The organism is Rhizobium sp. Root491 (genome assembly GCF_001427205.1).
GTDB lineage: Bacteria > Pseudomonadota > Alphaproteobacteria > Rhizobiales > Rhizobiaceae > Agrobacterium > Agrobacterium tumefaciens.
This window is the reverse complement of sequence record NZ_LMFF01000002.1, coordinates 1-56,598: the sequence shown is the minus strand read 5'-3', so window position 1 is coordinate 56,598 and position 56,598 is coordinate 1. Positions and strand designations below refer to the sequence as shown.

The following is a 56,598-nucleotide window of genomic DNA, read 5'->3' as shown; positions in this document are numbered from 1 at the left end:
GCCAGGACGCGCTGTGGAGCATGGCGTCTGAAAGCATCGCGGCGGTTGTGGCCGTGGCTATGGCGCTTCTCGGCTTCGGAGTCTGGGCGCTCATCATCCAGCTTTTCGCCGCCGCACTCATCAGGCTTGTCGGGCTATATGCCGTTTCCCGCTATTGCCCGCGTTTCGTCATGAAACCGCGCCGTCTGGTGCCGCTTCTCGGTTTCAGCTCCGGCCTGATGGGATCGGAAATCGCCAATTTCGTCACCTTCCAGTCGCCGATGGTGGTGATCGCCCGGCATCTCGGCCTTGCCGATGCGGGCGCCTATTCCGCCTCCAACCGTTTTGCCAGCATTCCCAATCAGGTCGTGCTGTCGGCCGTCATGGGCGTGCTGTTTCCCGCCTTCAGCCGTATGATGGACGATCCGCAGCGCCGGCGTGATGCCCTGATGTTCAGCACGCAGGTTCTGACCGTGCTGCTTGCGCCAATGATGTTCGGCCTCTGGGCGGTAGCCGAACCGGCCATGCTGGTGATTTTCGGGCAGAACTGGGCTTATGCCTGGCCGGTTCTCGGTCTCCTTGCCCTCTCGAAAGCCATTCTGACCCCATGCAGCACGTTTATCCCCTATCTCAAGGGTGCCGGCTATGGGCGTGTTCTGTTCTGGTCGGCCACGATCCGTGCCATCGTCACCACGGTTGCCGTCTGGGCTGCAGCCGTCTACGGCAGCCTGATCGACGCGATGATTTGGCTCTGCATCGTCAATGCGGTGACGCTGGTTGCCTACTCATGGGCGGTGTTCAAGGCAAGCGATACACCCTTTCTTAGCGGCCTCTATGTCAGCAGCAGACCGATGATTGCAGCGCTGGTCATGGCCGTTTCGGTGCGTTACCTGCTTCACATCCTTGCCGAACGCATCCCCAGCGCAACGCTTCAGGTCCTCGTTGGCGCCGCAGTCGGCGGTATCATCTATGCGGTGCTGATTTTGTTGACGGAACGCGCCCTGCTTGGAAAAATCCTCGGGATGGTCAAATCGCGGCGAATGCGTGAAAACGCAACCCAAGGTTAGCGGCTCGTCACTGAAAGCGCCTCATTTCGGCCGTTAACAGGTCTCACCCGTCACGGATATGTGTTCCGTGACGGCATGGCAAAACCATTTTTTTGCGATGCAATATCGCGTACAATGATAATAACGCTTCCTCTGGCGATTTTTAGCGACGACTTAAATCTAGAAAAAATTAAATATTTTCAGTTGCTTAATTTTTTTAAGTCGCACGGAATGCCGGAACGCCAGACAATCACCCGCAATATCTAAGCTTGTGTTTTTCCCGCGTCGCCACATTTTACCCTAAAGTCGAAACCAGACTTACGAGTGCGGGCTTAAGTTCGCTCTGGTTGCAACGCGGCGTGGGTGGACGCCGCCCAATAGGGGTGACTGATGTGACTGTCGATCAGAACCTATCCTCCCGTATCAATTTGATGCGTATATTGCTGATCTCTGGAATCGTGTTCGTCCATGTGCCGCACGATGCCGAAACCAGCCCTTTTCTTGGCCTTTACGGCTTCTTCGACTGGCTGCGTGTTTTTCTGGGCGACGCCCTGTTTCGCATCGGTGTGCCCTGTCTCAGCGCGATATCCGGCTATCTGCTGTTTCGTCGCGGCATGAGCGGGTTCGATTATCCGGCGACGATCCGTTCGAAGTCGAAAACGGTACTGCTGCCATTCCTGCTGTGGAATGGCGCGTTGTTTGCCGCAATTTTGCTTATCCAGCTGTTTGACGTTGGTGTGGGTTATTTCCCGGACCTCTGGAACGCCAGCCCGCGTGAAATCATCAGCCATGGCACGGCGCTCGAAGAACTGCCGGTAAACGTGCCGCTTTATTTCCTGCGTGACCTGTTCGTCTGCATCCTGCTGTCGCCGGTGCTTGCATTTCTCATGCGCCGCTTTGCGCTGCCAACCCTCGCTATCCTGCTCTTCATAACCGCCATGCCTGATCTGACGATCTTCATCGTCCAGAAGAAATCGATCCTGTTCAGCTTCTCGCTGGGCATCGCACTTGCGCTGCACCGCGTCGATGTCAAGGCACTCGATCCCTACGCCTTCCCGATCATGGCGCTGACCTTTGTCGCTGCGGCCATGCTGGCAACAGGCCTCTATTTCACCGGCCCGGAGTTCACCTTCTGGCTGAACATGTCGCGCAATTTGCTCGCTGTTTTTGGCGCGCTCGGTTTCTGGGCGTCGTCGGCGCTTTTGATCCGGAGCAGGCTCGGCAAGCGGCTTTCCGAGACCGGAAGCCTCAGCTTCTGGATATTCTGCGCTCACTATCCGTTGCTCGTCATCATGTGGATGGTCTGGAACAAGGGCGGACCCGATTTCTACCCCGCCTTCTATGTCATCGCCACGCTGTCCGCCTTTGTCATTCTGGTGGTGAGCAATGCACAAACCCGCAAATACCTGCCGGCCGTCTATGCCGTGCTGACCGGAAGCCGGAACGGCAAACGCAAGACAACGTCCGAATTCGCTGCAAAACGGGCCTCCATGATCGGCCCGCCCACATCCGAAACACTTTATTCGCAACGACAGAGGTGAACCAATGACAACATTTGTCACCCGCGTTCAGACACGCATTCTTCTCGCCGCCGCCCTGCTGGCGACACCCTTCACGACACCGAGCCAGGCACAAGAAGGCAACGGTGCATCCTTCATCGAGAATTTCGATCAGATGGACCGGTCGTTCTGGTACGTCTCCGACGGCTGGAACAACGGTGCGCATCAGAACTGCACCTGGTCGAAGAAACTGGCCACGGTGGAAAACGGCCAGCTGACGCTTGGTTTTGAGGAAGCAAAGTCCGGCGACCGCAACTTCGCCTGCGGTGAAATCCAGACCAAGGGGCGTTATCGCTACGGCACCTATGAAGCACGGATGAAAGCCGCTACCGGCTCCGGGTTGAACTCCGCCTTTTTCACCTATATCGGCCCGACCGACAAAAAGCCCCATGATGAAATCGACTTCGAGGTTTTGGGCAAGAATACGGGCAAGGTGCAGCTGAACCAGTATATTTCCGCCAAGGGCGGCAATGAGAAACTGGTGCCGGTAGAAGGCGGAGCTGATGCTGGCTTCAACGATTACGCCTTCGTGTGGGAGCCTCAGCGCCTGCGTTACTACGTCAACGGCAAGCTCGTTCACGAAGTCACGGATGAGACCAAGATTCCGCAGAATGCCCAGAAGATTTTCTTCAGCCTGTGGGGAACCGACACGTTGAAGGACTGGATGGGTGCCTTTTCCTATTCCGGCGCAACACAGATGATTGTTGACCGCTTCGCCTTCACGGCGCTCGGCGACAAATGCCAGTTTCCCGAATCCATCGCCTGCGCCCTTAACTGATTGCCTTTTTAAACCTGAGCCTCGGCGTCCTTGACGCATGAAACCAACCGGAACCCATGCATGATCCATGTTCTTTATCTCGCGCATGATCTGTCGGACCCCGCCATTCGCCGGCGGGTGTTGACCTTGGTTGCGGGCGGCGCGCGGGTCACGCTGGCGGGCTTCCGGCGCGGACAGAACCGGCTTGCAGAGATCGAGGGCGTGGTGCCGGTCATTCTCGGAGAAACCGCCGATGGGCAGTTTCTTCAGCGCATGGCAGCCGTCGCCAAAGCCAGCCTCTCGCTCGGCAAAACATTACGCGGCACCCCCACGCCCGACGTCATTCTTGCCAGAAACCTGGAAATGCTGGCTCTCGCAAAACGGGCCATGTCGCTTTACGACCGCCAGCCGGCACTGGTTTACGAATGTCTCGACATTCACCGCCTGCTTCTCAATGAGGGCAAGCCGGGGCAGCTTCTCAATGCGGCCCAGCGCTATTTCGCCCGGGATGCCAAGCTGCTGATGACGAGTTCTCCAGCTTTCGTCGAGCATTATTTCAAACCCGTTTCCGGCCTGAACCTTCCCGTGCTGTTGCAGGAAAACAGGGTGCTGGCGCTTGATGCCGCTGTAGCAGCCACCCCACAACCGCGCCCGCCTGCCTCCGGCGAACCGTGGAAAATCGGCTGGTTTGGGGCGCTTCGATGCCGCAAATCGCTCGAAATCCTCGCCGATTTTGCAAGGCGCATGGATGGCAAGGTCGAAATCATCCTGCGCGGCCGGCCGGCCTATTCGGAATTTGCGGATTTCGATGGTTTCGTGGCTGCCGCGCCGCATGTGCATTTCCACGGGGCCTACAAAAACCCTGAAGATCTGGCCACCATCTATAATGAAGTGCAGTTCACCTGGGCGATCGACTTCTTCGAGGAAGGCCAGAATTCAAGCTGGCTGCTGCCCAATCGGCTCTATGAGGGATGCCTTTACGGCACCCTGCCGATTGCACTTGCAGGCACGGAAACGGCTCGTTTCATCGAAAAGCGCAATATCGGTTTTGTTCTGCAAAATGCCGGTGCAGATGATCTGGCCGCTCTTTTCAACACTATGACTCCACAAACGTATACGGACGCCTTCGACGCCCTCTCGGCACTCGATAAGAAACAATGGCTGACCGACCGCGACGATTGCCGTCAGCTGGTCCAGCAATTGTCCTCTCTTACAAAATCCGCTTCCGGCCATGCCCGTGAAGCTGCGTTTTCACCCGTGTAGTGCGTAGGGGGCAAATCATGGAAGGTCTTGGTCATTCCGGCATCAGAACTCTGATCGTCATTCCCTGCCTCAACGAGGCAAAGACGATCGAGGCGTTGCTGCGAAAATTCACCGGCGCGATGGATGGGCGTATTTTCCGCATCGTTGTTGCCGATGGCGGCAGCACGGACGGCACGCGCGACATCGTTTCCGCCTTCGCCGTAACGGATGACCGCGTTACGCTCCTTCCCAATCCCAAGCGCATCCAGAGCGCCGGCATAAACCTGGCCGTATCCACTTTCGGCGAGGATTTCGACTACCTCATCCGCATCGACGCCCATGGCGATTATCCGGATGATTATTGCCAGCGGCTAATCGAGGACGCGGATCGCACCGGCGCGGATTCCGTCGTGGTCGCCATGGATACGGTCGGGCACGGCCTGTTCCAGAAAGCGACGGCGATTGCGCAGAATTCCAAACTCGGCAATGGCGGCTCCAAGCACCGCGAAGGCGCCAAGGGACACTGGATCGACCATGGCCACCACGCGCTGATGCGGATCGCCGCCTTCGACGCGGTCGGTGGTTACGATGAAAGCTTCAGCCACAACGAGGATGCCGAACTGGATTTCCGGCTGCGCAAATCCGGTTTCCGTATATGGATGACCGACAAGACCCGCATGACCTATTATCCGCGCGCTAGCGTCATGCCTCTGTTCAAGCAATATCTCGCCTATGGCCGTGGCCGGGCAAAGAACCTGCTGAAACATCGCTCGATCCCGAAGATCCGCCAGATGATTCCGCTGGCTGTCCTGCCGGTCTTCGTGCTTGCCCTGCTGTCGCTTGTGCATTGGGCAGCACTTATTCCGCTCGGCCTCTGGATCGCCGCATGTGTGGGTTATGGCTTGTGGATGGCAATAGGTCAGAAAAACCCATACGGCCCGCTCGCCGCCTTTTCCGCAATGGTGATGCATCTGGCGTGGTCCACCGGCTTCTGGCTGGAACTCCTGAAATTCCGGGGAAAAAAGGCTGTCTCATGACCGACCTCATCGTCACCGAACCACACAATTCAAAGACCGTCGATATCGGCATCTGTACCTACAGACGTCCGGCGCTGGTCGCCACACTTCTGTCACTCTTCGAACTGGAAGTGCCCGAAGGCGTGACAGTTCGCCTGATCGTTGCCGACAATGATGAGGAACCGAGTGCCAAGGCAAGTGTGGATCGGCTGCGTGAAACTTCGCCTTTCGAGATCGCCTATGTCCATTGCCCGAAATCGAATATCTCGATTGCCCGCAACGCCTGCCTCTCTGAATGCCGGGCAGACTATCTGGCCTTTATCGACGATGATGAGACCGCCCCGCCGCACTGGCTGGCCGCACTTATGGAAAAGGCAGGCGAAACCGGCGCGGATGTCGTTCTTGGCCCAGTGACGGCGGTTTACCGTGAGAATGCGCCGGGCTGGATGAAACGTGGCGATTTTCACTCGACCGTGCCCGTCTGGGTGAATGGCGAGATCATCACCGGCTACACCTGCAACACGCTTCTCAAGATGGACGCCCCATCGGTAAAGGACCGGCGTTTTGCGCTGGCGCTCGGCCAGAGCGGCGGTGAGGACACGCATTTCTTCTCGCATCTCCATGCTTCGGGCGGTCGCATCGTCTTTGCGCAAAAGGCCGTGCTCTCCGAGCCGGTGCCGGAAAACCGCGCCCGTTTCATGTGGCTTGCCAAACGTCGCTTCCGCTCCGGCCAGACCCATGGCCGTGTGCTTGCCGAAAAGAAACCCGGCGCAAGACGCGTGATGCAGGTGCTGAAGGCAGGATCGAAAGTTCTCTATTGCGCCGTCTTTGCCGCCCTGAACGGTTTCAACGCCGTGCGCCGCAACCGCTATGCCCTGCGCGGCGCCTTGCATCTCGGCTCGGTAAGCGGCGCCTTCGGAGTGCGCGAAATCCGCCAATACGGCGCGGTGGAGGCAACCTGATGGAGAACCTTAACCCTCAGCCCGATATCAGCTTCGTCATTGCCGCCTATAATGCCGCCGAGACGATCGAAGCCGCCATTCAAAGTGCGCTTGACCAGCAGGGCGTGACGCTGGAGGTGATCGTCGTGGATGACCGCTCCGCCGACGAGACGATCTCGCTCGTCGAGGCCATTGCGGCCAACGATCCGCGTGTCCGGCTGCTTGCCCTTGAACAGAACCTCGGACCGGGAGGCGCGCGCAATGCCGGTATCGACGCAGCAACCGGACGCTTTATCGCCGTTCTCGATTCGGACGACGTCATCCGCCCCGACCGTTCCGCCTGCATGATGTGCCGGGCAGATGCGGCGAATGCAGTGATCGCTGTAGACAATCTCGATGTCGCTTATACGGACGGCAGGCCGATGGAAACGATGTTCTCGGAAGAGTTTCTGGAGGAAAGACCCGTCCTTACCCTTGAGGACTTCATTTCCTCCAACATCCTTTTCCGCTCCACCTTCAACTTCGGCTACATGAAGCCGATGTTCCGGCGCGATTTCCTAAATAGCGAGGGATTGCGTTTTCGCGAGGACATCCGCATCGGCGAGGATTACATCCTGCTTGCCTCGGCGCTTGCCGCCGGCGGCCTCTGCGTCATCGAGCCGAAACCGGGCTACATCTATAATATTCGCGAAGGTTCGATCTCGCGCGTCCTTGAAATCCACCACGTCGAAGGAATGATGCGGGCGGACCAGGAGTTTCTGAGCCACTACGCGCTGTTGCCCGCCGCCATGGATGCGCAGCAGGCCAGAAGCCGTAGCCTGCAACTGGCCCGTAACTTCCTGACATTGGTGGAAGACATCAAGCGCCGCTCGATCATCGGCGCGCTGAAGACAACGATCAGAGATCCCGCCGTGCTGGGCCATTTGAGAATGCCCATTGCCGTGCGGCTGAAGAGGTTGCGGAACGCGATGTTTGCGCCCGCAGCAAATACTGGGGTGAAAAGGCAGATTTCGTAAAATTTGTGAGCGGACAAATCTGTGCGCGAAAAATCTGCAAGCGGACTGGGGACAGATCAAACCTTGATGAAGGAGAACGCGATGGACCTGAACAAAACTGTCAGAAAAGCCGTCATTCCCGTAGCCGGCAACGGCACGCGGTTTTTGCCCGCCACCAAGGCGATGCCGAAGGAAATGCTCACGATCGTCGACCGGCCGGTCGTGCAATATGCCGTCGATGAGGCAATGCAGGCCGGCATCGAGCACATTATTTTCGTAACCAGCCGCAACAAGACCGCCATCGAAGACTATTTCGACAGCGCGCCCGAGCTTATCAACACGCTCACCCGCTCCGGCAAGACGGTGCAGGTGCTGCAGCTTGAAAAGATGCTGCCAGTCGCAGGCACAGTCAGCTACACGCGCCAGCAGGTGCCGCTCGGCCTCGGCCACGCGGTTTGGTGCGCGCGCGAACTGGTGGGCAAGGAGCCTTTTGCGCTGCTTTTGCCTGATATGGTTTCCTATGGCGCACGCGGCTGCATTGCCGGGTTGATGGAACTCTACGACGAAGTCGGCGGCAATATCCTCGGTGTTGAGGAATGCCTGCCGGAAGAAGTGTCATCCTACGGCGTCGTTGGTGTCGGCCAGAAGGTCAATCACGGCTTTGCGGTGACCGAAATGGTCGAGAAGCCGGAACCATCCAGGGCGCCTTCGAATTATTATCTAAACGGCCGTTATATTCTGCAGCCGGAAATCTTCGACATTCTCGCCAAACAGGAGCGTGGCGCGGGCAACGAAATCCAGCTGACTGACGGCATGAAGCGGCTCGCTGAGAAGCAGGCCTTCCATGCGCAGAAGTATAGCGGTCGCACATTCGACTGCGGCAGCAAGCAGGGCTTCATCGCCGCCAATGTCGCTTTCTCGCTGATGCGTGCCGACATGGAGGCGCAGGTTCTCGCTTCCGTCAAGGAACTCGTCGCAAACCATGAAAGCCGCGTTCAGGCGGCCTGACTTTAATCGTGCTGCCGGGGAGGCGGTCGGCACATCAATAACGGGGGGCGGGAAGCCGAGCGTTGCTCGGCTTCCCGCGTACCATTTTTAATTCACAAGGTAGGTCCATGCACCACAAGACCTTTAAATCCAGCATCGGTTTTCCGGATCCCGGCAAGGATGCCGACACATTTATTGACCTCGATCGCCTCTGGGCAGCCGTGGTGCGCCGCGCCAATGTCATTGCCGCCTCGGTCATCGCCGCTGTGGTTCTGGCCGGCCTTTATCTGGTGCTTGCAACCCCCGTTTACACCGCGATGACTCAGGTGCTTCTGGATGAAAGCCTTTCCCGTTACGCGGAAGAGGAATCGCCGGTACCTGCCGCCCAGATCGTCGACAACCGTATCGCCAGTGCTGTGGAAATTCTGAAATCCAAGGAAATGGCGCTGACCGTGGTCGACAAGGCCAAGCTCGACGAGAACGACACCATCGTCAATCCGTCGCTGTCGCCGGTCGATCTCGTGAAATCTTCCGTGCGCGGTATCGTCGATCTCATCCTGCCCGGAGATCCGCCGGCCTCCGAAGCGGCAATCCGCGCCGGACGCCGCGAAAAGGCAGCCGCCGTGCTGCAACAATCGCTGATCGTAGAGCGTGTCGGCCGCAGTTCGGTCATCGCCATTTCCACCCGTTCGACGGATCGGCAGCTTGCCGCGCTCATCGCCAAGACCTATGCGCAGGCCTATCTGACCGAACAGCTGAACGCCAATTTCGACGCCAGCGAGCGCGCTTCCGTGTGGCTTCAGGAGCGCATGAGCGACCTGAACCAGCGTGCGCAGGCCGCCCAGCTTGCCGTCGAAAAATTCAAGACGGACAATAATATCGTTTCTTCGCGCGGCGAGCTCATGTCGGAAGGCCAGTTGGCCGATCTCAACGGCCAGCTGATTGCCGCGCAGGCGGATGTCGCGACGGCTGCTGCACGTTATGGCCAGTACAAATCCATCATCGACCGGGGACCGGATGCAGCCGTTGACAATGCAGTCGTTTCCGCGCGGGATGCCGATAACTCGGTCATTCAGGACCTTCGCAAGCGCTACATCACGATCTCTGACCGATTGCAGGGCGTCGTCCAGCAATTCGGCGCCGACCACCCTCAGGCGGTAGCGCTGGAGAGTGAGAAGAAAGAGATTGCAAGGCAGATCTTCCAGGAACTGCAGCAGGTTACGGGCAGCCTGAAGAACGAATACGACGTCTCCAATTCCCGTGTGCAATCGCTTCGCGACAATATCGACCGCGTGGCGGGCCGCAATTCGCAGGCCAATATCACCATGGTGCAATTGCGTGAGCTGGAGCAGCGGGCAACCGCTCTGCGCACACTTTACCAGTCCTACCTCGGCCGCTTCGAAGAAGCATCCCAGAAACAGTCGCTGCCGATCGCCAAGGCCCGCATCATCTCCGAAGCGGGTCTGCCGACAGCTCCGTCCAGCCCGAAAAAGACGATGACCATGGCGCTTTCCGTCATTCTCGGCCTTATGCTGGGCGGCGGCATCGCAGCGCTTCTTGAGTTCCGGGATCGCTTTTTCCACACCGGCAACGATGTGCGCGACAATCTGCGCATGCGTTTTCTGGGCTACCTGCCCTTTATCGGGGAACGGGGTGCAGAAACCGCAAAGTCGGGTACCCCTGCCGCCACCCCCGGCAGCGAGAGCACGACCATCGACGAAAACGGTCAGGTCTCGTTCCAGAAAATGCTACGCCTTGCCGTCGACAGCCCGCGCTCAAGCTTTGCCGAGACGCTGCGCAACGTGAAGCTGACGGCTGATGTCGTTATCCAGGAACGCCAGTGCCGGGTAATCGGCGTCATCTCGTGCCTGCCGAACGAGGGTAAATCGGTCGTGGCGCTCAATCTCGCCGGTCTGATCGCCTCCACCGGCAAGCGCACGCTTGTGGTGGATGCCGACATCCGCAACCCCGGCCTCAGCCGCATGCTGACAACGCGGCAATCCGCCGGTCTGGTGGAGGTCGTGCTTGACGAGATACCGTGGACGCAGGCAGTGAAGGTCGATACCCGCACGAAAATGGGCATCCTGCCGGTTTCCACCAGCAACCAGTTTGCCCATTCAAGCGAGCTTCTTGCCTCCTCCGGCATGCGCAAATTCATCGAATCGGCGCGTGAGGCCTGCGACTACATCATTGTCGACCTTGCACCCGTCGTTCCCGTCATCGACGCTAAAGCCTTCGCACCGCAGGTCGATGGTTTCGTCTTCGTGACGGAATGGGGCAAGACGCCGATCCAGATGGTGCAGAACCTGATGGCCAACGAACCGCAGATTGCCAACAAGACGTTGGGTATCGTGCTCAACAAGACCGATATGACGGAATTGCAGCGTTATGCAGGCCCCGGTGGTTCTGAGCACTATCACGAGACATTCGCGGCCTATTACGGCGACGCCAAACCGCCGGTGAAGGAAAACGCCTGAATGGTGTAGCGGCCCGGTGCAAACCGGGCCGCTTTTTTTTGCAGCTCAAATTTTGCCATCCAGCCTATGGCGTTGCCCGCAAAATTACGCATTGATGGCGACCAACCAATCGCCAGCAAGCAGGACCAGTTTCATGCCATCACCCATCGCCCTTGTTTCGCGGATGAATGCGCAAGCGGAAGCCATCTGGAAGCAAGCGCTTCGCGACGCCATGCCGGAAGAGGAAATCCTCTCCTTTTCCGAATTAAGCGGGGAGCAGAAACGCGCGGTGGACTTCGCCATCGTCGCCAATCCCGATCCAGCCGATATTGCAGCCTTGCCGGGTCTTTCGTGGATTCACAGCCTGTGGGCAGGTGTCGAACGGCTCGTGCTGGAACTGGGAGACAAGGCGCCGCCGATCGTCAGGCTGAAAGACCCGGAGCTTTCACGCGTGATGGCGGAAGCCGTGCTGGCATGGACCTATTACCTGCAACGCGACATGCCGGCCTATCGCGAAAACCAGCAAAAAGCCCTCTGGCAGGAACTCGATTATCGGCATCCGGGCGAGATGACCGTCGGCCTGCTCGGCCTCGGCGCGCTCGGAACGGCTGCGGCGCAACGCCTGCTTCATGCAGGCTTCAACGTTTCCGGCTGGAGCCGCTCGGCCAAGGCAATCGAGGGAGTGGCAACGCTGACGGGCGATGACGGGCTGGAGGACTTACTGGAAAAAAGCGATATTCTCGTCTGTGTGGTGCCGCTGACCGATGCGACGCGCGGCCTTCTGAATGCCGACCGTCTCGGCGCCATGAAAAAGGGAGCCGCACTCATCAATTTCGCCCGCGGAGCCGTCGTCGTCGCCGATGACCTGATCGCGGCGCTTGATTCCGGCCAGCTTTCGCATGCGGTTCTCGATGTCTTCGAACAGGAGCCGCTACCTCCCGCCTCCGCATTCTGGCAGCACCCGAAAGTGACCGTCCTGCCACATATTTCCGCGCCGACAAGCCGGGAAAGTTCCGCGAAAATAGTGGCAGGCAATGTCAAGACATGGCGTGAAACAGGCACGCTACCGGAAACGGTCGATATGACGCGCGGTTATTGAGACACGATGGCGGGCGGTTTATTCGCCCGCCATCGTGTTTGCCGTATGGGCCAGTTCGACAGCTGAGACGATCTGCTGTTCGTCATAGGGCTTGGTCAAAAGCACTGCCGTTTCCGGCGCCCCGTTCGGCAGTTGGTTGTCTCCCGTGGCAAACACAATGGCTAGTCCTGGTTTCCGGCGCAATGCCTCAACCGCCAGCTCGCCGCCCTTCATGTCCGGCAGGCCTATGTCGGTAACGAGAACATCGATCTCTTCCGTCTCGATCGCCTTTAGCGCCTGCACAGCATTTCCGGCCTCGACGACGGCAAAGCCGTTATCGGCCAGCATCTCGGTCGAATTCATCCGGATCAACTCGTCATCCTCAACAAGAAGCACGCAAACCGATCTGGTCTCGTCTCCGACGACCTCCGCGGGTTCGGGGGTTTTGGAATGACGCGGTGATGATACCGGCCTCGTCTTGGCGAGAGAAACCTGCTTGCGATTGGCGATGACATGGCGGATGCGCCGCGCCAGCGCTTCGCGCGTGTAAGGCTTGGAGAGCAGTTCCACCCCGGAATCCAGCTTGCCGCCATGCACGATGGAGTTTTCCGTATAACCGGATGTGAAGAGAACGGCGAGATTAGGCAACCTTTCCTGCGCCCGGCGCGCCATTTCCCGGCTTTTCAAAGGTCCCGGCATCACCACATCGGTGAAGATGACGTCAATCGGAATGCCGCTTTCGACCACCGTCAAACCAGCCTGCGCATCGCGGGCAGTGAGCACGCGGTAACCGAGATCGCTCAGTGTCTCGACGACGGTGCTGCGCACCTCCTCGTCATCCTCCACCACAAGGATCGTTTCCGTGCCACCCTCGACGGGGCCAGTCGGTATCACCACTTCCCTGTCCTCGTCGGCGGCGGAACGCGGTAGATACATCTTCACCGTCGTGCCCTGCCCCACCTCGCTATAGATGTTGACATGGCCACTGGACTGTTTTGCAAAACCGTAGACCATCGAAAGGCCGAGACCGGTGCCCTTGCCTTCCGGTTTCGTCGAAAAGAACGGCTCGAACACCTTTTCCAGAATGTCCGGCGACATGCCCGATCCGGTATCGGTAACAGCCAGCATGACATATTGCCCCGGCGAGACTTCCGAATGCTTGCGCGCGTAATCGCGATCGAGAACCGCATTGCCGACCTCGATTGTCAGCTTGCCGTGCCCTTCCATGGCATCACGCGCATTGATCGCCAGATTAAGGAGAGCGTTTTCCACCTGGTTGGGGTCGGCATAGGTATTCCACAGGCCGCCGGAGGTGATGACCTCAACCTCGATCGCCTCACCAAGCGAACGGCGCAGGAGATCGTCCATGCCGGTAACGAAGCGGGAGATGTTGATAACGCGCGGTTCCAGCGCCTGACGGCGGCCAAAGGCCAGAAGCTGGCTTGCAAGCTTGGCACCGCGATGAACGCCGGCCAGCGCATTTTCCAGCCGCCGTTCGGCACGCTCGTTGCCAATCACGTCCTTTGACAGCAATTGCAGATTGCCCGCGATTACCTGAAGAAGATTGTTGAAATCATGCGCGACGCCACCGGTCAACTGGCCGATGGATTCCATTTTCTGCGCCTGCTGCAACGCTCTTTCGGTCTGGCGGCGCTCGGCGATTTCCGTCTCGACCCGCGCTTCCAGCCCTTCATTCAATTGGCGAAGCTGCTCTTCCGCTCTTATGCGGTGGCGAATCTCGCGTTCCAGATTGCTGGCATGTTCTTTAAGCGTGTTCTCGGCCAGCCGCTGTTCGGTGATATCCGTGTGGACACCCACCCATTCCGCAATATCACCGGAATTGTCGAAAATCGGAACGCCACGGATCGCAAATGTGCGGTAGACGCCGTCATGGCGGCGAACGCGATGCTCCCAAATATAGGTCGCCCGCGCGGAAACGGCTTTTGTCCAGCTTTCCAGCGAATGGTCCCTGTCTTCGGGATGAACCGCTTCGACCCAGCCGAACCCCTGATACTCGTCGAAGCTCTGCCCGGTAAGTGCACCCCACGCAGGCTGCTCACCCAGCATCATGCCGTCGGCGGTATTGGTCCAAAGCACGCCGTGGACCGCATCAACAGCGGCGCGGAAACGGTTATTGCTAAGCACGATTTCGTGCTCGGAACGTTTCCGGTCCTCGATATCGATGATCAGCACATAAATGCCGTCAACCGAACCATCTGCGATATAGCGGGGAACATAACGGATTTCGGCGGCTCGCTTGCTGCCATCCGGTCTTCTGATCACCGTATCCGAAACGATCTTTTCGCCGCCGAGCGCACGATCGAGATAGGCCCTGCGCGAACTGAAGAACGCGTCTCCAACAATTTCCGGAACGCTACGGCCGATCACCTCCTCGGCGCTGCGGCCGAACCACTCCAGATAACCGTCATTGGCGAATTTATAGACATAGTCGCGATCGACATATCCCACCAGGATTGGCAGGGCATTGGTAAGCCGGCTCAGCTCCTTGCGGCTCTGCTCCAGCGCCTCCACGGCCTTCACCTTTTCGGTGTTTTCAAGCACCGTGCACAGGACGCCGTCCACCGCGCCGCCATCATTGTAGATCGGCGTATAGAACAGATCGAAGATCACCTCTTCCGGCTGACCGTGCCGCATCAGCGTCATCGGCTGGTCGCGATAAGCCATGACCTCGCCACGAAAGCCAGCCTCCAGAATGCGGCTGTTCCAGTCCCAGATCTCGGGCCAGATACCTGGCACCGTTCCGCCCAGCGCCCGCGGGTGATAATTGCCGGCAATTTCCGCATAGCCGTCATTGTAGATCATCACATGATCCGCACCCCACATCAGCACCTGCGGAATGGGAGAGTTGACGACGGAATTGGCCTTCTGCCTCAAATTCTGCGGCCAGTCGCTAATCGGACCGAGCGATGTCTTCGACCAGTCGAAGCCACGCACAAGCTCACCCGTTTCACCGCCGCCGATCGGCCATACCGGGGCAGCACGAAGATTGGTCATTCAATATCACCACAAAAAAGAGACGAAATTTTCCGTAGTACAGAACGGAATAAATGTCCAAGAAAACAGAAACTTCTGCTTGTTGTTCACGGCTTTTCAGAAGCGCGACCGGCAAGACTGGGGAATTCGCACGCCGCAAATTTCGCAGAAGCACCCCACAAGCGTGATGATTGATTGACGATTGCCATCCTCAATACGCCAAAAACTGCCGCAAACGGAACGGCAACAAAGTAATTATTAACGCTCAATGCGGGTGCTGGCGGTCGCGGTGCCGTCAGCGCCCGGGTCTTCGCACACCGCGACCAGAGGGAACAAAAATGAAAATACTTTTGGGTGCCACAATTCTTTCCGCCGGCTTCGCCCTTACAGGCGGTGCAGCCTTTGCTGCGGACTGTGGAAACGTCACGATCGCCAGCATGAACTGGCAATCCGCTGAAGTCGCCGCCAATCTCGACAAGATCATTCTGGAAAAGGGTTACGGTTGCAGCGCTGAAATCGTCACAGGCGACACCGTACCGACATTGACCTCCATGGCCGAAAAGGGCCAGCCTGATATCGCGCCGGAGGCCTGGGTCAGCCTGCAGCCGGAAATCGTCAAACAGGGACTTGAGGGCGGCAAGGTCGTGGCGGCCGCCAAGATTCTGTCGGACGGCGCTGTGCAGGGATGGTGGATCCCGAAATATGTCGCCGATGCCAACCCCGATCTCAAGACCATTCCTGATCTCTTCAAACATCCCGAGCTCTTCCCCTCGCCTGAAGACAAGGCAAAGGGCGCCGTCTTCAACGGCCCGCAGGGCTGGGGCGGCACCGTCGTCACCGCCCAGCTTTTCAAGGCTTTTGGTGGTGAAAAGGCCGGCTTCACCCTGGTGGACACCGGTTCCGCCGCAGGTCTCGACGGCTCGGTCGCCAAGGCTTACGAAGCGAAACAGCCGTGGGTAGGCTATTACTGGGCTCCGACCTCGCTGCTCGGCAAATATGAGATGGTGAAGCTCGGCTTCGGCACGGAATATGACTCTGCCGAATGGAAGCGCTGCACCTCGGTTGCCGATTGCGCGGACCCGAAGCCCAATGCATGGCAGGTTGACGACGTGCAGACGCTGGTCAGCAAGACCTTTGCCGACCGCGCCGGCCCGGCCATGGACTATCTGAACAAACGCGCCTGGACCAACGACACCGTCAACAAGCTGATCGCCTGGATGACCGACAATCAGGCAACCGGCGAAGATGGCGCGAAACACTTCCTGAAGGAAAACGAGGCTCTGTGGACGGGCTGGGTTTCCCCCGACGTCGCGCAAAAGGTCAAGGCTGCCCTCTAAAAGGGTGGCACGACATATGTGGTCGACAGCTTGGCCCGCCAATGGCGGCGCCCGGCCGTTTTTAAGTTCCGGAGCGCGGCGGATATTGCCCGCCGGCCCCGGTTCGTCGTGGAGAACAGGATATGGATTGGCTTTTCAAATTTCCGACCATGAATGACGATGCCCTGCGTGCGCTGAAGAAAGTGATCGACGAGGGGTTTCGGGGTTTCACCAGAGCCTATGGCGGCACGATAGAGGGGCTGTTCACACCGCTCCAAAGCTTCCTCATCTGGGCGGAAAGGCTTTTGATCGGCACCCCCTGGCCGGTCGTTATTCTTATTGTCGGCGTACTCGCCTGGTTTGCCAGCCGCAGCGCCACCATTGTTGGACTATGTTGCGGTATTCTCTTTGCCATCGGCTGGTTCGGCATGTGGGAAGACACGATGAAGACGATCTCGATGATCTTCGTCTGCGCCGTGCTCTCGATCGTGATCGGTTTGCCGATTGGCATCGCCATGGCGCGGTCCAACCGCCTGCAGAGTATCGTGAACCCCGTTCTCGACGTCATGCAGACGATGCCGAGTTTCGTCTATCTCATTCCCGTCGTCATGCTGCTCGGCATCGGCCGGGTCCCGGGCGTCATCGCCGTGGTGATCTACGCCATTCCTCCGATGATCCGGCTTACCAATCTCGGCATCCGCATGGTTGACCGGGACGTGCTGGAAGCGGCAGACGCTTACGGTTCCTCGAAGCGCCAGAAGCTTTTCAAGGTGCAGCTACCGCTTGCACTCCCCACCATCATGGCAGGCATCAACCAGACAATCATGATGGCGCTCGCCATGGTCGTCATCGCCTCCATGATAGGTGTTCAGGGCCTTGGCCAGCCAGTTCTGAAGGCCATCGCCAACCAGTATTTCACGCTCGGTGTGTTCAACGGCCTGGCAATCGTCGGCATCGCCATCATCTTCGACCGCATCAGCCAGGCCTACGGCCTTCGCCTGCAAAAACACCGGGAAGTGGCGCATGGCTAGTCAATCGATCGAAATCCGCAGCCTTTACAAGATTTTCGGCTCCAAGGCGGAGAATTACATCGACGCCGTGAAGGGCGGCATGTCCAAGGCGGAACTGAACGCCAAGCACGGCCATGTGCTCGGCCTCAGCGACATCAACATCACCATGCCGGGCGGGCAGATCACCGTGATCATGGGCCTTTCCGGCTCGGGAAAATCGACGCTGATCCGTCACGTCAACCGCCTGATCGACCCCACAGCGGGAGAAATCCTTTATGGCGGAACAGATGTCTGTCGCCTCAACGAAGCGGAACTTCTGGAATTCCGCCGCCACAAGACGGCGATGGTATTCCAGAAATTCGGCCTGCTGCCGCACCGCAACGTGCTGCAAAACGTCGTCTATGGCCTTGAGGTGCAGGGCGTCGACAAGGGCGAGCGGGAAGAAAAAGCCGACGTCTGGATCAAGCGGGTGGGGCTGGAAGGCTTTTCGAGCCATTATCCGAACCAGCTTTCAGGCGGCATGCAGCAGCGCGTGGGTCTCGCCCGGGCGCTGACCAACAACGCCGAAATCCTGCTGATGGACGAGGCCTATTCGGCACTTGATCCACTCATCCGCGTCGACATGCAGACAGTGCTGCTGGAATTGCAGAAAGAGCTGAAGAAGACCGTCGTCTTCATCACCCACGATCTGGATGAGGCCCTTCGGCTGGGAGACAAGATCGCCATTTTGCGCGACGGCGAGATCATCCAGCAGGGTACGGCCGCCGAAATTGTCATGAGTCCGGCAGACAGCTATATCGAAGCCTTCGTGGAAGAGGTCAACCGTGGCCGGGTCATTCGTCTCAGCGCCATCGTCCAGCCGGAGTTTTCCGGCCAGTCGCGTCTTCAGCTCGATGCGGACATGACCGTCGAGGAAGGCTTGCGCGCGCTCGTCAGGGAGGATGTCGGCAGTGCCGTCATCATCGGCGAAAACGGCAAGTCACTCGGCTCCGTCACCACGGATGCCATCATGCGCTGCCTCGTCAGGACTACGCCAAGCGCGGAAAAAAAACTGGCCGAGGCCGGTTAGGCCAAGCCGTCGAGCCATTTGGTCATGCCCCTGGCGGCGGCCTTGCCAGTGGCAAAACAGGCGGTCAGCAGATAACCGCCGGTCGGCGCCTCCCAGTCCAGCATTTCCCCGGCAGCAAAAATGCCGGGGAGTTTTTTCAGCATGTAGTTCTCATTGATACCTTGCCAGTCAACGCCCCCAGCCGATGAAATCGCCTCGGCAATCGGTCTCGTCCGTGCAAGCGGTATCTCCGCATGTTTGATTCTTGCGGCGACCAGATCATCCGGCATCGCCGAGATATCGTGAAAGATTTCCCGCAGAAGTCCGACCTTGACGGCGGAGAGGCCCACGGCCTTCCGCAACCGGTTTGCAAAACTCTCCTTGCGGCCAAGCTTTGCCAGATCCCGGCCAAGGCGCTCCACGGTACGTCCCGGCGCCAGATCGACAGCGAGTGTCGCCTTCCCCGTGTGTTCCAGCTGGTCGCGAAGTGCGGCGGAATGGGCATAGATGACGCTGCCCTCGATGCCGTGCTGCGTCACCACGAACTCGCCCTGAAACGCCCCGGCCGGGGAAATGGTGGTGACGGATTTCAACGCCTCACCGGCAAAACGCTGCCGGAAGACATCGCTCCAATCGACATCAAAGCCACAATTGGCGGGGCGGAAAGGATTAAGCTCCACGCCTTCAGCCGCGAGTGCAGGCACCCATGCGGCATCGGAACCCAGACGTGGCCAGCTTGCACCGCCGAGCGCCAGAAGAACGGCGTCGGCCTTCATGAAGACATCCCCCTCCGGTGTCGCGAAAACCAGCCCGTCTGCGGAAAAACCCATCCAGCGATGACGCGTCTTGATGATAACGCCGTGCGCCTCCAGCTGGGCAAGCCATGCCCGCAACAGCGGCGAGGCCTTCATGACCGTCGGAAACACCCGGCCCGACGTGCCGACGAAGGTCTCCTGCCCCAGACCTTGCGCCCAGTGACGCAGCGCGCCGGGCGTGAAATCATCGAGGGCGGCGCGCAGCTTTTGCTCCGCGTCGCCAAAACGGTGGAGGAAAATGTCGTAGTCTTCGGCATGGGTGATGTTGAGACCGGATTTTCCGGCCATCAGCAATTTGCGCGCGACGGTCGGCATGGCCTCGAACACCGTTACGGCATGGCCAGCCGCAGACAGCACTTCGGCCGCCATCAGGCCCGCTGGCCCGCCGCCGACAATCGCGACCTGCCTTGCCTTCTTCAAAACCCGCTCCATCGCATCTTCGCCATTGTGGCCTTATACCGATTTCCGCGCGCGAATATATGCGATATTGAAGCGCGCATGTTCACGCTCGACCGACCCGTCACCTTTTCGCAGGATATCAAGAAAAGCCGCTTCATTGCCTTTGCAGCACCTGTCACTGGCGAGGAGGATGCGAAAAGCTTCCTTGCGGCGCATTCTGACTTCGACGCAAACCACAATTGCTGGGCATGGCGAACCGGCCAGACCTATCGTTTCAGTGACGACGGCGAGCCTTCCGGCACGGCGGGAAAGCCAATCCTTCAGGCTATCGACGGTCAGGCCCTGGACAATGTCGCGGTCCTCGTCATCCGCTGGTTCGGCGGCATTCTGCTCGGCAGCGGCGGCCTCATGCGCGCCTATGGCGGCACGGCGGCGGCCTGCCTTCGGCTTGGCGAGACGTCACCGGTCATCGCCTATGTCAGCGCGACCTTGAGCTGCCCGTTCTCCGATCTGGCCCTGGTAAAATCGCGCCTCGCCGCCACGCAAAACCTGCGAGTGGAAAAGGAGGACTTCACCGGCACCGGCGCGGATATGCAGCTTTCGGTTCCCGTAGAGGAAGCCGAGCGTCTGACACGGCTCATCAGCGATCTGACCAGTGGCCGCGTCAATCTTCATATTCCGGACTAATCATATTGCGCGGTGGGCATCTGGCCCCATGCCCGATTTGTGCTAAGGAAGCGCAATGTCATCTGAGCTTTCCAACCCCGTCTATAATCCGCCGCTCGAACCGTGGCTCACTATCGTGCACCGGGATGACGATCTACTGGTGCTGGACAAGCCGAGCGGACTTCTTTCGGTGCCGGGACGCGATCCCGCGCTCTCCGACAGTCTTTTGACGCGCGTGCAGAAACAGTTTCCAAAAGCACTGATGATCAACCGGCTGGACAAGGATACATCAGGCATCGTGTTGATGTCCCTGAACCGCAAGGCGCACGCGACCGTCGCCGCCCAGTTCGAGAACCGCCAGACCCGCAAATCCTATGTTGCCGTCGTCTGGGGTGAAGTCGAGGGTGAAGAGGGCAAGGTGGACCTGCCACTTGCGATCGACCCCGAGAACAAGCCCCGCCACCGGGTGGACCACGACCATGGCAAGCCGGCGCAAAGCCTTTGGCGCGTGCTGGAAAGATTGCCGCTTCCCGCCACGAGGCTCGCACTTGCTCCTCTCACCGGCCGCACCCATCAATTGCGGGTGCATATGAAGGCTCTCGGCCACCCTATCCTTGGCGATGAATTTTACGCAGAAGGTGAAGCGCTTGCCGCCGCGCCGCGTCTTATGCTGCATGCCGAGGCGGTGGGCTTTCGCCACCCGGATGGCCGCGACGTCAACTATACCGTGCCCTGCCCCTTCTGAGGCCTGCGATGAAAGAACAAGACGAAAGCTTCGTGGTGGATTTTGTTGGCGGTGCGGTCGGTCACCGTTTCCGCTCCGGCGAGGGGCGCGGACAGGCCCTGCCGAAAGCTGCGGGCTTCACTAAAGGCCGCACGCCAAAAATCGTCGATGCAACGGCAGGGCTCGGGCGGGATGCCTTTCTGCTCGCATCTCTCGGCGCGGACGTCACACTGATAGAGCGTTCACCCGGTATGCACGCCCACCTTGCTGACGGCATTCGCCGCGCATTGGAGGCGGGTGGAGCCTATGCCGAGGCTGCCTCCCGCATGACACTGCTGCAGGGCGATTCCCGGCTTCTGCTGCAAGAACTTTCACCGGAGGTGGTGATCGTCGATCCCATGCATCCGCCGCGCCACAACTCGGCGCTGGTGAAAAAGGAAATGCGGGTGCTGCGGGAACTGGTGGGATCCGATCCCGATCAGGTAGAGCTGATGGAGGCTGCCCTTGAACATGCGACGAAGCGGGTAGTTCTAAAATGGCCTCTGCGCGCCGAACCTATGCCCGGCATTCGCAAGCCTTCGCACCAGATAGTGGGAAAGAACACCCGATATGATGTCTTCATGATTTTCGGAAAATCGATTGATCCGGAGGAATGATCAGCGGAAGTTCGGCTTGCGCTGAGCGTTCATCAAAAGCTCGTGCCGGGATGCGAATTCACCGAACAGCCTTCTCAACCGTGTCTCCTCGGCCTTGTCCAGCCTGTAACGGCGGCAAAACTCCGCAACATTGAGAATTGGCTTGGCTCTGTTCCCGTCTATGTTCTTATTGTCGATGATCTGCATGGCGGCGCCCTCCGTGTAACCAGGGTGAAAACGTAGGCGTGGGCTTGCGGTTCCCTGTAAGTTCACATGGATGAAAAAAGAGGATTCCGCCCGTACACGGCCTCATCAAGTTTTCTTGAAACTATCGCAAGAAACGAATTCCTCCCCAAATGGTTCTCTGCCTGATGCAGACAAAGGAAGGGAGACCCATGTTCCGCAACAACCGATTTCTGAGTTCGACGATGCTATTCGCGCTGCTGGCCGTACCACTTGCCGGCGCCGCCCACGCACAGACCGCCCCGGCAGTCGAGACGAAACGGCCCAATGCGCCGGATCAGAAACCGGCTTTCGAGGGTCAGACCCGTGCGCCGCAAGCCGCCACTCAGCCGGATGTCGAAAAAACCGTCATTGCCGAGGGCCTACCGCATATCTGGTCGATGGAATTCCTGCCCGATGGCCGCATGATCGTGGCGGCCAAGGAAGGCGCAATGCACATCGTCGCAGACGGGAAAGCTGGCCCAGCGATCGAAGGCGTGCCGGAGGTGGCGTCCGACGGACAGGGCGGTCTGCTCGACATCGCGCTGGCTCCCGATTTCGAAACCTCCCGTAAAATCTTCTTCTCTTTTTCCGAGCCACGGGATGGCGGCAACGGCACCTCCGTCGCATCGGCCAAGTTGACCGAAGAGGGTGGAGCAGCAAAACTGGAAGACGTCTCGGTGATCTTCCGCCAGATGCCGACCTATGATGGCGATAAGCATTTCGGCTCCCGCCTGGTCTTCGGCCAGAACAACGAGCTCTACGTCACCGTCGGTGAACGTTCAGACGCAACGCCGCGTGTGCAGGCGCAGGACCTGTCGAGCGGGCTTGGCAAGGTCTTCCGCATTGATGCCGAAGGCAAGGCCTTCGAGGGCAACCCCTTCGCCGGCCAGCAGAACGCCCTCCCCGAGATATGGAGCTATGGCCACCGTAACCTCCAGTCGGCAGCACTGGATGGACAGGGCAGGCTCTGGACAGTGGAACATGGCCCGAAAGGCGGCGATGAGATGAACCTGCCGAAGGCGGGCCTCAATTATGGCTGGCCGGTCATCACCTATGGTGTCGAATATAGCGGTCGGTCCGTTGGCGAAGGTGCCACCGCCAAGGAAGGCATGGAACAGCCGGTTTATTATTGGGACCCCGTCATCGGCCCGTCCGGCATGGCCTTTTACGACGCCGACCAGATTTCCGAGTGGAAGGGAGCCTTCATCGTAGGCGGTCTGGTGAGCCAGGGCCTCGTCATCCTGCACATTGACGGCGACAAGGTTGCGACGGAAAGCCGATTGCCGCTGGAAGCGCGCATTCGTGATGTGAAAGTGGGTCCGGATGGCGCCGTCTATGCCGTGACCGAAGAGCGCGGTGGCGGCAACTCGCAAATTTTGCGGATCGCCAAGGCCGGCTGAGAAAGTCATGACCGGAACAGCAGGCCGCCGGAACGAAGGTGGCCTGTTTTTCGTTTGCCGCAGCGTGAAACCTGCCGGAAAAAACGATGCCACAACCGCCCACCCGCCTTCTTGCCAAAATCGGACTTGCCTATGTCAACGATCAGGAGCCGGGCATAGCCCGAGAAAGGCGCGGGCGCGGTTTTTGTTACCGGTTGCCGGGCGGCGAACTTCTGTCCGATAACGTGGAGTTGAAGCGCATCAAATCGCTCGGCGTCCCGCCTGCCTACAAAGATGTCTGGATATGCATCGACCCATCAGGGCATTTGCAGGCAACGGGCTTCGATGCGCGCGGGCGAAAGCAATATCGTTACCATCCCGACTGGCACGCATTGCGCGGTGAGACGAAGTTCTTTCAGCTGAAAAGCTTCGGCAAGGCGCTGCCCGCCATCCGGCGACGCGCCATGGCTGACATTGCAAAACAGGATCACGGTCAGGACATGACACTGGCGGCCCTGACGCTGCTTCTCGATGCCGCCTATCTGCGCGTCGGCAACCGTTCTTATCTCGAAACCAACGGCACCTATGGCGCAACCACGTTGCTCAAGCGCCACGTGTCCTTCGGCGAGACAATCGAACTGCGCTTTGCAGCCAAGGGCGGGCAGAAGGTCAAGCGGCAATTGCGCCACCCGCGCCTTCAAAAAATCCTCGAGGAAATCGCCGATCTGCCCGGCAAGGAGCTGTTTGTCTGGCAGGACAGTGAAAACCGGGTTCACTCCGTCGATTCAAGCGATCTCAACGCCTATCTTTCCCGCGTCGGCGGACAAGGCATTTCCGCCAAGACTTTCCGTACCTGGGGCGGAACGCTTGCGGCCTTCTGTCATGCGATGGAACATGTGGCTGCGGGTGAAAAACCCAGCATCAAGGGTATGTGTCAGGCAGCGGCGACGGAACTGTCCAACACACCCGCCATTTGCCGCAAGAGCTACGTACATCCCGCCGTTCTCGATATAGCGACGGAGGAGAAGGCGCAAAAGAAGCTTGGCCGTATTCTGAAGGTAGGCGCAAAGCCGGTCTCGGGCCTCAGGGCCGATGAAAGACGTCTCCTTGCCTTCCTGCCGTGATAATCAGCGGCCAGTCGCCCATTCGCCCAATTCCCGCTCGGCCCTTTCGAGCGCGCTGTAATTCAACAGCTTGCGCAGGAAAGCGACGGTGACGGCGCGGGTTCGAAGATTATAACGGCCTTCCGCCTCGTCATCACCGGCCGCCTGATGGACGTTCAGCTTTTCGTAGAGGCTTTGCAGCCGGTTCTGCACGCTGCGCAACGAAAGGTTACGGCGGCGAGCAATCGCCTTGTCCGTCAGGCCCAGCGCAACATCAACAAGGATTTCATATTCGGAATCGGTGAAGCCATGCGCCTTGCCAAGGCTTTTTTCCTGTAGGCCGCGCACTTCCCGATCGATCACGCATTGCGCCTCGATGAAGATGCTGCGCAACGCCAGCCTCAACCGGTCGTCAGATGCTGATTTCAGCACGTAGCCATAGGCAGCACCTTCGGGCACGATGCGGGAAACGCCGCGCACATAGGCCTCGTCGGAATAGTTGGACCAGAACAGGATGCGGGTGTCCGGCCGCTCCTTCCAGATGGTGCGCGCCGCCTCTATGCCGTTGCGCTCGTTCATCTGCAAATCCATGACGATATGGGCGGCGCGGTTTTCCCGCGCCAGCTTTTCGCCGGTTCTGCCGTTGGCCGCCTCCAGCACCTTGTCACATTCCGGCAGGGCGGCTCTCACCGCCTCGTTCAGATAGGCGCGGTGTAGCGCATCGTCCTCAACGATCAGCACATCCATGTCATATTTCCTCCCGCCGGTCGAAAGCGCCTTCCGGCAACGTCACGGTAATGCGGGTTCCAGCGTCTTTGCCATTGCCACCAATATCGAATCTGGCTGAAATCAGCCGTGCCCGCGTTTTCATGTTGCCGATGCCTAGTCCACCAGAAACAGCCCCCTCGCCACGGCCGCTACCGTCATCGCTCACGGTCACCCGTAACCCGCCATCCGTCAACGACAGTGTCACCGCAATCGTTTCCGGCTGCGCGTGACGGATGGCGTTGTTGACCGCCTCCTGCACGATGCGGAACAGCGAGATGGCAACGGTCTTGTCGAGTGTCTCAACAAGACCGTCCGTCTCGTCTGTAACCGACCAGTCGATAGAAGAGCCGCTGTCGCGCACGGAGCGATCCACATAGGTCTCGATGGCCTGCACGACGCCGAACAATTGCAGGATGGAGGGTTTCGCCTCCTCAATGATCTCGCGCAGATCCTGCATGCAGTGCTGCAGGCTGCGCACCACCGGTTCCAGCATCTCGCCAGACACGTCCGATGCGTGGCTCATCCGCTCGATGCGCCGTGCAAGCCGAGTCAGGTCCGCCAGCGTCTGGTCGTGCAAATCCATGCCGATCCGCTGCCGCTCGGCCTCCAGCGCTTCGGTCAATTGCAGGGCACCCAGCCGCAACCCCTCCTCGCGGGCATTGGCGCGCGCCTCCTCGATCGCAGACCGTTTGGCCTGTTCGGCGGCGCGGATGGCGTAAAAATAGGGCGCCAGCAAATCCGCAACCGCGCGGGCATTGGCGACATCCTCCATCGTATAGGCATCCGACTGGTGCGAGGAGCAACTGAGCGCGCCGATAATGTCGCCATGCACCTTCATCGGCACGTGCAGGCGGCTATGCAGATCAAGCTCGATGATCGGGCTGGAAAATGCACCTTCGAAATGGAAGCGCGGATCGACGCAGGCATCGCCGCTCAAAAGATATTCCACCTCGCCCGAGAGCACGGAACGGATGGGACTGCCGGACAGAAGGGCGGGCGGCTGGCGGCTCCAGGCGCTTGCCAGACCGCTTTCATAGGCGATGTGAAATTTGTCATCCAGCTGCTTGATGCAGACATCCATGTGGACGTGAGGAATGATATGGGTGATTTCGGTGGCGACCGCCTGAATGATGGCGTTGAATTCGAGCTGCCCGGCGAGCAGCCGCGAAATGCCCATGTAGTGATGGAAAAGAGCGCTTTTCGGCGTATCCAGCATGTGCGGACACCCTCCCAAGCGCCTGCCTTGTCAACTTGTGGCGGCGCGACCTGCCCCGTATCGGCTATTCTGCGCCCGGCGGTGGCGTTTCGTCCTGCGGGTTCCCGCATCCTTTCTGCGGAAACCCGCAGGAAGATTGCCGTTATCCGCCTGTACAAGCCAAACCTTCTTGGTCATTCTCGCTTTTACTGGGGAAAGGAGCTCCAGTGCAAAGGAATTCTGCCTGCCGCCTAGGAGATTTGCGGGAAAGCGGGTTCCGAGCTCAAAAAGGGCAAGCCACCAGGGAGGAAAATCAATGGCTTTCAGAAAGATGCTTCTGGCATCGGCCGCTGTCGCATGCGCAGCTTTGCCGATCACCGCTCACGCCGATACCTCGGCTAAAAAAATCGCGCTTTCGAACAATTACGCGGGCAATTCCTGGCGTCAGGCAATGCTGACGAGCTGGGACAAAATCACCAAGCAGGCAGTTGCAGACAAGCAGGTCGCTGCCGCTGACGCCTTCACGACAGCCGAAAATCAGGCGACCGAACAGGCGGCGCAGATCCAGAACCTCATTCTTCAGGGTTACGACGCCATCGTCATCAACGCCGCCTCGCCCACCGCTCTTAACGGTGCCGTGAAGGAAGCCTGCGACGCCGGCATTACCGTCGTCTCGTTCGATGGCATCGTCACCGAGCCTTGCGCCTGGCGTATCGCCGTTGATTTCAAGGCGATGGGCGCAAGCCAGATCGACTATCTCGCCAAGGCGATGCCGAAGGGTGGCAACCTGCTCGAAATCCGCGGCCTCGCGGGCGTTTCGGTGGACGATGAAATCCATGCCGGCATCGTCGACGCCGTCGCCAAGAACCCGCAGTTCAAGATTGTCGGTTCGGTCAATGGCGACTGGGCGCAGGACGTCGCACAGCGCGCTGTCGCCGGCATTCTGCCGAGCCTTCCCGAAGTTGCGGCAGTCGTGACGCAGGGCGGTGACGGTTACGGTGCAGCACAGGCTTTTGCCGCCGCCAAGCGCCCGACACCCACCATCGTCATGGGCAACCGCGAAGACGAGTTGCAATGGTGGAAGCAGCAGAAGGATGCCAGCGGCTACGAGACCATGTCGGTCTCCATCGCCCCCGGCGTTTCCACGCTCGCTTTCTGGGTGGCGCAGCAAATCCTCGACGGCAAGGATGTCAAAAAGGATTTGACCGTACCTTTCCTGCGCATCGATCAGGGCAATCTTGAGGAAAACCTCAAGAACACCCAGAAGGGCGGCGTCGCGAATGTGGAATATTCACAGGAAGACGCCCAGAAGGCCATCGCCTCCGCCAAATAGGCAGGACAATTTCCTGGACACAAGCGATTGCGGCGCTCCCTGAACGGGCGCCGCAACTGCCACCTATATTATCCAAGTTTCAGATCACTGGCGTGAATGCTCATGAATGACATCATCGAGGCGGAAGAAGTCGTTGCCGCGCGCGGCGTGAAGGTCGTGTTCGGCGCGGTAAGAGCGCTTGATGGGGCCGATCTCGTCATCCGTTCGGGCGAATGCCTGGGGCTCGTCGGCCATAACGGTGCGGGAAAATCCACCATCGTCAACGTCATCAATGGCGGGCTGACGCCGCATGAGGGGTCCATTTCCTATCGCGGCGAACAAGGCCGTCAAGGAATCGCGGCAGCACGCGCCAGCGGCGTTCGCTGCGTGTTTCAGGAATTGTCGCTTTGCCCGAACCTGACGATTAGCGAAAACGTCCGCATCATGCATGCCGCGATGAACGGGCGGAACTGGCGCGGACGTGCCCTCACTATGATCCGGCATACGCTGGACGAAATTTTTCCCGGCCACGGTATCGATTGCGAATTGACGATCGCGGAACTCTCCATCGCCGAGCGGCAGATGGTAGAAATCGCCATCAATTTCTGTCGAACCCCGGATGCGCCGAGACTGGTAATCCTCGATGAACCGACTTCCTCGCTCGATGCCGGTCTTGCGGAACAATTGATGGATTATGTTCGCAGTTTCGTGCGCACCGGCGGCTCCGTGCTGCTGATCTCGCATATTCTCGGCGAGATTCTGTCGACAGCAACCCGCATCGTGGTGATGAAGGACGGCCGAGTGGTCGCTGATCGGGCAGCGGGCGAGTTCACGACGCGCACGCTGGTGGAAGCCATGGGCAGCGTCGTCAAGGAACAGGACAGGCAAAAGGGCGAAAACCGCAAGGCGGGAGAGAAGGTGCTTTCGATGCCGGCGCGCCGGGGCGAAGGCCTCGCCTTCGAGGCTTTCCGCGGTGAGATCATCGGCCTTGCCGGTCTCGGCGGCCACGGCCAGACCGAAGCGCTGCTCGATCTCTACCTTGCCCGCAACAGCAGCTGGCTGCCTGCGCGCAAGACCGACATCGCCTTCGTGGCGGGTGATCGCAGTCTGAACGGCACCTTCCCGCTGTGGAGCATCCTCAAAAACCTTTCCATCGCCTCGCTGCGGGATATTTCATCCGCCGGCATGGTGGACAGGGGCAAGGAAACCGAGCTTGGCGCGCAGTGGAAAAAGCGCATCGAAATCCGCACGCCCGACATGGGCAACAAAATCCTTTCGCTCTCCGGCGGCAACCAGCAGAAGGTGCTTTTCGCCCGCGCGCTCGCCACCACGGCCAGCACCGTGCTGATGGACGACCCGATGCGTGGCGTCGATATCGGCACCAAACAGGAGGTCTACGATATCTTGAGAACCGAAGCCTCCCACGGCCGCACCTTCATCTGGTACTCCACCGAGATGGATGAAATCCGCCTTTGCGACCGGGTCTATGTTTTCCGCGACGGCGCCATTCAGGCGGAACTGGTGGGAGAGGACATCACCGAACAGAATGTGCTGGCCGCTTCCTTTTCCGGAGAGGACCACGCATGAAACTCTCCGCCAGTGCCCTTCGTCTCATCATTCCCGCCGCCTCGCTCGCCTTCCTGCTCGCCGCCGTCTTTTACATGCAGCCGCGCGCCATGAGCTATAACGGACTCAACTTGCTGTTCAATCTGGCGGTGCCGATTGCACTTGCCACCATTGCGCAGATGCTGATCATGTCCGTCAACGATCTCGATCTGTCGATGGGTACCTTCGTCAGTTTCTGCGCCTGCGTCACCGCCACCTTCCTGCAAACGACGCCACTGCTCGGTATCGCGATCTTCGCCGGTGCGATTGCGGTTTATGCGATGCTGGGCGCCATCATCCACATCCGCGCCCTGCCCTCAATCGTCGTCACACTTGGCATGAGCTTTGTCTGGGGCGGCCTTGCCGTCCTCATCCTCCCCTCACCCGGCGGCCAGGCGCCAGCCTTCATCCGGGCGCTGATGACGGCAAAACCGCCGCTCGTGCCAATTGCCATCCTTGCCAGCATCGTGATTGCGGTCGTTGCCCACTACATCGTCATGCGCTCCTCCTTCGGCGTGCTGATGCGCGGCGTCGGCGGTAACTTCCGCTCCGTCGAGCGCTCCGGCTGGTCGGTCATCGGCATACGTGCTGCCACCTTCGCGCTGGCCGGTTTCTTCGCGGTGTTGTCGGGCATAGCGCTCGTCGGGCTAACGACATCGGCAGATGCCAATATCGCGCTGCGCTACACGCTGTTGTCGATTGCCGGCGTTATTCTGGGCGGCGGCGAATTCGTCGGCGGTCGGGTCTCGCCCATCGGTGCTGTCATCGGCGCGCTGACGCTCACCCTTGCCGGCTCGTTCCTGTCCTTCATGCGCATTTCGCCGGACTGGCAGATCGGCGCGCAAGGGGCGATCCTCATCATCGTGCTGGCGCTCCGCATCCTGCTCAACCGTCTCGAAAAGCGGGAGAAAAACCAATGAACGGGCTTTCGTCTCTCTCGAAAAAACCATGGATATGGTCGTTCGCCGCAACGGCTGCGGTCTGGATCGTTACCGTCATGTTCACCGGCGGCGCCAGCTCCTTCGGCCTGTCGCACGCAGCCCTGACCTTCGCGGCCTTTTCCGTGATCGTCGGCATCGGCCAGATGTTCGTCATCACGCTCGGGCCGGGTAATATCGACCTCTGCGTTCCCGCCACGATGACGCTATCAGGCACGCTGGCGCTCAAATTCATGGATGTGTCCGATGGTCTCATCCTGCCGGGATTGCTGATCGCCATCCTGATCGGCATCGCCATCGGCATCGGCAACTATACGTTGATCAAGCTTCTTCGCATCCCACCGATCATCGCGACGCTTTCGATGAGCTTCATCGTGCAGTCTATCGCCATCTGGTCCAACCGCGGCCTGCGGATCAAGCCGCCGGAAACACTCGCCACCTTTGCCACGTCGAGCTCTCTCGGCATTCCGAATGTTGCCCTCGTCGCCCTTGTCCTCTCGGTCATCGCCTGGCTGCTGCTCGACCGCACCTTTTACGGACGCTGGATTTCCGCCATCGGCCAGAGCACTTTCGCCGCCCGCATGACCGGCATTCCGGTGGATGGAACACGCTTCGTCACCTATGTGCTCTGCGCGGTACTGGCAGCGATTGCGGGTTATCTGCTCGCCAGCTTCTCCGGCGGCGCAGCACTCAACATGGGATCGGAATATCTGCTGATGTCCATCGCGGTGGTGGTGATCGGCGGCACGGCGGTTGCGGGCGGCGATTCCAACGTACCCGGTATCTGGGGCGCTTCGCTGTTCATGTTCCTGGTGGTCTCGATGCTGAACACCTATGGTTTCGGCGCGGGCATCCGCCTCATCCTCACCGGCCTCATCATCATTTCCGTCATTCTTCTGGCAAGCGGCCCCAAGGCCACACGCTGAACCCCGAACGAAAAGCCCTCAAGCGGACCACGCTCATGACCACAGACAACGCCTCCCCTTACGAAATTCACGATGAACGCTTCCGCCTTCTGATCGTCGGCAATGCGGAACTGGAAGAGCTTTATTCCGGCTGCCGCTGGGCTGAAGGCCCGGTGTGGTTTTCCGATCTGAACTGCCTGCTGTTCAGCGACATTCCCAATGAGCGCATGTTGCGATGGGTGCCGGATGGCGGGATTTCGGTATTCCGCCACCCCTCCAACTTCACCAATGGCAATACGCGCGACCGGCAGGGACGGCTGGTTTCCTGCGAACATGGCGGCCGTCGCGTCACCCGCACCGAAGTCGACGGCTCGATCACCGCTCTTGCCGACAGCTACGGCGGCAAGCGGCTGAACTCGCCTAATGACGTGGTGGTGAAATCCGATGGCAGCGTCTGGTTTACCGACCCCACTTACGGCATTCTTTCCGATTATGAGGGCTACAAGGCGGAACCCGAACAGAAGACGCGCAATGTTTACCGGCTCGACCCCGCAACCGGTGAAATCAAGATCGCCATCGATGACTTCGTGCAGCCGAACGGCCTTGCTTTCTCGCCTGATGAAACCAAGCTCTATGTCGCAGACAGTTCCTACAGCCATGATGTATCCCGCCCACGCCATATCCGCGTTTTCGATGTCGTGGACGGCGTAAAGCTCACAAACGGCCGGGAATTCTGCAATCTCGACAATGGCTTGCCTGATGGATTCCGTCTGGATACAGCGGGCAATCTCTGGACCAGTGCCGGCGACGGCGTCCACTGCTTCTCGCCTGACGGTACGCTTCTTGGCAAGATCAAGGTGCCGCAGACGGTCGCAAACCTCACCTTCGGCGGCCCGAAGAAAAACCGCCTGTTCATCACCGCAACGAAATCGCTCTATTCGGTCTACGTCGCCGCAACCGGCGCGCAGACGCCCTGAGACGCTGAAAAACCAGAGGGCGTGTAGCAGACGGGAACTGGCAAGACGGCTTCGCTGCGCTATAAAAGCGGGATGAACGATGATTCCAGCCCCTTCCTGACCGATGACATGGCACTGGATGGCGAAACGCAGGCCATCGAACCCACCAGCCGCATGCTGTCATGGGCGCGCAATTCCGCTCTCTACCGGCTGGAACAGCGCATGATGACGGAAAAGCAGCTGCGCGATGCGATCACCCGCAAGGCGCGGGAAAAATTCGAGGATATCAGCCCCGCTCAGATAAAGGCGCTTGGCGAATTCGCCGTGACCTTCGCCTATGGCATCAAGGCGCTGGACGATACGGCTTATGCAGAAATTGCAGTGCGAAGTGGCCAGCGCAGCGGCAAGTCGAAGCGCGGGCTTGCGCAAAAACTTCAGATCAAGGGCATTGATCGGGAAACGGCCGCAGTCGCACTGCAGGAAACCAACGATCTGGTGGCGGCCGTCATCTTTGCGCGGAAGCGCGCCTTCGGCCCCTTTCGCCGTGTCGAGCTTGATGAAAAACGCAAGTCGAAGGAATTTTCCGCATTCGCCCGCAACGGCTTCGGCTTCGAAATCGGCGCGAAGGTGATGGCGATGACGGTGGAAGAGGCAGAAGAGATCGTCTCGGAAGCACCGCTTTAAAGGCTATTGCGGCATCGGATGCGTTTTCAGATAAGCGATCAGATCCGCAATATCCGTTTCGCTCCACAGCCCGAAAAAGCGCATCGAGGTTCCAGGGATCGCCTTTTTTGGGCTCGAGATAAAACTTTGCAGCTCCTCCTCCGTCCAAACCCGACCCGCGGCACCGGCATCCTTCAGCGCCTGCGAATAATGGCCGTAACCAGCCACGGAGGCTATCGGCCTGCCCACCACGCCCATCAGATGCGGTCCCATGCGGGTGCGCGGCGCATCGATACTGTGGCAGGTGGAACAGCGGCTGAAAACTTTTTCCCCGTGCACCGCATCGCCTTCGGCCAATGCCGGTGCAGCAATACAGAGGAAAAAAGCCATTGAAGCCGGAAGCGTTCTGAATGCGGAGATCATCATGCCCCGCATAATACAACGCCCTCTCCGTCTGACAACGAAGAGGGCGTTTTTTGACATGCGACAGAATGCCCGGCTTTATACGCCGGGCAGTACGCCGAAGATCAGTTCATCGCCGTGAGCGTCACGGACGTACCGGTTGCGGCGAGGTTGAGGCCAACCTGACCCGTCACGCTGACTGTCTGAAGCTGGATGGAGCCCGAGGTGCCGCCAACGAGAATGTTGGTACCAACGCCGAGACCAACGGTCACTTCAGCCGTGGCGCCCTGATAAAGGCCACCGAGCGAACCACGGTGGTAACCCGCTGTCGGGGCGAAAACGGCCCAGACCAGACGGCCCTGCGTGGTGAAGCCAAGGTCAACGCCCATCTTGCGGATGGCGCCGGTATAATGGTCGGTGCGACGCGCGCCCATGGTGGACTGGAAGGTGCAATCCAGTTCCTTGGCCGAGCCGATTACGTAACCGACGCCACCGCCGATATCGCAGGTGAGGTAACCGATCTTGACGCCATTGCGTTCGTCCTGCTCCTGCGGAGCCGGCTCATATCTTGCAAGGTCGGCAGCGAGTGCGGACACGGTTCCACCGAGACCCATCGTCAATGCGGCAAAAGTTACGGCAACAGCCTTTTTCATCTGATTTTCTCCTGTTTTATTCCTACCCGCAGCAGCCCTTCTTGCCCTCTCCGGATATTGAATTCCGCACTGTTAACGTTTGTTCCCCGAAATCGATCCAAAACAACTGAATTGGGTGCAAGGAAAGCAAAACGGTTAACAATGTCTACTGGCGGTAGGATGCCATTAAGACATTGTTAGGGCGGGAAACGCCTGCGGAATTCCTGTTAAAGGCGAGTACGTCAGGGCGTTGTTTTGCTGCAACGATGTCAAAGCGGCAGTGCTACGGGAAAGCCGGTCGCAGCATGGGTCATGACATCCATACGGACGCCATAGATACGCTCCAGCGTTTCCGGCGTCATGATTTCTTTCGGCGTTCCCCTTGCGATAAGCCTACCGGAATGCAGTGCGACGATCTCATCGCAGAACCGCGCCGCCATGTTGACATCGTGCAGCACCACGATGACGCCGAGACCCTTTTCCCGCGACAATCTTTGCACCAGCGAGAGAACCTCAAGCTGGTGTGCCATGTCGAGCGCCGATATGGGTTCGTCGAGAAGCAGGCTTTCGGCGTTCTGGGCAACCAGCATGGCCAGCCACACGCGCTGGCGCTCCCCGCCGGAAAGCGTGTCCACCAGCCGGTCCCTGAAGGCCACGGTGTCGGTCAGCTCGATAGCCTCGTCCACCCTCTCCTGATCCGCCTTGGTGAATTGGCCGAGCGCGCCGTGCCAGGGGTAACGGCCAAGCGCCACCAGTTCCTTGGCCAGCATGCCGGACGCAGCCGGCGTATATTGAGGAAGATAGGCGAGCTTTCGCGCAAATTCGCGGTTGCCCCAACTCCCCAGCGGCTTCCCCTCGAACGACACCTTGCCCGCCGTCGGCTCCTGCATGCGCGAGAGTATCTTGAGCAGCGTCGATTTTCCCGAACCGTTATGGCCGATAAGACCGATGGTCTTGCCGGTCGCAAAGCTTGCAGTCAGCGGATGCAGCAATGTCCTCCCCGGAACCTCCATCGTTACCGCTTCCAGAGAGAAAAGCGGGATATCGTCGTAATCCACGGCAGGTGCGGCCTGACCCATTGTTCTCATCTCCGTAAATCGTTCAGAAAAATCATCATCGCCTGCCTGAAAGCCAGATCAGATAGGGCGCACCGGCCAGAGCCGCAAAAAGCCCAAGCGGCAACTCGTAAGGAAAGGTCACGGTTCGTGCCCCGAGATCGGAAAGCGCCATCAGCACCGCACCGAACAGGAACGATGCAAACAGGTGGTCGCGCGGTGTGGTGAAACCGGCGCGAAGCGCAATGTGCGGCGCCATCAACCCGACGAAGCTCAGTGGGCCGACCAGCAGTGAGGCCGCACCGGTGGCAATGCCGGCCACGGCGATGACTGCGATACGCGCAGTAGCGAGCGGCAGACCTAGTGAGAGCGGCACATTCCGGCCAAGCGGCAGGATCGCCAGCCAGCGCGTCACCGACAGGGCAGCGGCCAGGAGCACGACGGAAAGCACCGCAAGAAAGATCGCCGAAGCTGATGTCGCCGTCGAACCCGAGCCGCTGAGCCAGGAGAGAATTTGCCAGGCCCGCTGATCACCAATGGCAAGCAGTGCCGAAAGTACCGCCGAGCAGAGCGAACTGATGGCAATGCCGGCGAGCAGTATTTTTTCAGGCGCCAGATGCCGGCGCACCGAAAAGAACAGAACGAGCATCATGACGGCTGCCGAGCCGAGGCCGGCGCCGCAAAACAGTTCGAACAGCCCGGCGGCCGGAAAGAGCGTGATGGCGGCGGCAAAACCAAGACCCGCGCCACCGCTGACGCCGATCACCTCCGGGCTTGCCATGGGATTTCCGGTCAGCCGCTGCAGAAGCGCGCCCGCCATCGCCAATAAACCACCGGCAGCACAAGCCGCCATCAACCGCGGCCAACGAAAGGGCAGAAGGCTTTGCAGGTCGCCAGTTTTCAGCACCGTCCAGCCCTCCGGCCCCTTGCCGATGGCGAGGGCTGCAAAAACCAGCCCGGCCATGATGACAAGCACCGGCAGCAGGGAGGCAAGCCTGCGTCTGATCGCGAGATCGCCGCCCTCACTGCGATGGATATTCGTAGGCGGGATTTTCGGCAGCAGCCAAAGCAGCAAAGGCCCGCCGATGAGAGCCGTGACCGCACCCGTCGGAAACACTTCCGCTGTCGTACTCGCCAGAAGCTGCACGAGACCGTCGCAGAACCAGAGCAGCAGACCGCCCAGAAGCGGCGAAACGAACAGCACGGAAGATGCACGTCGCACACCCAGCGCACGGGTAAGCGCAGGTGCTGCAAGTCCGATAAAACTGACGAGACCGACGGCGGCGGCGACGAATGCCGCCAGCATCACGGCGACGGCAGCCACCGCCAGCCTGATCGAAAAGAGCGATACGCCGAGCGATCGCGCACTGGAATCGCCGAGACCCAGAACCGTCAATGGCCTTATCAGTAGCCCGGTGAGAACCAGACCAGCGAGAAGTTGGGCCGCAAGCAGAAACGCATTCGACCAGTCCTGCTGGCTGAGCGAACCGCCATTCCAGACCACAAGCGACATCAGATATTCGCCTCGTGCAAGCGTCAGCGCGGCGGCAACGGAAGCGGCGGTGATGCCGACCAGCAGTCCCGACACCACCATGGTGACGGGCTCGAAGGACCGCCGCCAGCCGAGAAGAAACACCACGGAGGCCGCAGCGGTACCGCCGGCGAGCGCCACCCATGCGCGGTTGCCATCCAGCACCGAGGGGAAGAACAGGGTCGCGATGACGATTGCCAACTGGGCGCCGGCAGAGATGCCAAGGGTGGAGGGGTCGGCAATCGGATTGCGCAGCAATTGCTGGAAAAGCGCACCCGACAATCCCAGCATCGCCCCCGCCAGAATGGCAACCACCACACGCGGCATCAGGCTGAAGGCGAAAATGACCTGATCCATCGACATGGACGCAGCATCGAACGGCAGGCCGGGCCAAGCGCCGAGGGGTAACCGCAGCAATCCGGCATGCAGGGAAAGCCCGCAGGCCAGAAGAAAGACGAGGCCGAAGAAAAGCTGGAGAGGCCGTGCCGTCACAATGCCTCTCCGTGGGTTGCCAGAGCCTCGGTCAAAAGCCGCGCAAAACGCATGGCTGCGGTGATACCGCCATAGGGGCTGACATTACCGAGGGTGACCACCCGGTTTTCCCGCACGGCCGGAAGCGCACGCCAGATGGCACTGTTGCGCAGGCTCTCGCGGGCCTCCACCGGAACATCCGAAACAATGACGATGCGTGCATCGGCGACGTCGGCTAGATTTTCGAGCGGAACCGGGGCGGCGAAGGTGAACTGCGAACGATCTACCCAGGCGTTGGTCAGCCCCAGCCGGCCAAGAATATCGCCGAACATGCTGTCTTCACCGAAGGCGCGGAAATGCCGGGCATCGCCGATGTTGATCACATAGGTCGGCCGCGACGCAAAACCTGCCAGGCGCGTCCGCATGGCTTGCAGCGCAAGGTGTGCCTCGTCCAGAACCTTGCGGGCTTCGTCAGCCCTGCCCAGCTTTTCGCCAAGTGCCGAGACCGCGGCAAGCGACTTTTCAAACGGCGGCTCGCCCTTCACGTAAAATGGCAATGAAAACACCGGCGCTATCGCTTCCAGCCGGCCGGTATAACGTGTGTAGAAAGGTGAAATGAGGATGAGGTCGGGCCGCGTCAGTTGCAGAAGCTCAAAATTCGGCGCGCCGCGCAGACCAAGATCAGAGACGGTTTCAGGAATTTCCGGCTCGACAGCACCTGCCCTGAACTGGATGAGTTCAGTTGCGGCAACCGGCATGATACCGAGCGCGACGGAGGTTTCCAGCATGGCCCAGTCGATCGCGGCAAGACGCGGCGTCACCGCCGCCCGCGCCTTGCCCGCAAGAGCCGAAGCGGCAAGCAGCCCCAGAAATTCCCGCCGCCCCCAACCGGAAGACATCAATCGATCTCTGCGCTTCATGCCCCTGCTGCTTCACTTGATATGCGTTATCACCGATGGGTCAGCTTGCCCGCAACGGTTCTTCCGTCACCGTAATACCATCCGAAAGTGGAGCAACTAGAAATATATTCTTTGTCAGTCAAGTTTTACGAGAATGCGCGATCCCGGGGATAAAAATTCGCCGCCATCCGCTTGGCCGACAGAAATGGCGATACGGCCAACCCCATGAAATTGCGTAAGGACCATAAGTCTTTCCGGCTGAGCCCGGTGCAGGACCGGAGCCTGCGCCGACATTTGTCTTCCCCGCTTGTCCCCGTCACCCCGGCTCACCGCATAATCACGGCGGATTTTGATTTACGGGAGACCACAATGGCTGAGACTTACACACATCATAGCGCCGGCCTCGAATCACCGGCGTCCCACGGTTTCGACATCGTTCCCGATGATAACAACCCGCTACCGTCAGTCACACGTGCCATTTATGTCGGCAATGGCGGGCAGCTATGCCTAACCCTGCTGTCCGGGGCGACGGTGACCTTCCAGAACCTGCCTGCGGGCAGCGTGCTACCGGTCCGGGCCACGCGCGTGTTTTCAACGCGCACCACGGCGACAGGCCTCGTCGGGCTGAATTAATTGATATCCGCTCGAGAGCTGGTCATCGACATGAAAACACGTCCACCGCCGCATGGAGCGCGGCGCAACATGACAGATTCATGACAATCATTCAGGTTGATGTCAGCTAAATGATGCAACCGCCATCAACTGGCCTCTGAGGCAATTCAAATACGGGCGTTCGCACTTTCATTGCTGATGCCCGCCGTTCTGAATCTGGTGGGACCTGATAGTGGCGCTTTTTACCGCGAAAACGACTGGGACTGTAACTCTTCGTCCGGAAATAGGCAGCGTGCCGCTCTGTCTGCTGACGGGAGCCTATCTGCTGTTTTTTACAAACCAGACGTTCTGGTCGAAGGTTCACACCTATCTTTCCGCCTATCCGGTCGCCATCGTTGGGCTTTATGTCGCCATAGCGGCGCTTTTCGGCGCGCTCATCACCATTTTTTCCGCCAAATATCTCATCAAGCCGTTTCTTATCTTGCTGGTATTCGCGGCCGCGGCGGCTTCATGGTTCATGGACCGCTACGGCATCATCATCGACAGCGACATGATCCGCAACGCCGTGGAGACCACGCGGGCGGAAGCGGGCAATCTGATGACACCTGGCCTTTTCTGGCATCTGACCATCTATGGGCTGGTGCCGTCGCTCGTCATCGCCGCCGTCCGGGTTCGGCATCGGCCGATCATCGACAAGCTGCTGTGGAACACCGTCAGCATCCTGATCTGCCTCACCGTTGCCGGCATCATCAGCTTTGCGAATTCCAAAACATTCACCACCGCCGTGCGCCAGCACAAGGATATCGTCAAAAGCGTCAATCCCTTGTCGCCGATCATATCCACCATTCACTATCTGACGCAGGCGGAAAAGGAAGCTGACATACAGGTGAGCCCGATCGGCAAGGATGCGAAAATCCTGCCGGCGCTGGGTGGCATCCACAAGCCACGCATCACCGTCATCGTGGCTGGTGAGACCGCGCGCGCTGCGAACTTTTCCCTGAACGGCTATGGGCGCGACACCAACCCGGAACTGGCAAAGCGCGACGTGATCTATTTCCCTAATACAACCAGCTGCGGCACTGCGACGGCGATTTCCATTCCCTGCATGTTCTCGAAATTCCCGCGTTCTGAGTATAGCCACAACAAGGCGCTCGCCAACGAGAACGTCATGGATGTTCTTGTCCATGCCGGTGTCGGTGCAACCTGGCTGGACAACAACACCGGCAGCAAGAACGTGGCCGACCGCATTCCCTTTTTCGACCTGCCTTCCACCAACGACACCCGCTTCTGCGCCGGCGGAGAATGCCGCGACGATATCTTCTTCGACAAGCTCGACGCATGGCTCGACAACGTCAAGAAGGACAGTGTCATCGTGTTGCACCAGATGGGCAGCCATGGGCCGACCTACTATCTGCGTTACACCGACGAATTCCGGAAGTTCACCCCGGACTGTCGAACCGCTGAGCTTGGCAATTGCACGGACGCGCAAATCGTGAATTCCTATGACAACACGCTTCTCTACACCGATCATTTCCTGTCGACCGTGATCGACAAGCTGAAGGCACGCTCCAACACGCTGGCAACGGGGATGATCTACGCCTCGGACCATGGTGAATCGCTTGGCGAGAACGGCGTCTATCTGCACGGCGCACCCTATCTGCTGGCACCCGACCAGCAGACCCATGTGCCGTTTCTCGTCTGGTTCGATGATGATTTCGCCAAATCAATGGGGCTGGATCGCGCATGCCTTGCAAAAGGCGCAGCAAAGGGCGGGCGCTCGCACGACAATTATTTCCACAGTATCCTTGGAATGATGAACGTCTCCACCTCCGTCTACGATTCCGCGCAGGACGTGTTCGGCGGCTGCACCCAGCGCCAGAATAGCTGAACATACAGTGCTTGACGCTTATCCCGTGAAAGCGATACGCAAGACGACGCGATAAAGGAGCTGTCTTGCGGGTTCTGCTTGTTGAAGACGATCATGTGCTGGGAGAGGCGCTGCGAGACCATGTCGCCGCGGCAGGCCACGCCGTCGACTGGTTTAAGTTGCTCGACGACGCCACGGCGGCGACGCTGACCATGGCCTACGGGCTCATCCTGCTCGACATGCGGCTGCCGGATGGCGATGGCATCACCCTTTTGCAATCACTGCGCAACCGCGATGACTCGACGCCGGTGATCATTCTGACGGCGCACGACCAGGTGTCCGACCGGATTGCCGGACTGAATGCCGGTGCGGACGACTATCTGGTCAAGCCCTTCGATCTCAACGAGCTTTCGGCACGCATGCTGGCGGTCTCGCGGCGGTACGAGGGGCGCTCCGCCCCCGTCATTCGCCTGCCCGGCATCGAAATCAACCAGGTGGCGCGCAATATCGTCGTTGACGGAACAGCGCAAACGCTCAGCGCCAGAGAATGGGCCGTGCTGGAAAAGCTGGTCGAGCATCCCGGTGCGGTCGTCTCTAAATCTCAACTGCACGACACGCTCTATGAATTCGGCGCGGAAATAGAAAGCAATACGGTCGAGGTCTATATCAGCCGGCTGCGCAAGAAGATCGGCCATGACCGCGTCGAGACCGTGCGCGGCGTCGGCTACACCATCAGGTAGACAGAAATGGCCAGACCAACCAGCATGACCCGCAAGCTCGTCACGGCGCTGACGAGCGTTGTCGCCATATCCTGGTTTATCGCCTGCGGGTTGGGCGTCATGGTGATGCAGGACGAGTTCGCTGAAATTTTCGACGCTGGCGTTGAGGAAACAGCCGAAAGACTGCTGCCACTGCTGGTGGACGATCTCAGGGAAAACAACACGGGTCCCGCCTCGCAAAAACTCAACCAGTCTGCACATGCGGCGGAATATCTGACCTATCAGGTTCGCGACCGGGAAGGACAGGTCGTCCTTCATTCGCATGACAGTTCGACCGAACCTTTCGAGGTCTCTCTCGACCCAGGTTTTTCTGAAACGGCGACCCAGCGCATCTACACGGTGGCGACACCGGACGGGAATTACTTCCTTCAGGTCGCAGATGCCTTCGCAAACCGGCGTGAGGCAATCGAGGAAGCCGGCACTGCAATTTTGCTGCCCGTTCTCATTCTTATCCCCGCCAGCATCTTTGCCGTTATCTTTGTGGTGCGCAAAACCCTGCAACCGATACAGACCTTGCGCGACGAGATCGGGAAAAAAGACGGCGGCAATCTCGCGCCGCTGGAAACCCTGCCGTTTCCGGCTGAACTTCACCCGATTGCCCGCTCGGTCAATCTGCTGCTGAGGCGGCTGCGATCGACAATCGAAGCGGAAAGGGAGTTTACCGCCAACAGCGCCCATGAATTGCGCACGCCGATTGCCGGCGCGCTGGCGCAGGCGCAGCGGCTGCACGCCGATATTCCGCCTGAACTTGCACCGCGCGTGGAAAATATCGAGAAAGCCCTGATGCATCTCGGCCATCTCGCCGAAAAACTGCTGCAGATGTCGCGCGCGGAAGCAAGGATCGGGGTAACAGACACGGCGACCGACCTCATCCCCATTCTCGAGCTCATCATCGACGATATGAGCAGAACGGCGATCGGCACGTCGCGCATCCGCTTCACCAATCGCTGCGAAGGCGGCCTGAACTGCAAGCTGGGCACGGATGCCTTCGGCATCATCGTCCGCAACCTTCTCGAAAACGCCCTGATCCACAGTCCGCCGGAAAGCCCGGTGCACATACTGGCCGAAGAGAACGGCACGATCCGCGTCGTCAATTCCGGCGCGGCGATCGACAAAGCGCTTCTTCCCAAACTGACGACGCGCTTTGTCCGAGGCCCGTCCAAGGCTGATGGCACCGGGCTTGGCCTCGCTATCGTCAGAAGCCTGATGGAACAGATTGGCGGCGAACTCGTGCTATCCTCCCCTGCACCCGGCAGACAGGACGGTTTTGAGGCCCGCATCGTGCTTCCGGTCGAAGACGCCTGAATCCGCTGAAAACAAAAGCCCCGCCAGGGGGCGGGGCTTTCGCTGGTATAATTGTGGCCGCTCAATCCTCGTGAATATGGCTGTGGTCGCGCGTATCGCGCATCTTCACATAAACCACCAGCGACAGCGCAATCATGATCGTAACGTACCAGAAGAACCAGTTTTCGTGGCCGATCTGCTTGAACTTCAAGGCTACGAATTCCGCCGTTCCCCCGAAAATCGTGTTCGCCAGCGCGTAGGGCAGAGCCACACCGAGCGCCCGGATGTGGGCGGGGAACATTTCCGCCTTCACCACCGCATTGATGGAAGTGTAGCCGGTGACGATCAACAGGCCGACCAGAACGAGAGCGAAAGCCATGATCGGGTCGGTTGTCGTCGCCAGCGTCGTGAAGATGAGATAGGTGAACAGCGTTCCAAGAATGCCGAAGCCGACCATCAGCGGCTTGCGACCCACCTTGTCCGACAGCGCACCGGCAATCGGCTGGCACAGCATGAAGACGAAGAGGGCTGCCGTGGTGATTTCGGTCGCGCTTTCCTTGCTGAAGCCGGAGGTATTGACGAGGAATTTCTGCAGATAGGTCGTGTAGGCGTAAAAGGCGAGCGTGCCGCCTGATGTCAGCGCCATGACCATCATCGCTTCCCGCGGATAGTGCTTGAACAGCGCCCATCCGCTCGATTTCGGCTTGTCCGCGTTGCCCGCCTTGGCATTTTCAAAGGACTGCGTCTCGGCAAGGCCGCGACGGATGTAAAACACCGCAATTGCAAGAACGCCACCGATGAAGAAGGGAATGCGCCAGCCCCAAGCGCCGAGCTGCTCGGGTGTCAGAACCCGCTGCAGAACCAGCAACACCGCCAGCGCCAGAAGCTGGCCGGAAATCAGCGTCACATACTGGAAACTGGAGAAAAAGCCGCGACGGTTCTTGCCGGCCATTTCGCTGAGATAGGTCGCGCTGGCGCCATATTCACCGCCGACGCTGATGCCCTGCAGCAGGCGGGCAAACACCAGAATGGCAGGCGCTGCAATGCCGATCGTCTCGTGGCCGGGTGTAATTGCGATCAACAGCGAGCCGAGGCACATCAAGGTAACGGACAAGGTCAGGCCGGCCTTGCGGCCCTTGCGGTCGGCATAGGTTCCCATGAACCACGCACCGATGGGCCGCATCAGAAATCCGACGGCAAAAACGGCGGCCGCGCTCAGCAATTCAGCGGTCTGGTTTCCGGAAGGGAAAAACACCGGCGCGAAATAAAGGGTGAAGGCCGAATAAACGTACCAGTCGTACCATTCGACGAGGTTGCCCGCCGATCCGCCGATAATGGATTTCAAACGGGTTTTCTGATCCGGTGCCGTAGCGGGACCATTTGCCATAATATTCACGGTAAACTCCAATTCATCTCGCCTGGAGGTGGAAGGGCGAACGGAAGGTGTGATAATTTGTCGCTCTCGGAGGGGGTATATACCCGCCATATTGCAATGCGCAAGTTTACGCCGCATCGCAGCATGGCAATGGCAGCGTCTACTCGCCATCTTCCGCGCCGGACCATTCTAATCCGCCTTGTCACCCGGCCGTGCTCAAACTAAAAAATATCAATGATTTACGATACATCGGACATCCATATCGAAAAGCTTCTAATCCCCGCCGCGCGCGCGGGTGAAGCGCTGGCACGACTGGACGAGAGGATAAGCCGGTCGCCGATGAAACACGGCTTCATCGAAAGGCAGGACTTTACCGACGCGATTTCCTCCATGTGGGTGGATGGCGAACTCGTCCATATGGAAGATCTGGTCCTGCATGACGCCCATATGGATGTGCGGGCGCCAACCCATGAAATGACGGCGGCGCACCGGATCGTCCGCTCAAGGCGGCTGATTTTTTCAAACGCGCCAGGCTGGGCCTTCACTGCACCAGGCCTTTCCCGTCTGCGCGGAAGAATGGGAATTGCCGCCGACGAGACGGCATTTACCCCGGAAACGGTGGATCATTCCGGCAACGAAGAGTCTGATGCAGAAGGCGAAACACCGCTGGACGGGGCCTTTTCCGAGCTGGACGCACTTCTGGCGCGAAGCGCCGCGACCTTGGACGCGATCACCGCCGGCACCACCCTTGCGCCGGTGACACATCGGGAAGAGGCCCATCCGATGATCAACGATCCCGACTGGGACGAGGAGGAAAGGCTGAAGGAATGGCGGCAGGTCCTTGGCCAGACGGAGGAGCTGCCCCCAATCCTGCGCACCGCGATCCTGCTGGATGCCTGGAATATGATCGAGGTTCTGCAACGCAGCCCCTGGCTCGGCAGGCTCATGGCCGCCGCTTTTCTGCGCGACGGGGCTGTCTCTCCCGACCACCTGCCGGCGCTCAGCGCTGGTCTTCGTGCCGTCCCGCGCGAGCGCCGGCACGCCAGAAACCAGACGCAACGCCTAGTCGCCCTTCTCGACAGCTTTTACGAGGCGGCGCTGGCCAGCATGAAGGAACATGACAGGCTGACCCACGCCAGAGAACGCATGATGCGCAAGCTGGCCGGCCGACGCTCGTCTTCGCGTCTTCCAGACCTGGTGGAGCTTGTCGTCTCCCGGCCGGTGGTTTCGGCGGCCATGATCGTCAGGGAACTCGGCACCACGCCGCAGGGCGCGATAGGGCTCGCCAATCAACTGGAGTTGAGGGAGGTTACGGGCCGCGGCCGCTTCCGTGCCTGGGGCATGCTGTAGCACAAGCCGCCAGTCTTCATCCGCCTAAACCCCGGAAAAATAGTATTTTTCTCAACCCCTTGTTCGTGCGATGAATCCCGCAGGAATCCTGCGATCACGAATCTTAACAAAATTTAACTATTGCGTAGGTGGATGAAGCGGCTATGTTCTCGCTGCGTTGCAACACGATTTTTCTCCGGTAACGCGGTCGCATTCGGCTCCGGCAACCTTTCTTTGCCATCCGCATTAAAGTGTCCACCATGAGGGAGATGCAAAAAATGACAATTTCAGTCTCACAACTCGATTCCGATCAGGAAACAGATGCTCCTTTCGCCCGAAAAGTCCTGATGGCGCGCAATCTCGCCGGATATACGGTCGATCAGCTTGCCATCACCTGCGGCCTGACAGCCAATGAAATCCGCGCCCTGGAAGACGGCTCAGACAGCGATCCTCTGCGCATCAGGCGCGTTGCCGCCGCCCTGCATATTCCAGTCGAAACCGTTATCTGATCGTTCACAACGATCCGAACCAAATCTCAGCGCCGCCGGGGACGATGTTCACGCAACATCCGGGCGGCGCGCGTAACGGTTTGAACGCTACAAGTCTCTCCGGAACATTTTCCGCTCCGCTCTCTTAACATTTCCGTTATCCGGCACCACATGATGTCCGCACGGGACATGTTCGCCATGTGGCCCGCCTGCGCGAGAGCACCAATAATTTCCGGAATCCTGCCATGACACTCAGCCTTAACACCGAAGAACGGGTTTCTTCAGCATTGGATGAATTGTGGCCAACGGAGAAAACGGAAATTCTCGACTGGCTCGTCACCGGCACGAAGGACGAGCGCTTTATCGATGAGATATTCTTCGAGCTGTGTAGCAGGTTGCGCGAGAGTGGAATTTCCATAGCGCGGGGCGCACTTGCCTTCCGCATTCGTCACCCGCAATGGCTTGGCGCGCGCATCCTGTGGAAGGCCGGCATATCGTCGGCCGAGATCACCACCTATGGCTATGGGGCGGAGAGCTCGCCCGAATATCTGAACAGTCCCATCAACGACATCCATCAGGGCGCAACCGAAATCCGCCACCGCCTGACCGGAGACGAAATCGAGCCATCCGCTTATCCGATCTATGAGCAATTGCGCGCCGACGGGCTGACGGATTATTTCGCCTGGCCGATCGAACATACGTTCGGCAAGCGCCATGTCGCCACTTTTTCCAGCGATCGGCCCGGTGGCTTTTTGGAAGCGGAAGTCCTTGCGTTGAAAAACCTGCTACCGGCGCTCGCGCTGGTCAGCGAAATTCGCCTGAAAAACCGCATGACGCGCACCCTGCTGGAGACCTATGTCGGGCCGCATGCGGGCGAAAAAATCCTCAATGGTGCAACGACGCGCGGCAGCGGCATAACGGTCGGCGCGGCGATCCTGATCTGCGACCTGCGCAACTTCACCCATATTTCCGACCTCTGGCCGCGCGATGATGTGATCGAATTGCTGAACGGTTATTTCGACGCGATGTGCGATCCGATCGAGGAATTCGGTGGTGAAATCCTGAAATTCATGGGCGATGGGCTGCTGGCGATTTTCCCGCTCAGCGATCCGCAGGCTTGTGAAAACCTGCTGAAAGCCATTGCCAGCGCACAGAAAAGTCTCGTTGCCCTCAACGACATCAATTGCCAGAAAGGCCATGACCCTCTGGGTTACGGCATCGGCGTCCATGTCGGCGATGTCATGTATGGCAATATCGGCTCGAAAACCCGCCTCGATTTTACCGTCATCGGCCCGGCCGTAAACATCGCATCACGGCTTGAAACCCTGACCAAGGAAACCGGCCGCAACGTCCTGTTTTCCGAAGAATTCGTCCGTATGGCCGGACATGAGGACAAGCTGGACAATCTTGGCCCATGGCTTCTGCGCGGCCTTGAAACCCCGGTCGAGGTTTATGCGCTTCCCCAACAAGAGGTCGTCGCACCCTCTGTCAACTGACTGCCGGTGGGGATTTTGTCCCCGTTTCAACGCTTTCTCAACGCAGCGCTCACCCGTGCTGCGCAACCTCCCGAAGAGATCATTTCGGCTGCCCTGCCCGTCGTCAAAACGCTTGACACGCCTCCGATGTCGATCTAGCAAAATAGAACATATATTCCATATCGAAACATTGTTTGCGTTCATATTCTGTCTTTCCGGGAGTGGAAGACGGGTGTGAGGAACCGGAGGAAAGATGGTTACGAAATTGGCACTGCTCGGCGCTGGACGGATCGGCAAGGTCCACGCCAAGGCGATCACCACCGACAGCCGTGCGAAGCTGGTGGCCGTTGTGGACGCCGTTGCCGGTGCTGCGGAAGCAATCGCCCGCGAAGCGCAGTGCAAGGTCAGCACAATCGACGAGGTTCTGGCTGACAAGACGATCGATGCCGTCATCATCTGCACGCCGACCAACACCCATGCCGATCTGATCGAGCGTTTCGCCCGTGCCGGCAAGGCCATCTTCTGCGAAAAACCCGTCGATCTGGATGTGGCCCGTGCGGAAGCCTGCGCCAAGGTGGTTGAGGAAACCGGTGCAAAGGTGATGCTCGGTTTCAACCGGCGTTTCGATCCGCATTTCCAGGCCGTGCACAAGGCAATCGAGGATGGCCGCATCGGCAAGGTCGAAATGGTGACCATCACCAGCCGCGATCCCGGCCCGCCGCCAGCCGAATATATCAAGGTTTCCGGCGGCATTTTCCGTGACATGACTATTCATGATTTCGACATGGCGCGGTTCCTGCTCGGCGAGGAAGTGGAAAGCGTATTCGCCACCGGTTCCGTTCTCGTCAATCCGGAGATCGGTGCACTCGGCGATTTCGATAGCGCCAGCATCATTCTGACGACGAAAAGCGGCAGGCAAGCCAGCATTTCGAATTCGCGACGCGCGACCTATGGGTATGACCAGCGTATCGAAGTGCATGGTTCGCTCGGTTCGGCTGCGGCCGAGAACCAGCGGCCGGTCTCCATCGAGATCGCCAATGCTGAGGGCTACACCCGCCCGCCGCTGCATGATTTCTTCATGACGCGTTATACGGCGGCCTACGCGGCGGAAATTACCGCTTTCATCGATTGCATCGAAAACAATGTGGCTCCGTCACCCTCCATCAAGGATGGGCTGATCGCATTGAAACTGGCCGACGCTGCGCTGAAATCCGTCACCTCGAAGGCGGCCGTGACGATCGGCTGATCGACGCAGAAATCACTCCGTAACCGACATCCTGTCCGCGGTGCGTTAACGCATGGCGGACAGGAAAACAGCTATTCGCAAAGCTTTCGCCAGCATCGGCGCCACCCGTGAACTTGACCGGGCAGAGGCAGTCTTCGGACTTGCATGGCAGCTATTCGGAAAATAAGGTTGTCTGACAAGATGCGGCCAGACCATATGGCTGCTGTTCACCTTATTCACGCCGAATCCTCTTTTTGCCGGCAACAGCCGGACAGTGGTTTATTTATGCCATCACCCAAGACCGGTTATCTTTATGCGCTCATAGCATTCACGATCTTTGCAGCGCAGGATGGCATATCCAAACATCTTGGCAGTTCTTATCCGCCCGTCTTCGTCGCAATGCTTCGATACTGGGCCTTCGCCGTCTTCGTTTTGTTGATGGCTGCAAGGTCCTCTGGCGGCATTCGGGGCGCTGTCATGGCAAACCGTCCGTGGCTGCAGATCAGCCGCGGCGTCCTTCTTGCCGTGCAGATTGTTTTTTCCATTTTCTCCTTCGCCGTTGTCGGGCTGGCGCACAGCCACTCCATCCTCGCTTCGGCGCCGCTGATCGTCGCCGCACTGTCCGTGCCGTTGCTTGGCGAACATGTGGGCTGGCGGCGCTGGTGCGCTATTTTTGTCGGCTTCATCGGCGTTCTCGTCATTCTGAAACCTGACGGCGAAGAGTTCGACAACCGCCTGCTGATCACTTTCATCGCCGCCTTCATGCTTGCGCTCTACAGCGTCCTGACCCGCCTTGGCAGCAAGAGCGATTCAGCGATGACGAGCTTCTTTTATACCGGCGTGGCCGGTGCGGCAGCACTGACGCTGGTGGGTCCGTTTTATTGGGTTAGCCTCGCACCCCAGGATTGGGGCTGGATGCTGGCGCTGTGCATTACCGGCATGAGCGGCCATTATTGCCTGATCAAGGCATTCGAGCTGGCGGATGCGGCCTCGGTGCAGCCGTTTTCCTATTACCAGCTCGTGCTCGTCTCCATCATCGGCGTCACCATCTATGGCGAGGTCGTGACATCCAACATGGTTCTGGGTGCTGCAATCGTGATCGCCGCCGGTCTCTTCACCATCTGGCGGGAACATGCCGTTGCCCGCAGGGAACGCAGGCGGGCTGACTGACGTCATTCCCGTTGAACGTCCTCTCAGGCGAGAGCCGCCTCGCAACGCAGCAGCATTCCAAACAGGTCGCGCGGCTCATCCGGATCGGCCAGCAGATCCAGTTCCGTATAAAGCCCGGTGGCGGCCAGTTTCGAGCGCACATAACGCAGCGCCGAAAAATCCTCGGTCGCGAAACCGACGCTGTCGAACAGCGTGATCTGCCTGTCGTTTACCCGTCCCTGCTTTTCACCCGATATGACCTGCCATAGCTCAGTGACGGGGTAGTCTTCGGGCAATTGCTGGATTTCACCTTCGATGCGCGTCTGCGGTGGGTATTCGACAAAAATGTCCGACCGCAGCAGAATGTCCCGGTGCAGTTCCGTCTTGCCGGGACAATCGCCGCCGACGGCATTGATGTGAATGCCAGGACCAACCATGTTGTCGGTCAGGATCGTCGCATATTGCTTGTCAGCCGTGACGGTGGTGATGATATCAGCACCTTCCACCGCGCTCTGCGCACTATCGCAAATTTCGATGGTAAAGCCCTGCCCGGCAAGATTGCGGGCGCATTTTTCGCTGGCGGTCCGGTCGATATCGAAAAGCCGCACCGTGTCGATGCCGAGAATGGCCTTGAAGGCCCGCGCCTGGAACTCGCTCTGCGCGCCATTGCCGATGATGGCCATCGAGCGGGCATTTTTGCGGGCTAGGTGTTTTGCAGCGAAAGCCGAAGTAGCAGCGGTGCGCAGCGCCGTCAGAATGGTCATTTCGGTCAGGAGCAGCGGATAGCCGTTGCCGACATCGGAAAGCACCCCAAAGGCGGTCACCGTCTGGCGGCCCTCCTTCATGTTTTTCGGATGGCCGTTCACATATTTGAAGCCATACAGCGTTCCATCACTGGTCGGCATCAGCTCGATGACGCCCTCTTGGGAATGCGATGCGATGCGTGGCGTCTTGTCGAAACTTTCCCAGCGGCGGAAATCCTCTTCCACCACGTCGGCCAGCTCGCGCAGAAACGTATCGATCCCCACGCGCAGCACGAGTTTCATCATATGATCGACGCTGACGAAAGGTACGATATTAAGGTTCGGTATAATCGTCATTGCATCATCCCCCTCAGCCGGCCCGCGTCGGGCGATCCATAACCCGCTTGCCCATCAGGCTGGCAGCCAGGTCGACCATCAGCGTCGCCGTCCTGCCGCGCTCATCGAGAAACGGGTTAAGCTCCACGAGATCGAGACTGCACACAAGCCCGCTATCATGCAGCATCTCCATCACCAGATGCGCCTCACGGAACGTCGCCCCACCCGGAACCGTGGTGCCGACCGCAGGCGCGATCGACGGTTCGAGGAAATCGACATCGAGACTGACATGCAACAGGCCGTTTGCCGCCTGCACCCGCGCAAGGAACGCGCGCAGCAGAACCGCGACACCATGCTCGTCTATCGAGCGCATGTCGTGAACGGTGATGCCGCTGTCTTCCAGTGCGGCTCTCTCGGCTGGATCGACGCTGCGGATGCCGATCATGCCGATATTTTCCTCAGGAACCGCATGGGAGAGCGGCGGAAAGTAACCCGAAAATCCGTCGCGACCGCTGAAATAGGCGACCGGCGTGCCATGCAGGTTACCGCTGCGCGTCGTTTCAAGCGTGTGGTAATCGGTATGGGCATCTAGCCAGAGCACGAAAAACGGCCGGCCACTCTCCGCCACCCGCCGCGCCATGCCGGCGACGGTTCCCGCGGAAATTGCGTGGTCGCCGCCAAGAAAGATCGGAACGGCGGCAGCACTTTCGCGATAGGCGGCCTCCGTCAGCGCCTCGGTCCAGGCGACTGTCTCAGCGAGATGATGCACCGCCGGATTGGGGTGGCTAAAATCCCTCAGCGGCGCCGGCGTTACATTGCCGGTGTCGACCACCCGATGGCCCAGATCTTCGAGCGCCCGCGTGAGACCGGCGATGCGATACGCACTCGGCCCCATCTCACACCCCAATTGCCCGGCTCCGATTTGCAACGGCGCACCGATCAGCCTGATATCCATTTGAGCCCTCGCTTTCATCAACCGATAACCTCACTAAACCACACAGACATGGCGGAATGAACATCAAATATTGGCAATATTATCGAAATAGGCTATCGATTTGGTCAAATCTATTTATCAGAATGGCTACCAATGGATGATCTCGACGAACGGCTCGTGACCCTTTTGAGGCATAACGGCAGACGCAGCATTTCCGATCTGGCGATCGAGACGGAAACCTCGCGCGCAACGGTACGCTCACGCATCGAAAAAATGGAAAATGACGGGACTATCATCGGTTATACCGTCATCCTGCGTGCCGATGCGGTGGAGGCGGCGATCCGCGGCATCATGATGATCGAGATTGAAGGCCATGTGACGGACCGCGTCATCCGCACGCTCGGCGGTTTCCCGGAAATATCCGAAATTCACAGCACGAACGGTCGCTGGGACCTGATCGTAGAACTTAACGCCGCCACTCTCAGCGATTTCGACGCGGTGCTCCGCCGTATCCGCCTTGTCCCTGGCATTACCGGCAGCGAGACCAGCCTTCTGCTCTCCACCCCACGCTCCACCCGTGCGCGGCTCTGACGCAGGAGACAGACGCAAAAGAGCGACGAAAACGCATTTTTCGATTTTTTCGACTTGCGCCTCGCAAGAAATCATCTATATGACGACCCACCAAAGCGAACGCGGTAACCCGCTTCAGGCTTTTGGGGAATAGTTCAATGGTAGAACGACGGACTCTGACTCCGTTAATCTTGGTTCGAGTCCAGGTTCCCCAGCCAACGCTTTCATCAAAGATTTCAAAGCGTTAGACAGGGAGCTTGGCTTCTAATTGCCGAAATCCATGTCGCATCATGTCACACGCTGTTCTCCCTTGTTTTCCGGGGATTCCCCTACAGCCACGGCTATTCCATGCAACACGCGTTGCAACATGCAACATGCTGTCATTTGCTTTCATTCTGCTGTAATCGCGCGCTCGGCATAGGCGCGCTGCATCTCTTCCATAACGGCACCGGTGAAGAGCAGAGCTTGCTTCGAAACTTCAGCCCCACACATGCCGATCGCTGTCAGGCGGGCGGCCAGGAGGCGCATCTCTTCCCGCCAGTAGCGGCTTGCGGCCTCACCATGCAGCCGGTCGAGATTGCCGGCGCAACGCTTGATCTCGCTGCGCTGACGATGGGCAGGAAAGCAGATGACATTCTTCATAATGCTCTCCAGAGTCCGCAGTCATAGCCCATGGCCTGAAGCTGCTTGCGTTCGCTGCGAATATGTACCCTCAAGCCCTCGGGCTCTTCCCGGCTCATAGGTGGCTCGAAATCGTCATCCGATTCGCGGTCTTCAAGCCGTGGATCTGCATCGGCCAGATACGGCTCAAGGTTCTCGTCGCCGTCAAGAAGATCGAGGAGAGCGATAAGCTCCTCAATCCTCTTCTCCAATTCAGCGCGGCGGAACTGCAAGATTGCGGGGGGTCGGGTCATTCGTTGGCCTCCTCCTTCGACTTTTGAGCAGTATCGAAAGAGGCAATCAGAGCTTTCGCCTTGTCGTGAAGCTCTTCGATATCAGCCTTCAACTGGACTTCTGAAATCGCCTGAGCCACCAGGCCATTGAGATACTCAGCCACAGGCTTGACGGGTTCCGGCGCACTGTCTGAACGATCCCCCATCCTGCAAACGATGCCCTCTGCCATATCGCGAGCGATCCAGAGGAGGCTGTCAATGCGGCGATCGACGGGACCGTCGGCAGTGTCGAACTGGAGCGCGCAAATCACATCGAGGAGGTCGTTTAGATTTCGCGCGGCGGAATCGAGGCAATCGGTCTTGTCGATTACTAACTTGCTCATGCGAGCTCCTCCCGAACTTCGTCGATCCGGTCGCCAAGGACCTCGATCCGATTGTTGATCTCATCGATTACGGAATGGAGCGCGTTGATCTGCTGCATGTCATTGAGATCTGCGCAGGCCATGAAAAGCGCGTTGTTGAGGTTCTTCACGACCGAAACCATGTTGGCGATGTCGAGGAGCTTACGCTGGGCGAGAGAGGGCGCGGTCATTCCGAAGCTCCTTCTGTGCGACGGGTTTCAAGGATCGTCTCCCAAGTCTGGTAGATGCGCTTGATCAAGTCTGCAGTCTGGTAGGTGGCAAACAGCATGTCCTCGACTTGGTTGTTGGTGAGGTAATATTTGTTGCTCGTATTCGGCTGACCAAGACAATCACCGATCAACCGGGAGGTAATAGACGCCATACGGGTGGCATCAGCGAGAGGATTTTCTAGGTCTGCGATGTCAATCTTTGCAGGCATGGCTTCGCCAGCGGCCGGACTCGTATTCGGCATGGTCATTCTCCAAGTTGTCGAGAGGGTTTTGTCACTCCCTAAAAAGGGAGACGGTCTTTATGCGAGTTCGAGAGCAGCGCCGCCGGTCAACTGCGGATCGCGAGGCGCTGGGACAACCAGAGCCGCGCCATTGTCGCGCTCGGCACGTTCGAAAGCAGCCTTCAAAGCCGAGTTGGTAAAGAGGCTGGAGAGGCGAACCTGCTCAATCTTCTTTTCCATGCTACATTTTCCTTTCCAGATAAACATTTTCTGTCTATACATAAACCATAAGGGTTAACCATAGTCAACAGTAAATGTTTACTCGTAAGCAAAAAACGTTTATATGAGTGACATAGCAAGAGGAACTGATGTTGAAAGCCAACCAAATCCGAGCGGCGAGAGCCCTACTGAACTGGTCACAAGGTGAACTTGTCGAGAAGTCTGGCCTGTCACTAACGACAATCAGGCGCATGGAAGATGACAAGATTGGACCTGAGCGGAGCTCTGCCGGCAACGTCGCCACTATCATCAAGATCATCGAGGAGGCAGGCGTGACCTTCCTACATGAAGGAGATCAGACGCCAGGGGGGGCAGGTGTGAGGTTAGAAATCAACCCACGAGCAAAGCTTTTGCCTTCTGAAATCTCAGAACTTCCATGGTCGGAATGGCAATATTGTTCGGACGAGGCGGCTGCCCTCAGAACGATCAGGAGAATTTGGCCCCAAACTGTGTTCAGAACTCCGACTTCCAACGATCACTCATCAATGAATGTGTGGGCCGATCAGCAAAGCACCGTGAAAGCTGGCGAGTTGCGTCTGTCCAGCGAGAATAGTCGTTGGGAATATCGTTATCGCCTCTTCAGCTAACGCGAAACCCGCTTATCGCTACCAAAGGTATGGTCATCACGACCATTCCTTGAGGGTGTTCGCATGACACGAATACCTCTCGCATGTGCATGACACACATCCCCTAGGCACCCTAGGGATTGCCGCCATGGCAATACCTTTCGAAAGGAGAGCATTGAATGTCCGCGTTGACGTTGATCTCCTCGCAGCCGGGAATAGAGGCTGTCTCCGATCTGTCTGACGCTGCGCTGGACTATGGCCGCGCTGCGCTGTCCAGCAACACCATGCGAGCCTACAAGAGCGATTGGCAGGATTTTCAGGACTGGTGTGCGGCTCGCGACCGATCGCACCTGCCGGCCGTCCCTGCGACCGTTGCGAATTATGCATCGTCGCTGGCCGACGCTGGCAAAAAGGTTCCCACAATCGCCCGCAAGCTGGCCGCAATTCGCTTCTTCCACCGCGGTGCTGGTTTGGACAATCCGACCGACAATGCAGGCGTTGCGGCCATCCTGAAGGGCATACGTCGCACAGTGGGCACAGCGGCCCGCCAGAAGGCACCGGCGACTGTCGATGTCATTCATGCCATGCTCGCTAGAATCAACGCTGACAGCCTCCAGGGTAAGCGGGATAGGGCTTTACTCTTGCTCGGTTTCGCTGGCGCCTTCCGGCGATCGGAGCTTGTGGCGATCACCGTCGAGGATCTGACCTTCAGCGATGAAGGTGTGGACGTGTTTCTCCCGAAGTCCAAGACCGACCAGGAGGCGAAAGGCCAATCGGTTGCCATCCTGAACGGTAAGGCCCTGAAACCCGCTGACAGGCTCAAGGAGTGGCTTCAGGTGGCTGGGATAACCTTTGGCCCAATCTTCCGCCGTTTCAATCGTGGTGACCGCCTGACGGCTGAGACGCTGACGGATCAAGCTGTGGCGCTTATTGTCAAGAAGTATGCCGACGCCGCCGGCCTCGATGTGGCGAGCCTATCCGGTCACTCGCTGCGCGCTGGCTTTGTCACCTCAGCAGCGGAGAACCGGGCGAGCATTTCACGTATCATGGAAGTGACGAGACACCGCGACCCGCGCACTGTTGAAACCTATGTACGCCGAGCCGATAGATTCAGGGATCATGCGGGGGACGGATTTCTATAGCGCTACGGAAGGTTGCGCCACACTCCAATAGCTTGGAGGGTCGCGCCAATGGCCAACAAGCCGAAACCGATAATTAGCAGCCAACTACCTTGAGCCTTATCGACCCATTTTGAACTATTGACGGCAATGACGATTGTGTTGCCGTGCATATTTTTAAAGTTTTCATCGTGGATTTTTAGGACTTCTGAAAGAGCCTTGATTATGTTCCTGACCCTAATAGCAAGAAGTACAGAGCCTAACGCGCTTAAAACAGCACCTATAGCCCGCAAGTCTAAAAATTCCATATTCTGCTCATCCTTCTTCGAAGATAATGGTATGTCGGTTACTCAACTCGTTGAACTACCCGAAGTGGGCCCGGGTAGAGCAGTTCAGGCAGATCGCCTTCGGCAATAGGATGAATCCAATACTCGACCGCTTCTGCTGGCAAATAACTAAGATAAGGCGGAGCTCCATTCTTAGGCCTAGAAATCAGAGAGAAGCTGCAGCGCCTTGGAACCAGCGGCTCCCCCTCTGGTTCCACACTGAATATGCTGGCGCTCGGACGGTATTGGTCGCGAAAAGCTCTAGCGAAATCTATGGTTTCCGTAACAAAAATGCAGTTCAAGCGCGATGGAGCCTCGCTGGCTAAGGCCACGCGGGCGGTCTCAAGCAGCATCTCTCGCAGTACGAGGCTGAATGAGTCTGAGGTTGTGGCAAAGGTGCCATAATGGAAGAGCCTGATGAAATCTCCATGCCGTCCAGGCTCTAGAATAGTCCCAACTTCATGAGAAGCCGGGCTCACATGAAAATACATAAAGTCCCCCGAGTTTGCCCAGGCTCTTAATCGATATATTTCTTTGCCGTAGCTCTCAACCTGTCAGAGTGCTCGTAGCTTCGGAGGGGTCGAAAACATCGTAGCCTGTTTAGCGGCAATCTCGATGAGAATCAGCGTCATTCAGGATGAGACTCGCGCCGGGGTGTGACGGAGGGAGGGCGTAGCCCGATCGTAGTCATACCTC

General features: G+C 58.8%; 56 protein-coding genes and 1 tRNA gene (1 of these 57 only partly in view). 37 read left to right on the top strand and 20 right to left on the bottom strand.

Going from position 1 to position 56,598, the window contains the following annotated elements:
• The 10 genes from ASD46_RS07065 to ASD46_RS07020 form a co-directional block, all read left to right on the top strand.
• Positions 1–1,046, top strand: the 3' portion of a protein-coding gene (locus tag ASD46_RS07065; RefSeq protein ID WP_013762058.1) for a lipopolysaccharide biosynthesis protein. It extends 433 nt beyond the left edge of the window; 1,046 of the gene's 1,479 nt are visible here — the last part of the coding sequence; its start codon lies beyond the left edge, outside the window; its stop codon occupies positions 1,044–1,046.
• Between the two features lie 371 nt (positions 1,047–1,417).
• A complete protein-coding gene (locus ASD46_RS07060; RefSeq protein WP_004431750.1) occupies positions 1,418–2,566 on the top strand; it encodes an acyltransferase family protein in 1,149 nt (382 codons plus the stop codon).
• 4 nt (positions 2,567–2,570) lie between these two features.
• Positions 2,571–3,362 (top strand): glycoside hydrolase family 16 protein, encoded by a 792-nt coding sequence (locus ASD46_RS07055; protein WP_004431747.1) that lies wholly within the window; start codon positions 2,571–2,573, stop codon positions 3,360–3,362.
• 60 nt (positions 3,363–3,422) lie between these two features.
• A complete protein-coding gene (locus ASD46_RS07050; protein ID WP_060641910.1) occupies positions 3,423–4,604 on the top strand; it encodes a glycosyl transferase family 1 in 1,182 nt (393 codons plus the stop codon).
• 17 nt (positions 4,605–4,621) lie between these two features.
• On the top strand, positions 4,622–5,620 hold the full coding sequence (locus tag ASD46_RS07045; protein ID WP_060641909.1) for a glycosyltransferase family 2 protein: 999 nt from the start codon (positions 4,622–4,624) through the stop codon (positions 5,618–5,620).
• Positions 5,617–6,561 carry a glycosyltransferase family 2 protein gene (locus ASD46_RS07040; protein ID WP_060641908.1) on the top strand — a complete coding sequence of 315 codons (945 nt, stop codon included), beginning with the start codon at positions 5,617–5,619 and terminating at the stop codon, positions 6,559–6,561. Before ASD46_RS07045 ends, ASD46_RS07040 begins: the two co-directional genes overlap by 4 nt.
• Complete coding sequence (locus tag ASD46_RS07035) at positions 6,561–7,556, top strand: glycosyltransferase family 2 protein (protein WP_013762053.1); 996 nt, start codon at positions 6,561–6,563, stop codon at positions 7,554–7,556. Before ASD46_RS07040 ends, ASD46_RS07035 begins: the two co-directional genes overlap by 1 nt.
• A gap of 81 nt (positions 7,557–7,637) precedes the next feature.
• Positions 7,638–8,543 carry a UTP--glucose-1-phosphate uridylyltransferase gene (locus ASD46_RS07030; protein WP_004431732.1) on the top strand — a complete coding sequence of 302 codons (906 nt, stop codon included), beginning with the start codon at positions 7,638–7,640 and terminating at the stop codon, positions 8,541–8,543.
• Between the two features lie 107 nt (positions 8,544–8,650).
• Positions 8,651–10,999, top strand: a complete 2,349-nt coding sequence (locus tag ASD46_RS07025; RefSeq protein WP_004431729.1) for a polysaccharide biosynthesis tyrosine autokinase — start codon at positions 8,651–8,653, stop codon at positions 10,997–10,999.
• A gap of 133 nt (positions 11,000–11,132) precedes the next feature.
• A complete protein-coding gene (locus ASD46_RS07020; RefSeq protein ID WP_060641927.1) occupies positions 11,133–12,077 on the top strand; it encodes a 2-hydroxyacid dehydrogenase in 945 nt (314 codons plus the stop codon).
• 18 nt (positions 12,078–12,095) lie between these two features.
• Here the strand turns inward: ASD46_RS07020 and ASD46_RS07015 are convergent, their stop codons facing one another.
• The gene (locus ASD46_RS07015; protein ID WP_060641907.1) at positions 12,096–15,071 is read right to left on the bottom strand and encodes a PAS domain-containing protein; all 2,976 of its coding nucleotides are present in this window, start codon (positions 15,069–15,071) and stop codon (positions 12,096–12,098) included.
• Positions 15,072–15,388: 317 nt separating this feature from the next.
• Between ASD46_RS07015 and ASD46_RS07010 the strand changes: the two genes are divergently transcribed.
• The 3 genes from ASD46_RS07010 to ASD46_RS07000 all read left to right on the top strand — a co-directional run bounded on the left by ASD46_RS07010 (position 15,389) and on the right by ASD46_RS07000 (position 18,445).
• Positions 15,389–16,387, top strand: a complete 999-nt coding sequence (locus ASD46_RS07010) for an ABC transporter substrate-binding protein (RefSeq protein WP_004431723.1) — start codon at positions 15,389–15,391, stop codon at positions 16,385–16,387.
• A 122-nt stretch (positions 16,388–16,509) separates the two neighbouring features.
• Positions 16,510–17,397, top strand: coding sequence for an ABC transporter permease (locus tag ASD46_RS07005; protein WP_004431720.1), 888 nt, complete (start codon positions 16,510–16,512; stop codon positions 17,395–17,397).
• Complete coding sequence (locus ASD46_RS07000; protein WP_060641906.1) at positions 17,390–18,445, top strand: quaternary amine ABC transporter ATP-binding protein; 1,056 nt, start codon at positions 17,390–17,392, stop codon at positions 18,443–18,445. Before ASD46_RS07005 ends, ASD46_RS07000 begins: the two co-directional genes overlap by 8 nt.
• Here ASD46_RS07000 and ASD46_RS06995 read toward each other — a convergent pair.
• A complete protein-coding gene (locus ASD46_RS06995; protein WP_060641905.1) occupies positions 18,442–19,671 on the bottom strand; it encodes a TIGR03862 family flavoprotein in 1,230 nt (409 codons plus the stop codon). The two genes, ASD46_RS07000 and ASD46_RS06995, sit on opposite strands and share 4 nt — an antisense overlap.
• 66 nt (positions 19,672–19,737) lie before the next feature.
• Between ASD46_RS06995 and ASD46_RS06990 the strand changes: the two genes are divergently transcribed.
• Genes ASD46_RS06990 through ASD46_RS06980 form a run of 3 tightly spaced genes read left to right on the top strand, consistent with a single transcriptional unit; the run spans position 19,738 to position 21,684 of the window.
• The gene (locus tag ASD46_RS06990; protein ID WP_019566553.1) at positions 19,738–20,325 is read left to right on the top strand and encodes an IMPACT family protein; all 588 of its coding nucleotides are present in this window, start codon (positions 19,738–19,740) and stop codon (positions 20,323–20,325) included.
• A gap of 55 nt (positions 20,326–20,380) precedes the next feature.
• Positions 20,381–21,049, top strand: a complete 669-nt coding sequence (locus ASD46_RS06985) for a pseudouridine synthase (RefSeq protein ID WP_060641904.1) — start codon at positions 20,381–20,383, stop codon at positions 21,047–21,049.
• Positions 21,050–21,057: 8 nt separating this feature from the next.
• Positions 21,058–21,684, top strand: a complete 627-nt coding sequence (locus ASD46_RS06980; protein ID WP_060641903.1) for a class I SAM-dependent methyltransferase — start codon at positions 21,058–21,060, stop codon at positions 21,682–21,684.
• Here the strand turns inward: ASD46_RS06980 and ASD46_RS06975 are convergent, their stop codons facing one another.
• Complete coding sequence (locus ASD46_RS06975) at positions 21,685–21,870, bottom strand: hypothetical protein (RefSeq protein ID WP_004431706.1); 186 nt, start codon at positions 21,868–21,870, stop codon at positions 21,685–21,687.
• Between the two features lie 188 nt (positions 21,871–22,058).
• On the opposite strand from ASD46_RS06975, the gene ASD46_RS06970 reads away from it, so the two are divergent.
• Positions 22,059–23,288 carry a PQQ-dependent sugar dehydrogenase gene (locus ASD46_RS06970; protein ID WP_019566556.1) on the top strand — a complete coding sequence of 410 codons (1,230 nt, stop codon included), beginning with the start codon at positions 22,059–22,061 and terminating at the stop codon, positions 23,286–23,288.
• 86 nt (positions 23,289–23,374) lie between these two features.
• The gene (locus tag ASD46_RS06965; RefSeq protein ID WP_060641902.1) at positions 23,375–24,391 is read left to right on the top strand and encodes a DNA topoisomerase IB; all 1,017 of its coding nucleotides are present in this window, start codon (positions 23,375–23,377) and stop codon (positions 24,389–24,391) included.
• Between the two features lie 3 nt (positions 24,392–24,394).
• Here ASD46_RS06965 and ASD46_RS06960 read toward each other — a convergent pair whose 3' ends face one another.
• Positions 24,395–25,117, bottom strand: coding sequence for a response regulator transcription factor (locus ASD46_RS06960; RefSeq protein ID WP_004431697.1), 723 nt, complete (start codon positions 25,115–25,117; stop codon positions 24,395–24,397).
• A gap of 1 nt (position 25,118) precedes the next feature.
• Positions 25,119–26,354 carry a sensor histidine kinase gene (locus ASD46_RS06955; RefSeq protein ID WP_060641901.1) on the bottom strand — a complete coding sequence of 412 codons (1,236 nt, stop codon included), beginning with the start codon at positions 26,352–26,354 and terminating at the stop codon, positions 25,119–25,121.
• Positions 26,355–26,649: 295 nt separating this feature from the next.
• Here ASD46_RS06955 and ASD46_RS06950 point away from each other — a divergent pair, with 295 nt between their 5' ends.
• The 6 genes from ASD46_RS06950 to recX all read left to right on the top strand — a co-directional run bounded on the left by ASD46_RS06950 (position 26,650) and on the right by recX (position 32,733).
• Entirely contained in the window at positions 26,650–27,666 is a 1,017-nt protein-coding gene (locus tag ASD46_RS06950) for an ABC transporter substrate-binding protein (RefSeq protein ID WP_004431691.1), read from the top strand.
• A gap of 102 nt (positions 27,667–27,768) precedes the next feature.
• Positions 27,769–29,232, top strand: a complete 1,464-nt coding sequence (locus ASD46_RS06945) for an ATP-binding cassette domain-containing protein (RefSeq protein ID WP_013762043.1) — start codon at positions 27,769–27,771, stop codon at positions 29,230–29,232.
• Positions 29,229–30,170, top strand: a complete 942-nt coding sequence (locus ASD46_RS06940) for an ABC transporter permease (protein ID WP_060641900.1) — start codon at positions 29,229–29,231, stop codon at positions 30,168–30,170. Before ASD46_RS06945 ends, ASD46_RS06940 begins: the two co-directional genes overlap by 4 nt.
• Positions 30,167–31,114, top strand: coding sequence for an ABC transporter permease (locus ASD46_RS06935; protein ID WP_013762041.1), 948 nt, complete (start codon positions 30,167–30,169; stop codon positions 31,112–31,114). The genes ASD46_RS06940 and ASD46_RS06935 overlap by 4 nt, the downstream gene beginning before the upstream one ends.
• A gap of 35 nt (positions 31,115–31,149) precedes the next feature.
• A complete protein-coding gene (locus tag ASD46_RS06930) occupies positions 31,150–32,070 on the top strand; it encodes an SMP-30/gluconolactonase/LRE family protein (protein WP_060641899.1) in 921 nt (306 codons plus the stop codon).
• Positions 32,071–32,142: 72 nt separating this feature from the next.
• A complete protein-coding gene (gene recX / locus ASD46_RS06925; RefSeq protein ID WP_013762039.1) occupies positions 32,143–32,733 on the top strand; it encodes a recombination regulator RecX in 591 nt (196 codons plus the stop codon).
• A gap of 3 nt (positions 32,734–32,736) precedes the next feature.
• Here the strand turns inward: recX and ASD46_RS06920 are convergent, their stop codons facing one another.
• The 5 genes from ASD46_RS06920 to ASD46_RS06900 form a co-directional block, all read right to left on the bottom strand.
• The gene (locus tag ASD46_RS06920; RefSeq protein WP_004431671.1) at positions 32,737–33,147 is read right to left on the bottom strand and encodes a c-type cytochrome; all 411 of its coding nucleotides are present in this window, start codon (positions 33,145–33,147) and stop codon (positions 32,737–32,739) included.
• Between the two features lie 92 nt (positions 33,148–33,239).
• Positions 33,240–33,767, bottom strand: a complete 528-nt coding sequence (locus ASD46_RS06915; protein WP_004431668.1) for a DUF992 domain-containing protein — start codon at positions 33,765–33,767, stop codon at positions 33,240–33,242.
• Positions 33,768–34,015: 248 nt separating this feature from the next.
• Positions 34,016–34,825 carry an ATP-binding cassette domain-containing protein gene (locus ASD46_RS06910; RefSeq protein ID WP_060641898.1) on the bottom strand — a complete coding sequence of 270 codons (810 nt, stop codon included), beginning with the start codon at positions 34,823–34,825 and terminating at the stop codon, positions 34,016–34,018.
• Between the two features lie 34 nt (positions 34,826–34,859).
• Entirely contained in the window at positions 34,860–36,824 is a 1,965-nt protein-coding gene (fhuB, locus tag ASD46_RS06905; RefSeq protein ID WP_060641897.1) for a Fe(3+)-hydroxamate ABC transporter permease FhuB, read from the bottom strand.
• The gene (locus tag ASD46_RS06900; RefSeq protein WP_060641896.1) at positions 36,821–37,723 is read right to left on the bottom strand and encodes an iron-siderophore ABC transporter substrate-binding protein; all 903 of its coding nucleotides are present in this window, start codon (positions 37,721–37,723) and stop codon (positions 36,821–36,823) included. The genes fhuB and ASD46_RS06900 overlap by 4 nt, the downstream gene beginning before the upstream one ends.
• A gap of 348 nt (positions 37,724–38,071) precedes the next feature.
• Here ASD46_RS06900 and ASD46_RS06895 point away from each other — a divergent pair, with 348 nt between their 5' ends.
• The 4 genes from ASD46_RS06895 to ASD46_RS06880 all read left to right on the top strand — a co-directional run bounded on the left by ASD46_RS06895 (position 38,072) and on the right by ASD46_RS06880 (position 42,265).
• On the top strand, positions 38,072–38,335 hold the full coding sequence (locus ASD46_RS06895; protein ID WP_060641895.1) for a spike base protein, RCAP_Rcc01079 family: 264 nt from the start codon (positions 38,072–38,074) through the stop codon (positions 38,333–38,335).
• A 211-nt stretch (positions 38,336–38,546) separates the two neighbouring features.
• A complete protein-coding gene (locus ASD46_RS06890; protein WP_082546140.1) occupies positions 38,547–40,202 on the top strand; it encodes a phosphoethanolamine transferase in 1,656 nt (551 codons plus the stop codon).
• Positions 40,203–40,267: 65 nt separating this feature from the next.
• Positions 40,268–40,921, top strand: coding sequence for a response regulator transcription factor (locus ASD46_RS06885; RefSeq protein ID WP_004431644.1), 654 nt, complete (start codon positions 40,268–40,270; stop codon positions 40,919–40,921).
• A 6-nt stretch (positions 40,922–40,927) separates the two neighbouring features.
• Complete coding sequence (locus ASD46_RS06880; RefSeq protein ID WP_060641893.1) at positions 40,928–42,265, top strand: sensor histidine kinase; 1,338 nt, start codon at positions 40,928–40,930, stop codon at positions 42,263–42,265.
• A 61-nt stretch (positions 42,266–42,326) separates the two neighbouring features.
• Here ASD46_RS06880 and ASD46_RS06875 read toward each other — a convergent pair whose 3' ends face one another.
• Complete coding sequence (locus ASD46_RS06875) at positions 42,327–43,631, bottom strand: MFS transporter (RefSeq protein ID WP_004431639.1); 1,305 nt, start codon at positions 43,629–43,631, stop codon at positions 42,327–42,329.
• Between the two features lie 222 nt (positions 43,632–43,853).
• On the opposite strand from ASD46_RS06875, the gene ASD46_RS06870 reads away from it, so the two are divergent.
• From ASD46_RS06870 to ASD46_RS06850, 5 genes are all read left to right on the top strand, one after another.
• On the top strand, positions 43,854–44,969 hold the full coding sequence (locus tag ASD46_RS06870) for an RHE_PE00001 family protein (protein WP_060641892.1): 1,116 nt from the start codon (positions 43,854–43,856) through the stop codon (positions 44,967–44,969).
• A 257-nt stretch (positions 44,970–45,226) separates the two neighbouring features.
• Positions 45,227–45,457, top strand: coding sequence for a helix-turn-helix domain-containing protein (locus ASD46_RS06865; protein WP_004431634.1), 231 nt, complete (start codon positions 45,227–45,229; stop codon positions 45,455–45,457).
• A gap of 224 nt (positions 45,458–45,681) precedes the next feature.
• A complete protein-coding gene (locus ASD46_RS06860; protein WP_041694655.1) occupies positions 45,682–46,932 on the top strand; it encodes an adenylate/guanylate cyclase domain-containing protein in 1,251 nt (416 codons plus the stop codon).
• Between the two features lie 232 nt (positions 46,933–47,164).
• Entirely contained in the window at positions 47,165–48,157 is a 993-nt protein-coding gene (gene iolG / locus ASD46_RS06855) for an inositol 2-dehydrogenase (protein ID WP_004431628.1), read from the top strand.
• Between the two features lie 264 nt (positions 48,158–48,421).
• Entirely contained in the window at positions 48,422–49,306 is an 885-nt protein-coding gene (locus tag ASD46_RS06850) for a DMT family transporter (RefSeq protein ID WP_060641926.1), read from the top strand.
• Positions 49,307–49,329: 23 nt separating this feature from the next.
• Here ASD46_RS06850 and ASD46_RS06845 read toward each other — a convergent pair whose 3' ends face one another.
• Positions 49,330–50,385 carry an ornithine cyclodeaminase gene (locus ASD46_RS06845; RefSeq protein WP_060641891.1) on the bottom strand — a complete coding sequence of 352 codons (1,056 nt, stop codon included), beginning with the start codon at positions 50,383–50,385 and terminating at the stop codon, positions 49,330–49,332.
• Between the two features lie 13 nt (positions 50,386–50,398).
• Positions 50,399–51,319 carry an arginase gene (gene rocF / locus ASD46_RS06840; protein WP_060641890.1) on the bottom strand — a complete coding sequence of 307 codons (921 nt, stop codon included), beginning with the start codon at positions 51,317–51,319 and terminating at the stop codon, positions 50,399–50,401.
• Positions 51,320–51,451: 132 nt separating this feature from the next.
• On the opposite strand from rocF, the gene ASD46_RS06835 reads away from it, so the two are divergent.
• Positions 51,452–51,889, top strand: a complete 438-nt coding sequence (locus ASD46_RS06835) for an Lrp/AsnC family transcriptional regulator (protein WP_004431612.1) — start codon at positions 51,452–51,454, stop codon at positions 51,887–51,889.
• Positions 51,890–52,012: 123 nt separating this feature from the next.
• Positions 52,013–52,086: transfer RNA gene (locus tag ASD46_RS06830), tRNA-Gln, on the top strand.
• A 172-nt stretch (positions 52,087–52,258) separates the two neighbouring features.
• Here ASD46_RS06830 and ASD46_RS06825 read toward each other — a convergent pair.
• From ASD46_RS06825 to ASD46_RS27440, 6 genes are read right to left on the bottom strand one after another with little or no spacing between them, the layout of a single operon-like run.
• Positions 52,259–52,510 carry a DUF6074 family protein gene (locus tag ASD46_RS06825; RefSeq protein WP_060641889.1) on the bottom strand — a complete coding sequence of 84 codons (252 nt, stop codon included), beginning with the start codon at positions 52,508–52,510 and terminating at the stop codon, positions 52,259–52,261.
• Positions 52,507–52,782: a hypothetical protein gene (locus tag ASD46_RS06820; RefSeq protein WP_060641888.1), complete on the bottom strand. Its 276-nt coding sequence runs from the start codon at positions 52,780–52,782 to the stop codon at positions 52,507–52,509. The genes ASD46_RS06825 and ASD46_RS06820 overlap by 4 nt, the downstream gene beginning before the upstream one ends.
• Positions 52,779–53,144, bottom strand: a complete 366-nt coding sequence (locus ASD46_RS06815) for a hypothetical protein (protein WP_060641887.1) — start codon at positions 53,142–53,144, stop codon at positions 52,779–52,781. Before ASD46_RS06815 ends, ASD46_RS06820 begins: the two co-directional genes overlap by 4 nt.
• Entirely contained in the window at positions 53,141–53,353 is a 213-nt protein-coding gene (locus ASD46_RS06810) for a hypothetical protein (RefSeq protein WP_060641886.1), read from the bottom strand. Before ASD46_RS06810 ends, ASD46_RS06815 begins: the two co-directional genes overlap by 4 nt.
• On the bottom strand, positions 53,350–53,634 hold the full coding sequence (locus ASD46_RS06805) for a hypothetical protein (protein WP_060641885.1): 285 nt from the start codon (positions 53,632–53,634) through the stop codon (positions 53,350–53,352). The genes ASD46_RS06810 and ASD46_RS06805 overlap by 4 nt, the downstream gene beginning before the upstream one ends.
• Before the next feature lie 57 nt (positions 53,635–53,691).
• Positions 53,692–53,853, bottom strand: a complete 162-nt coding sequence (locus tag ASD46_RS27440; RefSeq protein WP_200951519.1) for a hypothetical protein — start codon at positions 53,851–53,853, stop codon at positions 53,692–53,694.
• A gap of 128 nt (positions 53,854–53,981) precedes the next feature.
• On the opposite strand from ASD46_RS27440, the gene ASD46_RS27435 reads away from it, so the two are divergent.
• Both ASD46_RS27435 and ASD46_RS06795 read left to right on the top strand, forming a co-directional pair.
• The gene (locus ASD46_RS27435; protein WP_200951518.1) at positions 53,982–54,479 is read left to right on the top strand and encodes a helix-turn-helix domain-containing protein; all 498 of its coding nucleotides are present in this window, start codon (positions 53,982–53,984) and stop codon (positions 54,477–54,479) included.
• A gap of 158 nt (positions 54,480–54,637) precedes the next feature.
• On the top strand, positions 54,638–55,600 hold the full coding sequence (locus ASD46_RS06795) for a site-specific integrase (protein WP_082546139.1): 963 nt from the start codon (positions 54,638–54,640) through the stop codon (positions 55,598–55,600).
• A 2-nt stretch (positions 55,601–55,602) separates the two neighbouring features.
• Here the strand turns inward: ASD46_RS06795 and ASD46_RS06790 are convergent, their stop codons facing one another.
• The gene (locus ASD46_RS06790; RefSeq protein WP_060641884.1) at positions 55,603–55,884 is read right to left on the bottom strand and encodes a hypothetical protein; all 282 of its coding nucleotides are present in this window, start codon (positions 55,882–55,884) and stop codon (positions 55,603–55,605) included.
• Positions 55,885–56,598: the final 714 nt, after the last annotated feature.

Coding starts and splice junctions, on each gene's coding strand:
- ASD46_RS07055 (WP_004431747.1), top strand. CDS start 2,571: ATGACAACATTTGTCACCCGCGTTCAGACACGCATTCTTCTCGCCGCC.
- ASD46_RS07050 (WP_060641910.1), top strand. CDS start 3,423: ATGATCCATGTTCTTTATCTCGCGCATGATCTGTCGGACCCCGCCATT.
- ASD46_RS07045 (WP_060641909.1), top strand. CDS start 4,622: ATGGAAGGTCTTGGTCATTCCGGCATCAGAACTCTGATCGTCATTCCC.
- ASD46_RS07040 (WP_060641908.1), top strand. CDS start 5,617: ATGACCGACCTCATCGTCACCGAACCACACAATTCAAAGACCGTCGAT.
- ASD46_RS07035 (WP_013762053.1), top strand. CDS start 6,561: ATGGAGAACCTTAACCCTCAGCCCGATATCAGCTTCGTCATTGCCGCC.
- ASD46_RS07030 (WP_004431732.1), top strand. CDS start 7,638: ATGGACCTGAACAAAACTGTCAGAAAAGCCGTCATTCCCGTAGCCGGC.
- ASD46_RS07025 (WP_004431729.1), top strand. CDS start 8,651: ATGCACCACAAGACCTTTAAATCCAGCATCGGTTTTCCGGATCCCGGC.
- ASD46_RS07020 (WP_060641927.1), top strand. CDS start 11,133: ATGCCATCACCCATCGCCCTTGTTTCGCGGATGAATGCGCAAGCGGAA.
- ASD46_RS07015 (WP_060641907.1), bottom strand. CDS start 15,071: ATGACCAATCTTCGTGCTGCCCCGGTATGGCCGATCGGCGGCGGTGAA.
- ASD46_RS07010 (WP_004431723.1), top strand. CDS start 15,389: ATGAAAATACTTTTGGGTGCCACAATTCTTTCCGCCGGCTTCGCCCTT.
- ASD46_RS07005 (WP_004431720.1), top strand. CDS start 16,510: ATGGATTGGCTTTTCAAATTTCCGACCATGAATGACGATGCCCTGCGT.
- ASD46_RS07000 (WP_060641906.1), top strand. CDS start 17,390: ATGGCTAGTCAATCGATCGAAATCCGCAGCCTTTACAAGATTTTCGGC.
- ASD46_RS06995 (WP_060641905.1), bottom strand. CDS start 19,671: ATGGAGCGGGTTTTGAAGAAGGCAAGGCAGGTCGCGATTGTCGGCGGC.
- ASD46_RS06990 (WP_019566553.1), top strand. CDS start 19,738: ATGTTCACGCTCGACCGACCCGTCACCTTTTCGCAGGATATCAAGAAA.
- ASD46_RS06985 (WP_060641904.1), top strand. CDS start 20,381: ATGTCATCTGAGCTTTCCAACCCCGTCTATAATCCGCCGCTCGAACCG.
- ASD46_RS06980 (WP_060641903.1), top strand. CDS start 21,058: ATGAAAGAACAAGACGAAAGCTTCGTGGTGGATTTTGTTGGCGGTGCG.
- ASD46_RS06975 (WP_004431706.1), bottom strand. CDS start 21,870: ATGCAGATCATCGACAATAAGAACATAGACGGGAACAGAGCCAAGCCA.
- ASD46_RS06970 (WP_019566556.1), top strand. CDS start 22,059: ATGTTCCGCAACAACCGATTTCTGAGTTCGACGATGCTATTCGCGCTG.
- ASD46_RS06965 (WP_060641902.1), top strand. CDS start 23,375: ATGCCACAACCGCCCACCCGCCTTCTTGCCAAAATCGGACTTGCCTAT.
- ASD46_RS06960 (WP_004431697.1), bottom strand. CDS start 25,117: ATGGATGTGCTGATCGTTGAGGACGATGCGCTACACCGCGCCTATCTG.
- ASD46_RS06955 (WP_060641901.1), bottom strand. CDS start 26,354: ATGCTGGATACGCCGAAAAGCGCTCTTTTCCATCACTACATGGGCATT.
- ASD46_RS06950 (WP_004431691.1), top strand. CDS start 26,650: ATGGCTTTCAGAAAGATGCTTCTGGCATCGGCCGCTGTCGCATGCGCA.
- ASD46_RS06945 (WP_013762043.1), top strand. CDS start 27,769: ATGAATGACATCATCGAGGCGGAAGAAGTCGTTGCCGCGCGCGGCGTG.
- ASD46_RS06940 (WP_060641900.1), top strand. CDS start 29,229: ATGAAACTCTCCGCCAGTGCCCTTCGTCTCATCATTCCCGCCGCCTCG.
- ASD46_RS06935 (WP_013762041.1), top strand. CDS start 30,167: ATGAACGGGCTTTCGTCTCTCTCGAAAAAACCATGGATATGGTCGTTC.
- ASD46_RS06930 (WP_060641899.1), top strand. CDS start 31,150: ATGACCACAGACAACGCCTCCCCTTACGAAATTCACGATGAACGCTTC.
- recX (WP_013762039.1), top strand. CDS start 32,143: ATGAACGATGATTCCAGCCCCTTCCTGACCGATGACATGGCACTGGAT.
- ASD46_RS06920 (WP_004431671.1), bottom strand. CDS start 33,147: ATGCGGGGCATGATGATCTCCGCATTCAGAACGCTTCCGGCTTCAATG.
- ASD46_RS06915 (WP_004431668.1), bottom strand. CDS start 33,767: ATGAAAAAGGCTGTTGCCGTAACTTTTGCCGCATTGACGATGGGTCTC.
- ASD46_RS06910 (WP_060641898.1), bottom strand. CDS start 34,825: ATGGGTCAGGCCGCACCTGCCGTGGATTACGACGATATCCCGCTTTTC.
- ASD46_RS06900 (WP_060641896.1), bottom strand. CDS start 37,723: ATGAAGCGCAGAGATCGATTGATGTCTTCCGGTTGGGGGCGGCGGGAA.
- ASD46_RS06895 (WP_060641895.1), top strand. CDS start 38,072: ATGGCTGAGACTTACACACATCATAGCGCCGGCCTCGAATCACCGGCG.
- ASD46_RS06880 (WP_060641893.1), top strand. CDS start 40,928: ATGGCCAGACCAACCAGCATGACCCGCAAGCTCGTCACGGCGCTGACG.
- ASD46_RS06875 (WP_004431639.1), bottom strand. CDS start 43,631: ATGGCAAATGGTCCCGCTACGGCACCGGATCAGAAAACCCGTTTGAAA.
- ASD46_RS06870 (WP_060641892.1), top strand. CDS start 43,854: ATGATTTACGATACATCGGACATCCATATCGAAAAGCTTCTAATCCCC.
- ASD46_RS06865 (WP_004431634.1), top strand. CDS start 45,227: ATGACAATTTCAGTCTCACAACTCGATTCCGATCAGGAAACAGATGCT.
- ASD46_RS06860 (WP_041694655.1), top strand. CDS start 45,682: ATGACACTCAGCCTTAACACCGAAGAACGGGTTTCTTCAGCATTGGAT.
- iolG (WP_004431628.1), top strand. CDS start 47,165: ATGGTTACGAAATTGGCACTGCTCGGCGCTGGACGGATCGGCAAGGTC.
- ASD46_RS06850 (WP_060641926.1), top strand. CDS start 48,422: ATGCCATCACCCAAGACCGGTTATCTTTATGCGCTCATAGCATTCACG.
- ASD46_RS06845 (WP_060641891.1), bottom strand. CDS start 50,385: ATGACGATTATACCGAACCTTAATATCGTACCTTTCGTCAGCGTCGAT.
- rocF (WP_060641890.1), bottom strand. CDS start 51,319: ATGGATATCAGGCTGATCGGTGCGCCGTTGCAAATCGGAGCCGGGCAA.
- ASD46_RS06835 (WP_004431612.1), top strand. CDS start 51,452: ATGGATGATCTCGACGAACGGCTCGTGACCCTTTTGAGGCATAACGGC.
- ASD46_RS06825 (WP_060641889.1), bottom strand. CDS start 52,510: ATGAAGAATGTCATCTGCTTTCCTGCCCATCGTCAGCGCAGCGAGATC.
- ASD46_RS06820 (WP_060641888.1), bottom strand. CDS start 52,782: ATGACCCGACCCCCCGCAATCTTGCAGTTCCGCCGCGCTGAATTGGAG.
- ASD46_RS06815 (WP_060641887.1), bottom strand. CDS start 53,144: ATGAGCAAGTTAGTAATCGACAAGACCGATTGCCTCGATTCCGCCGCG.
- ASD46_RS06810 (WP_060641886.1), bottom strand. CDS start 53,353: ATGACCGCGCCCTCTCTCGCCCAGCGTAAGCTCCTCGACATCGCCAAC.
- ASD46_RS06805 (WP_060641885.1), bottom strand. CDS start 53,634: ATGCCGAATACGAGTCCGGCCGCTGGCGAAGCCATGCCTGCAAAGATT.
- ASD46_RS27440 (WP_200951519.1), bottom strand. CDS start 53,853: ATGGAAAAGAAGATTGAGCAGGTTCGCCTCTCCAGCCTCTTTACCAAC.
- ASD46_RS27435 (WP_200951518.1), top strand. CDS start 53,982: ATGTTGAAAGCCAACCAAATCCGAGCGGCGAGAGCCCTACTGAACTGG.
- ASD46_RS06795 (WP_082546139.1), top strand. CDS start 54,638: ATGTCCGCGTTGACGTTGATCTCCTCGCAGCCGGGAATAGAGGCTGTC.
- ASD46_RS06790 (WP_060641884.1), bottom strand. CDS start 55,884: ATGGAATTTTTAGACTTGCGGGCTATAGGTGCTGTTTTAAGCGCGTTA.